The sequence below is a fragment of the Microcoleus sp. A6-C6 genome (assembly GCF_036705955.1).
Taxonomy (GTDB): Bacteria; Cyanobacteriota; Cyanobacteriia; order Cyanobacteriales; family Microcoleaceae; genus Microcoleus.
Genome location: NZ_JAUBVR010000007.1, coordinates 1 through 57,671, shown reverse-complemented (window position 1 = coordinate 57,671; position 57,671 = coordinate 1). Strand labels below are relative to the sequence as shown.

General features: G+C 46.1%; 48 protein-coding genes and 1 tRNA gene (1 of these 49 running past the window's edge). 27 read left to right on the top strand and 22 right to left on the bottom strand.

Features of this window, described 5'->3' with window-relative positions:
- On the top strand, positions 1–1,105 hold the 3' portion of the coding sequence (gene ftsH / locus QUB52_RS05040) for an ATP-dependent zinc metalloprotease FtsH (RefSeq protein WP_332972410.1). The gene continues 842 nt to the left of window position 1, outside the view; 1,105 of the gene's 1,947 nt are visible here — the last part of the coding sequence; the start codon falls outside the window, past its left edge; it ends in the stop codon at positions 1,103–1,105.
- 166 nt (positions 1,106–1,271) lie between these two features.
- Here ftsH and QUB52_RS05035 read toward each other — a convergent pair whose 3' ends face one another.
- Positions 1,272–1,880, bottom strand: coding sequence for a M23 family metallopeptidase (locus QUB52_RS05035; RefSeq protein ID WP_265233802.1), 609 nt, complete (start codon positions 1,878–1,880; stop codon positions 1,272–1,274).
- A gap of 298 nt (positions 1,881–2,178) precedes the next feature.
- Between QUB52_RS05035 and QUB52_RS05030 the strand changes: the two genes are divergently transcribed.
- Entirely contained in the window at positions 2,179–2,559 is a 381-nt protein-coding gene (locus QUB52_RS05030) for a hypothetical protein (RefSeq protein WP_265233801.1), read from the top strand.
- Positions 2,560–2,799: 240 nt separating this feature from the next.
- Here QUB52_RS05030 and QUB52_RS05025 read toward each other — a convergent pair whose 3' ends face one another.
- A complete protein-coding gene (locus tag QUB52_RS05025) occupies positions 2,800–3,609 on the bottom strand; it encodes a phytanoyl-CoA dioxygenase family protein (protein ID WP_332972409.1) in 810 nt (269 codons plus the stop codon).
- Positions 3,610–3,899: 290 nt separating this feature from the next.
- Here QUB52_RS05025 and QUB52_RS05020 point away from each other — a divergent pair, with 290 nt between their 5' ends.
- Positions 3,900–5,348 (top strand): RecQ family ATP-dependent DNA helicase, encoded by a 1,449-nt coding sequence (locus QUB52_RS05020; protein ID WP_332972408.1) that lies wholly within the window; start codon positions 3,900–3,902, stop codon positions 5,346–5,348.
- A 399-nt stretch (positions 5,349–5,747) separates the two neighbouring features.
- Positions 5,748–6,686: an RluA family pseudouridine synthase gene (locus tag QUB52_RS05015; RefSeq protein WP_332972443.1), complete on the top strand. Its 939-nt coding sequence runs from the start codon at positions 5,748–5,750 to the stop codon at positions 6,684–6,686.
- Positions 6,687–7,085: 399 nt separating this feature from the next.
- On the opposite strand, the gene QUB52_RS05010 is transcribed toward QUB52_RS05015, so the two are convergent.
- Both QUB52_RS05010 and QUB52_RS05005 read right to left on the bottom strand, forming a co-directional pair.
- Positions 7,086–7,841, bottom strand: coding sequence for a phycobilisome rod-core linker polypeptide (locus QUB52_RS05010; protein ID WP_265233795.1), 756 nt, complete (start codon positions 7,839–7,841; stop codon positions 7,086–7,088).
- 521 nt (positions 7,842–8,362) lie between these two features.
- Positions 8,363–8,959 (bottom strand): phycobiliprotein lyase, encoded by a 597-nt coding sequence (locus QUB52_RS05005; protein ID WP_332972407.1) that lies wholly within the window; start codon positions 8,957–8,959, stop codon positions 8,363–8,365.
- Between the two features lie 135 nt (positions 8,960–9,094).
- Between QUB52_RS05005 and QUB52_RS29210 the strand changes: the two genes are divergently transcribed.
- The 7 genes from QUB52_RS29210 (at position 9,095) to QUB52_RS04970 (ending at position 20,922) form a co-directional block, all read left to right on the top strand.
- The gene (locus tag QUB52_RS29210; protein ID WP_442923161.1) at positions 9,095–9,358 is read left to right on the top strand and encodes an NblA/ycf18 family protein; all 264 of its coding nucleotides are present in this window, start codon (positions 9,095–9,097) and stop codon (positions 9,356–9,358) included.
- 263 nt (positions 9,359–9,621) lie between these two features.
- Positions 9,622–12,933, top strand: coding sequence for an ATP-binding protein (locus QUB52_RS04995; RefSeq protein ID WP_332972406.1), 3,312 nt, complete (start codon positions 9,622–9,624; stop codon positions 12,931–12,933).
- A 224-nt stretch (positions 12,934–13,157) separates the two neighbouring features.
- Complete coding sequence (locus tag QUB52_RS04990; RefSeq protein WP_332972405.1) at positions 13,158–13,586, top strand: DUF7680 family protein; 429 nt, start codon at positions 13,158–13,160, stop codon at positions 13,584–13,586.
- 278 nt (positions 13,587–13,864) lie between these two features.
- On the top strand, positions 13,865–16,675 hold the full coding sequence (locus QUB52_RS04985) for a DUF1156 domain-containing protein (RefSeq protein WP_332972442.1): 2,811 nt from the start codon (positions 13,865–13,867) through the stop codon (positions 16,673–16,675).
- 209 nt (positions 16,676–16,884) lie between these two features.
- A complete protein-coding gene (locus tag QUB52_RS04980) occupies positions 16,885–17,466 on the top strand; it encodes a zeta toxin family protein (protein WP_332972404.1) in 582 nt (193 codons plus the stop codon).
- Entirely contained in the window at positions 17,456–17,665 is a 210-nt protein-coding gene (locus QUB52_RS04975; RefSeq protein WP_332972403.1) for a hypothetical protein, read from the top strand. The genes QUB52_RS04980 and QUB52_RS04975 overlap by 11 nt, the downstream gene beginning before the upstream one ends.
- Positions 17,666–17,715: 50 nt before the next feature.
- The gene (locus tag QUB52_RS04970; RefSeq protein WP_332972402.1) at positions 17,716–20,922 is read left to right on the top strand and encodes a helicase-related protein; all 3,207 of its coding nucleotides are present in this window, start codon (positions 17,716–17,718) and stop codon (positions 20,920–20,922) included.
- Positions 20,923–21,055: 133 nt separating this feature from the next.
- Here QUB52_RS04970 and pstB read toward each other — a convergent pair whose 3' ends face one another.
- The 4 genes from pstB to pstS all read right to left on the bottom strand — a co-directional run bounded on the left by pstB (position 21,056) and on the right by pstS (position 25,331).
- On the bottom strand, positions 21,056–21,853 hold the full coding sequence (pstB, locus tag QUB52_RS04965) for a phosphate ABC transporter ATP-binding protein PstB (RefSeq protein ID WP_442923160.1): 798 nt from the start codon (positions 21,851–21,853) through the stop codon (positions 21,056–21,058).
- A 103-nt stretch (positions 21,854–21,956) separates the two neighbouring features.
- On the bottom strand, positions 21,957–22,850 hold the full coding sequence (pstA, locus tag QUB52_RS04960; protein WP_332967636.1) for a phosphate ABC transporter permease PstA: 894 nt from the start codon (positions 22,848–22,850) through the stop codon (positions 21,957–21,959).
- 34 nt (positions 22,851–22,884) lie between these two features.
- Positions 22,885–23,841, bottom strand: a complete 957-nt coding sequence (gene pstC / locus QUB52_RS04955; protein WP_332967637.1) for a phosphate ABC transporter permease subunit PstC — start codon at positions 23,839–23,841, stop codon at positions 22,885–22,887.
- 323 nt (positions 23,842–24,164) lie between these two features.
- Entirely contained in the window at positions 24,165–25,331 is a 1,167-nt protein-coding gene (pstS, locus tag QUB52_RS04950) for a phosphate ABC transporter substrate-binding protein PstS (RefSeq protein ID WP_332972401.1), read from the bottom strand.
- A gap of 175 nt (positions 25,332–25,506) precedes the next feature.
- Between pstS and QUB52_RS04945 the strand changes: the two genes are divergently transcribed.
- The 7 genes from QUB52_RS04945 to QUB52_RS04915 all read left to right on the top strand — a co-directional run bounded on the left by QUB52_RS04945 (position 25,507) and on the right by QUB52_RS04915 (position 30,324).
- Positions 25,507–25,671 (top strand): hypothetical protein, encoded by a 165-nt coding sequence (locus QUB52_RS04945; RefSeq protein ID WP_265233790.1) that lies wholly within the window; start codon positions 25,507–25,509, stop codon positions 25,669–25,671.
- A 260-nt stretch (positions 25,672–25,931) separates the two neighbouring features.
- On the top strand, positions 25,932–26,510 hold the full coding sequence (locus QUB52_RS04940) for a biotin transporter BioY (protein WP_265233889.1): 579 nt from the start codon (positions 25,932–25,934) through the stop codon (positions 26,508–26,510).
- A gap of 164 nt (positions 26,511–26,674) precedes the next feature.
- Positions 26,675–27,184, top strand: coding sequence for a signal peptidase II (gene lspA / locus QUB52_RS04935; RefSeq protein WP_265233789.1), 510 nt, complete (start codon positions 26,675–26,677; stop codon positions 27,182–27,184).
- A 207-nt stretch (positions 27,185–27,391) separates the two neighbouring features.
- Positions 27,392–29,029, top strand: a complete 1,638-nt coding sequence (locus QUB52_RS04930; RefSeq protein WP_265233788.1) for a B12-binding domain-containing radical SAM protein — start codon at positions 27,392–27,394, stop codon at positions 29,027–29,029.
- 211 nt (positions 29,030–29,240) lie between these two features.
- Positions 29,241–29,549, top strand: a complete 309-nt coding sequence (locus tag QUB52_RS04925) for a helix-turn-helix domain-containing transcriptional regulator (RefSeq protein WP_265233787.1) — start codon at positions 29,241–29,243, stop codon at positions 29,547–29,549.
- Between the two features lie 69 nt (positions 29,550–29,618).
- Complete coding sequence (locus tag QUB52_RS04920) at positions 29,619–29,951, top strand: type II toxin-antitoxin system RelE/ParE family toxin (RefSeq protein WP_265233786.1); 333 nt, start codon at positions 29,619–29,621, stop codon at positions 29,949–29,951.
- 4 nt (positions 29,952–29,955) lie between these two features.
- A complete protein-coding gene (locus QUB52_RS04915) occupies positions 29,956–30,324 on the top strand; it encodes a helix-turn-helix domain-containing transcriptional regulator (RefSeq protein WP_265233785.1) in 369 nt (122 codons plus the stop codon).
- 24 nt (positions 30,325–30,348) lie between these two features.
- Here QUB52_RS04915 and QUB52_RS04910 read toward each other — a convergent pair whose 3' ends face one another.
- Positions 30,349–30,480, bottom strand: coding sequence for a hypothetical protein (locus tag QUB52_RS04910; protein ID WP_265233892.1), 132 nt, complete (start codon positions 30,478–30,480; stop codon positions 30,349–30,351).
- Between QUB52_RS04910 and QUB52_RS04905 the strand changes: the two genes are divergently transcribed.
- Positions 30,443–30,904: an SRPBCC family protein gene (locus QUB52_RS04905; protein ID WP_265233784.1), complete on the top strand. Its 462-nt coding sequence runs from the start codon at positions 30,443–30,445 to the stop codon at positions 30,902–30,904. The genes QUB52_RS04910 and QUB52_RS04905 overlap by 38 nt on opposite strands.
- Positions 30,905–30,910: 6 nt before the next feature.
- Here QUB52_RS04905 and QUB52_RS04900 read toward each other — a convergent pair whose 3' ends face one another.
- The 3 genes from QUB52_RS04900 to QUB52_RS04890 form a co-directional block, all read right to left on the bottom strand.
- Positions 30,911–31,639, bottom strand: coding sequence for a gamma-glutamyl-gamma-aminobutyrate hydrolase family protein (locus QUB52_RS04900; RefSeq protein ID WP_265233783.1), 729 nt, complete (start codon positions 31,637–31,639; stop codon positions 30,911–30,913).
- A 195-nt stretch (positions 31,640–31,834) separates the two neighbouring features.
- Positions 31,835–32,494 carry a DUF2834 domain-containing protein gene (locus QUB52_RS04895; RefSeq protein WP_332972400.1) on the bottom strand — a complete coding sequence of 220 codons (660 nt, stop codon included), beginning with the start codon at positions 32,492–32,494 and terminating at the stop codon, positions 31,835–31,837.
- 129 nt (positions 32,495–32,623) lie between these two features.
- Complete coding sequence (locus QUB52_RS04890; protein ID WP_332972399.1) at positions 32,624–33,910, bottom strand: FAD-dependent oxidoreductase; 1,287 nt, start codon at positions 33,908–33,910, stop codon at positions 32,624–32,626.
- A gap of 278 nt (positions 33,911–34,188) precedes the next feature.
- On the opposite strand from QUB52_RS04890, the gene QUB52_RS04885 reads away from it, so the two are divergent.
- Complete coding sequence (locus QUB52_RS04885; RefSeq protein ID WP_332972398.1) at positions 34,189–35,505, top strand: glycoside hydrolase family 10 protein; 1,317 nt, start codon at positions 34,189–34,191, stop codon at positions 35,503–35,505.
- A gap of 143 nt (positions 35,506–35,648) precedes the next feature.
- On the opposite strand, the gene QUB52_RS04880 is transcribed toward QUB52_RS04885, so the two are convergent.
- The 3 genes from QUB52_RS04880 to QUB52_RS04870 all read right to left on the bottom strand — a co-directional run bounded on the left by QUB52_RS04880 (position 35,649) and on the right by QUB52_RS04870 (position 39,519).
- A complete protein-coding gene (locus QUB52_RS04880) occupies positions 35,649–36,860 on the bottom strand; it encodes a M20 family metallopeptidase (RefSeq protein WP_332972397.1) in 1,212 nt (403 codons plus the stop codon).
- A gap of 210 nt (positions 36,861–37,070) precedes the next feature.
- Positions 37,071–37,778: a dethiobiotin synthase gene (gene bioD, locus QUB52_RS04875; RefSeq protein ID WP_332967655.1), complete on the bottom strand. Its 708-nt coding sequence runs from the start codon at positions 37,776–37,778 to the stop codon at positions 37,071–37,073.
- 58 nt (positions 37,779–37,836) lie between these two features.
- Positions 37,837–39,519 (bottom strand): serine/threonine-protein kinase, encoded by a 1,683-nt coding sequence (locus tag QUB52_RS04870; protein ID WP_265233777.1) that lies wholly within the window; start codon positions 39,517–39,519, stop codon positions 37,837–37,839.
- Between the two features lie 605 nt (positions 39,520–40,124).
- Between QUB52_RS04870 and QUB52_RS04865 the strand changes: the two genes are divergently transcribed.
- Positions 40,125–40,256 (top strand): hypothetical protein, encoded by a 132-nt coding sequence (locus QUB52_RS04865; protein ID WP_332967658.1) that lies wholly within the window; start codon positions 40,125–40,127, stop codon positions 40,254–40,256.
- 48 nt (positions 40,257–40,304) lie between these two features.
- Here the strand turns inward: QUB52_RS04865 and QUB52_RS04860 are convergent, their stop codons facing one another.
- Entirely contained in the window at positions 40,305–40,763 is a 459-nt protein-coding gene (locus QUB52_RS04860; protein ID WP_265233775.1) for a GatB/YqeY domain-containing protein, read from the bottom strand.
- A gap of 309 nt (positions 40,764–41,072) precedes the next feature.
- Between QUB52_RS04860 and QUB52_RS04855 the strand changes: the two genes are divergently transcribed.
- Together QUB52_RS04855 and QUB52_RS04850 are read left to right on the top strand one after the other, a co-directional pair.
- Positions 41,073–42,065, top strand: coding sequence for a ribose-phosphate pyrophosphokinase (locus QUB52_RS04855; RefSeq protein ID WP_265233773.1), 993 nt, complete (start codon positions 41,073–41,075; stop codon positions 42,063–42,065).
- 315 nt (positions 42,066–42,380) lie between these two features.
- Positions 42,381–43,628: a DUF3747 domain-containing protein gene (locus QUB52_RS04850; RefSeq protein ID WP_332972396.1), complete on the top strand. Its 1,248-nt coding sequence runs from the start codon at positions 42,381–42,383 to the stop codon at positions 43,626–43,628.
- Positions 43,629–43,735: 107 nt separating this feature from the next.
- Here QUB52_RS04850 and QUB52_RS04845 read toward each other — a convergent pair whose 3' ends face one another.
- The 5 genes from QUB52_RS04845 to QUB52_RS04825 all read right to left on the bottom strand — a co-directional run bounded on the left by QUB52_RS04845 (position 43,736) and on the right by QUB52_RS04825 (position 50,274).
- Positions 43,736–44,071, bottom strand: coding sequence for a XisI protein (locus QUB52_RS04845; protein ID WP_265233771.1), 336 nt, complete (start codon positions 44,069–44,071; stop codon positions 43,736–43,738).
- Positions 44,059–44,475: a XisH family protein gene (locus tag QUB52_RS04840; RefSeq protein ID WP_332972395.1), complete on the bottom strand. Its 417-nt coding sequence runs from the start codon at positions 44,473–44,475 to the stop codon at positions 44,059–44,061. Before QUB52_RS04840 ends, QUB52_RS04845 begins: the two co-directional genes overlap by 13 nt.
- A 158-nt stretch (positions 44,476–44,633) precedes the next feature.
- On the bottom strand, positions 44,634–45,578 hold the full coding sequence (locus QUB52_RS04835) for a hypothetical protein (protein ID WP_332972394.1): 945 nt from the start codon (positions 45,576–45,578) through the stop codon (positions 44,634–44,636).
- The gene (locus tag QUB52_RS04830) at positions 45,556–49,860 is read right to left on the bottom strand and encodes an AAA domain-containing protein (RefSeq protein ID WP_332972393.1); all 4,305 of its coding nucleotides are present in this window, start codon (positions 49,858–49,860) and stop codon (positions 45,556–45,558) included. The genes QUB52_RS04835 and QUB52_RS04830 overlap by 23 nt, the downstream gene beginning before the upstream one ends.
- Positions 49,861–50,201: 341 nt before the next feature.
- Positions 50,202–50,274, bottom strand: a tRNA-His gene (locus tag QUB52_RS04825).
- 347 nt (positions 50,275–50,621) lie between these two features.
- On the opposite strand from QUB52_RS04825, the gene QUB52_RS04820 reads away from it, so the two are divergent.
- The 4 genes from QUB52_RS04820 (at position 50,622) to cobA (ending at position 54,762) form a co-directional block, all read left to right on the top strand.
- On the top strand, positions 50,622–52,166 hold the full coding sequence (locus QUB52_RS04820; RefSeq protein ID WP_332972392.1) for a serine/threonine-protein kinase: 1,545 nt from the start codon (positions 50,622–50,624) through the stop codon (positions 52,164–52,166).
- 196 nt (positions 52,167–52,362) lie between these two features.
- Positions 52,363–53,046, top strand: a complete 684-nt coding sequence (locus QUB52_RS04815) for a manganese catalase family protein (protein WP_332972440.1) — start codon at positions 52,363–52,365, stop codon at positions 53,044–53,046.
- A 133-nt stretch (positions 53,047–53,179) separates the two neighbouring features.
- Positions 53,180–53,920, top strand: coding sequence for a sirohydrochlorin chelatase (locus QUB52_RS04810; RefSeq protein WP_442923159.1), 741 nt, complete (start codon positions 53,180–53,182; stop codon positions 53,918–53,920).
- Positions 53,917–54,762: a uroporphyrinogen-III C-methyltransferase gene (gene cobA / locus QUB52_RS04805; protein WP_265233766.1), complete on the top strand. Its 846-nt coding sequence runs from the start codon at positions 53,917–53,919 to the stop codon at positions 54,760–54,762. Before QUB52_RS04810 ends, cobA begins: the two co-directional genes overlap by 4 nt.
- A gap of 198 nt (positions 54,763–54,960) precedes the next feature.
- Here the strand turns inward: cobA and QUB52_RS04800 are convergent, their stop codons facing one another.
- A complete protein-coding gene (locus QUB52_RS04800) occupies positions 54,961–57,213 on the bottom strand; it encodes a transglycosylase domain-containing protein (protein ID WP_265233765.1) in 2,253 nt (750 codons plus the stop codon).
- Positions 57,214–57,671 lie beyond the last annotated feature (458 nt).

The window sequence follows — 57,671 nt, the reverse complement described above, 5'->3', positions numbered from 1 at the left end:
CTGCATCGTCTTCATCGATGAAATAGACGCGGTAGGAAGGCAGCGCGGCGCTGGTATTGGTGGCGGAAATGACGAACGCGAACAAACTCTCAATCAGTTGCTGACAGAAATGGACGGCTTTGAGGGTAATAGCGGCGTGATTGTGATTGCTGCTACGAACCGCCCTGATGTGCTTGATACTGCCTTGTTGCGGCCCGGTAGGTTCGATCGACAAGTAACGGTAGATTTGCCCAGCTACAAAGGGCGTTTAGGGATTTTGGAAGTGCACGCGCGCAACAAAAAACTCGACGACGAAGTTGCCCTAGACATGATTGCCCGTCGCACTCCCGGCTTTTCCGGCGCTGATTTGGCAAACTTGCTCAACGAAGCAGCTATTCTCACCGCGAGGCGACGCAAAGACACGATTAGTAATTTAGAAGTTAATGATGCGATCGACCGAATCACGATCGGGCTGACGCTCAACCCATTGCTCGACAGCAAGAAAAAGTGGCTTGTAGCATACCACGAAATCGGACACGCCCTCGTATCAATCATGCTCAAAAATACCGACACGCTAGAAAAAGTAACGATCATTCCGCGTTCCGGCGGTATCGCAGGCTTTGCCAACTACGTGCTCGATGACGAAATGATCGACAGCGAAGGTTTGAGGAGTCGGGCGTGGCTGTTAAGCCGGATTACAGTAGCTTTGGGGGGACGGGCGGCAGAGGCAGAAATTTACGGCGATGCCGAAGTAACTCTCGGTGCCAGCAGCGATATCACAGAAGTTAGCAAGCTAGCGAGGCAGATGGTAACGCTTTACGGAATGTCGGATTTGGGGCCTGTGGCTTTGGAAAGTCCGAACAATGAGGTGTTTTTGGGCCGAGACTGGAATTCGCGATCGGATTATTCTGAAGCAATGGCAATTAAGATTGATCGGCAAGTCCGAGAAATCGCCATTCACTGCTACGAAGAAGCCCGCCGGATTATCCGCGAAAACCGCCATTTGGTAGACAAGCTGGTTGAAGTGCTCTTGGATGAAGAAACGATCGACGGTGATGAATTCCGCAAAATTGTCGATCGATACGCCGAGTTGACAAAAAAAGAGTCATTGGTCATTAGTCAGTAGTCATTAGTCATTGGTCAGTAGTCATTGGTAAGAGTGGGCATTGCGTAATACTTCTTCCCTCTGATTACTAACTAATGACCAATGCCCAATGCCCAATGCCCAATGCCCAATGCCCAATGCCCAATGCCCAATGCCCAATGCCCAATGCCCAATGCCCAATGACTAATTAAGACTGATTGGAATACATTTCGCGAAGTACCAAAGCCGGGTCTACCCAACGTCCGCCGTACTTCAATCCCCAATGCAGGTGAGGGCCGGTCGTGCGGCCGGTCATTCCCACTCTGGCAATTCTCGCACCAGCCGGCACAGTTTGACCCTGCCAAATTTGCATACCACCTTCGCGATCGGTATAATAACGCCCGCCGTTAGCTGTTTGCACCCTACCTTTGAGGTGACAGTAGATGTGCTCCCAATCTCCCGATCGCACTACCATACCAGTACCGCAGCGGCCATCTTCCCAAACTTCCACAATTTGCCCGCCCCACCAATTGCGGATGTAGCTACCTTCCGGGGCTGCCATGTCCAAACCGTAATGAAAATCCCCGCCGCGGGAGCCGAAGGGGGAAGTGTAGGCTTCAAAACTTTCGACGGGAAAAGAAGCTTCTTGCCACAAATTACCCGTAGCGACTCTGCTTGGTAAAGCTGACTGAGCCATGACTAACTGCTGCTGCAAATAAGGGCTGATCACCACGATACCGATCGAAAGAACTAACAGTAGTATGTGTCTAGCGCGAAAAAAGCGTTTTACGGATCTAGGGCTCGTAGAGTCTTGCACGATTTATTTAACTCCTGAAAGTTTAATGTATTTGCGAATCTGCGTTGTCTGTTGTGCCAATTCGCTGCAAGATTGCCTCGCGTGCTCTACCCACTAGCGAATCAGTTAACCAACGTGTATTTTACTCTATGCACAACTCGTGTCAAGGCTTCGGGTTAAATGCTGCGGGTAACGGAAAATTATTTGCCAGCGGAATGCCTGCTGCGGTTGAATTCGATCGAGCTTTTGTTTGACACTATACTTTAGTACGGGATTTTGGATGCAATCTGAAATCTCAAATTTATAAAACACATAAGCAATGCTTACTGAAATTTTCCCTTTTAGTTTTGCCATAGACGCAACTGCGATCGCCGGTGCGTCATTGTGGTCTTTAGCCCTGTACTGGGGCCTGTCGCCCATCACAGAATGGGTAATCCTGCAACTCAACCGCTGGATGAATTTTGCCGAAAGATCCCTCTACACATCCGAAGCCGAGTTTGAGAGAACCCGCCAAGCCAGAGAAGCTCAAAATGCCTTTTATGCTTCGCTGTTGAGCATTGTGCCCTTTTTGATTGCGGGCGGATTGTGCAATTGGGGCGTAGAATTTTCTCTCGGTACTGGTTGGGCGGTATCTATGGGGACGATCGCCTGTATTGGCGGCGGCGTCTACGAGCTCGGCCGCCGAGACGCTCAGTCTTAGGCGATTTGAGATTTTGGATTTTGGATTTTGGATCGAGATATTCGGGGATTCGCAGAGTTCTAGAATGGACGATCGTCTCACATCCAAAAGTCAAAATCTCAAATAGACTTGCATTCCCTCAATCTTTGATTGATAGGTCAACCACAGATCCTAGGCAGATTAACGATTCAGAACGTAGGTAGTTTCAAGAATAGCGAGGGCATGAATAATACACTTGGAGTCTAAAATTCATAAGATATTTCAACCGTAATTTGACTCAGGATGCTTGCCTAAAAGCCGCAGTTGCCGTTCTGTAGCGGTAGCGAGAATTTCGGGGTTGAATTGCCACGGCCAAGGCGAAAATTTCTGCGCGATATTGCGGTGGGAATAATGCACTTGCAGCATATAGCGACTACCATCGACGGTGGTATTTCTGCCGCCAGAGTGCCAAATTTCACTGCGGAAAAACAGCACATCTCCTGCTTTGCAGACAACTGGTTCTAACGAGTGTCCATTCCAAGTTTCTTCGCCGCGATCGGGTTTTCTACCCGATTTGTGACTACCAGGAATAATATAGGTAGGACAGAGGTCTTCTGTGATGTCGCTGAGATAGAAATGGGCTGTACAAATCCATACTGGCAGTTGAAAAGTGTGATCTGCAAACACGCTTTCGGGCAAGGGTACAAACACCTGATCGACGTGGACGCGCCAACCATCGTAACCGGGCCCACTTTTCCATGCAGTCATGCCGATAATGTGGCAATCGCTGCCCATCAATGCTTCTGCCAATTCAATGATACCAGGTCGATCGATATATGAAAGCCACAGGCGATCGCGATTAAACACGCATTTAAAATGTTTGTTCAATTCGCTCCAACTGCTACCATCGAGTCCGAAGGGTTGCAGGCGATCGAGTGCTTCCCGCGCCGCCACCATTTCCGACTCGCCGAGCACACCGGGAATCAGCGCAAAACCATCTTCATGTAACGCTGCTACCGCGCCCGCTGTATCGGAAAGATCGCAAGTTTTTTGCTGATAGCTGAAAACTTCGCTTAACGTGCTTGCGTTCATAATTCAAATTCGAGTAAAATTATTAACTGTTATTAAATTAACACTAATTCTGCTCGATATTTGCATACTCTGAAGTTATTGTAGGGTGCGTCAGTTATAAAATCTTTGCTAAACACAGATCAGTACATCAGTTTGTAGGGTGCGCATTGCGCACCGGCTGATCTTGTAGGATGCGCCGAAAAGCACGGGCTAGTCAACCAATGTTGGCGCGTTGGGTTTCCAAGTCAACTGGTGCGCAGTGCACACCCTACAAACTACAAAAGTTCGAGTCTAATTTGGGAATAAACCAAATGAAATATCAACCAGAACCAACATCATTAAGTCAAGCCCGCGCCACCTTTAAACAAATCTGGGGATACGACGACTTCCGAGCCCCCCAAGGAGAAATCGTTAGCAGTTTGTTGGCCGGAAAAGATACAATCATAATTATGCCAACTGGTGGCGGCAAATCAATCTGCTTTCAACTGCCAGCATTGTTACAAACAGGCTTAACTTTGGTGGTTTCGCCGTTAGTCGCACTAATGGAAAATCAAGTGCAAGAATTGCGCGATCGCAATTTGCCCGCTTCCCTCCTCCACAGTCAAATGCCCGCACAGCAGCGCCGCCAAACTTTGCAATTGCTGCAACAAAACAAGTTGAGATTGCTGTATTTGTCTCCCGAAACATTACTCAGCAAGCCTGTTTGGGAAATTATCAGTCAGCCCCACATCCAAATCAACGGTTTAATATTAGATGAAGCTCACTGTTTAGTGCAGTGGGGCGATACCTTTCGACCAGCTTACCGCCGTTTGGGAACAGTGCGACCGGCTTTGTTGAAAGCTAAACCGGAAGGTAGTAAAATTGCGATCGCAGCTTTCACCGCTACCGCCAACCCGGAAGCACAGAAAACAATCAAAAATGTCTTGCAACTGCACAAGCCGGAAGCATTTCTACTAAGTCCTTACCGTTCTAACTTGCACCTACAAGTGCAGACAGTCTGGACACCGAGGGGACGCAAGCAGCAGTTGTTAAATTTTATTAAATCTCGACCAAAACAAGCAGGTTTAGTCTACGTCCGCACGAGAAAAGATAGCGAAAATTTGGCTAATTTGTTGGAAGATGCAGGTTATAAAACCGCAGCCTATCATGCAGGTTTGAGTCCAGAATCGCGCCGAAACATAGAAACAGCTTGGCTAAATAACGATCTTAAATTTGTGATTTGTACCTGTGCTTTCGGGATGGGAATTAATAAGCCGGATGTGCGGTGGGTTGTTCACTTTCAAGCACCTTTGTTATTATCGGAATACATTCAGGAAATTGGTAGAGGCGGACGCGACGGCAAATCGGCGATCGCCCTGACGTTGATTAGTGAACCGACGGGTTTGCTTTATCCCGATGACAAACAAAGAGCACAATTTTTTGAAGATAAATTGCGATCGCAATACCGAGAAGCACAGCAGTTAGCCAAACAACTGCCAGTTAAAGGCGATGTAGATGCTGTGTCGCGGGAATTTCCCGAAAGCGCGATCGCCCTTTCCATCTTACACAGCAGCGGACAGTTGACATGGCAAGATCCTTTCAATTATGCGATCGACAAATCCGCACAGCAAAAAGTTGGCAAACAAAACTTTACCGCCGCCGCAGAAATGGCAAAATATCTCAAACATCGCCAGTGTAGATGGCAATTTTTGCTACAAGCTTTTGGCTTTACCAAGGAATCTCAATCTATGCGGTGCGGCCATTGCGATAATTGTCGCTAGAATTGACAATTTTACTTAAAGATGTTAGGATATAAAGAGCAGACGGCGGTTGAAACCGCGCCTACACAAACGATGTCCGCCTCCGCGGACTAAGAGAGGAGACGGCGGTTGAAACCGCGCCTACACAAACGATGTCCGCCTCCGCGGACTCAAGAGAGGATAAATGAAGAGGATAACGTAATTTGAATTGCCTTTGTCTTCAACCCGCGGAGGCGGGTTTTGTTTTTATAGGCGCGGTTTCAACCGCCGTCTTCTCTTCGTCTTCAACCCGCGCATCATCCGGGTTTTGTTTTTATAGACGCGGTTTCAATCGCCGTCTGATCTTTGCGTAATTCCTGCTTGATAAAATCGGAAAAAAACAGTAAAAATTAAATGATAGAAACAGAGACTGCGCCACAGATGTACACGGTAGAAAATACAGAGGAATTTAACCAAATTAATGCCACTCAGCGATTAGATATTTGGCTGTCAAACCAGATACCAGACTTATCCCGATCGCGCGTGCAAACCCTCATATCACAAGGCCACGTCAAAGTCAACGACCAAACCTGCACCTCGAAAAAAATCTCAGTCAAAACGGGCGATCGCATCCACCTCACCTTACCAGAAGCCCAGCCCACAAAATTAGAACCCCAAGCAATTCCCCTCGACATTCTCTACGAAGACGACAGCCTAATTATCATCAACAAACCAGCCGGATTAGTCGTCCACCCAGCCGCCGGACATCAAGACGGCACATTAGTCAACGCCCTCTTAGCCCACTGTCCCCTAGCAGAAATCGGCGGAGTTCAACGGCCCGGAATCGTCCACAGATTAGACAAAGATACAACAGGTGCGATCGCGATCGCCAAAACCGACATTGCCCACCAAAACCTGCAAGCCCAACTCAAAACTAAAACCGCCCGCCGCGAATATTTAGGCGTAGTTTACGGAGTTCCTAACGCCGAAAAAGGCACCATAGACCTACCCATCGGCCGACATCCCACAGACCGCAAAAAAATGGCAGTAGTATCAGAAGAGAAAGGTGGCCGCCCCTCAGTTACTCACTGGACAATCAAAGAAAGAATCGGCAACTATTGCCTAATCCACTATCAATTAGAAACCGGCCGTACCCATCAAATTCGCGTCCACACAGCCGAAATTAAACATCCGATTATCGGCGACCCGATGTACAGTTGCAACCGTTCCATCGGCGTAAATTTAACCGGACAAGCCCTCCACGCATGGCGGCTACAATTGCAGCATCCCTTAACCGGAGAGTTGATTGAGGCGATCGCACCTTTGCCCGATCAATTCAACACTCTGTTAAAAATATTGCGCCTGCGAGCTCACATTTGACTGTTGACAGTTGACTGTTGACAGCGACCTCTACCTGGAAGTAAGAGGATTGGATTAATGAATCGTCTGCTTTTAATTTCTCCCGATCAGGGAGAGGCTTTAAACCAATTCTTTCTGGTAACTGGGTATGAAGAATTAAAATTGGGAATTGATAACTACTGACTACTGACTACTAACTACTAACTACTGACTACTGACTACTAACTACTGACTACTGACTACTGACTACTAACTACTAACTACTGACTACTGACAAAAAATCAAGAGTCCTGAGTTTTGGATTCCAAGTTTAGTAAAAAAACTCAAACCTCAAAACTCAAGACTCAAAACTCTCTCAGCCTAAAAGCCGATCGATTAAATCCATAGCGCGACACAAATAATCGCACCAAGCAGTATCAATTAACGGCGAGGAACCATCGTGGCAATATTGATATTAGCCAGAGGCACGCGCTGCGGGGGAGTAGCAGGCAGAGGCATATTGCGCGCCATACCCAAATAGTTCGACGGATCGCCAGCCTTCGCTTGCTGCTCTTGAGGAACAAAACGGCGAACGCTTGTCTGCCAGATGATTTGCGGGAAGCCAAGCTGCGAGCGGTGGTACTCACCGTAGCGAGGCGTTTTCAAGTTGAAAGGAGTTTCTCCTCCAACTCGCTGAGGCAACACCCGGCGCTGTTGGTAAGGTACTGTATCGTATCCGAACTTGCCCAGGTACTCATCGCTATTGACCAACTCGTCAATAAAGCCTTGAGGCCCCTTATTTGCTACCACGATCGACCAAGCAATCTTTTCGCGATCGCTATACACATCCCGACCCAAAACGCGCTGCACGCACATTTCCACAAATCGGTAGTTGCTGTTAGTTTGGTAATTCCGCTCTAGGAAAGGAGCCGAAGTCGCCAAACCGCGAATAAAATCCCGCACCGTAATTTGGCCGAACTTGAGTTGCGACTCCAAAGACTTTTGGCGGTTGCTCTTGAGGATTTGGTGTTCGCTGTAAATCTGGCGATATGCAGCCCAAATCAAATTTTCCATGTCTCCAGACGAGAGCACATTTTCGGTTGTGAAAACTCTGGGCTGCTCATCGCCCCCTACTTCATAACCAGCGACGCGCTGGTTTTGGCTCTTAGGAGCGTAGTTTAACAAAGGAAGCGCCACGTTATAATCTCCGTTATCTCAAATTTCAGAAATAGCTGACACCGCTATCGGCCAGCGTAATGCTACAACTAGCCAACATACAGATTAGGGGATTCTCGCAGTCTAAATCTGATTTTCCTGAATTTTTGCAACAATCTGTAATATTTGTTGACTTTGAAGGAAGAGGGAAGAAGGAAGAAGTCATTAGTCATTAGTCATTAGTCATCAGTCATTAGTGCTGTCCCCCCGATCGAACGTCCAACGTCATCAGGAAGAGGGAAGAGGCAAGAAGTCATTAGTCATTAGTCATTAGTCATCAGTCATTAGTGCTGTCCCCCCGATCGAACATCCAACGTCATCAGGAAGAGGGAAGAACGAAGAAGGAAGAAGCCACTGATGCAGCAATAACGCTAGTTCCCAGGCAGAGCCTGGGAACGGGCCGATAACCGATGCTATGCCTCGTTAAACGGGAGGCAGAGCCTCCACAAGAGCATTCCCAGGCTCTGCCTGGGAACGAGCTTGCTAGCCTGAAAGCTGAAAAATTACCAGCCTAGGGCCGAGTAAAACTCGCTAGCAACCGGCTCCTTCTCCGCAGCCGGGGCCGCTGCATCCGAGTCTGGTTCCACGCGAACTTCGGTGCAAAAAGTCGAAGTGCTGAAACCGCCAAAGCGCTTTACCGCACTCGTCCGCATCCGCACGTTCGGATTGGCAAACCAAAAACGCTCGATCGAACTCATCGTCTCGTATTCCGTAATCAACAGCAGCGCATCCTCATCATCCATCTCAAAACGGCCGGCCACCGGCACAATTTCCGCATAGCCCCTTTCCCGCAACATCAAACCCTGCCGCGGATTCTCAGGATCTGGGACGATCGCGAACACAGTAGAGCCCTTATGATTCTCATCATCCTTATCCCACGCCATAGTGCCGTGCCAAGTCACAAAAGCCCCCCCAGCAGCCCGACTTGGATCGACTTCGTGCATCTGGCAAATCTCGGCCACTCTCGCGTCATCCGCACCTAGCGCCGTTACCTGAATATTTGAATCCCCAATCTCCGCTTGGCGGAAAGCGAGGTGGTGAGTGCTGCGCTGCGATCGCCATTCTCCAGCACTACTCTGAAAAAACTCCATTGCATCCATACAAAATAACTCCTTTGGCTTAGGCTTCCCGGTTTTTACCCTGTTTTATGATAAAGCTCCCCCCACTTAGATGTACTTTTGCGACACAAATTAGTCTCAAAATGTCTACTTTGGACATATTGTCAAGACAATGTTATGATAGTTTACAATGTAGGAGACACAACAAATCCTGCGAAACGTCATTTCGATCTATCTCGCATCGATCTCAGCAAACTGGAGGAGCGAATTATGGATATGCCTACAACCAGCCTCAGCATGGAACAGCAGTTTAAATTACAAGTGCTGCGCGAACAAGTTAAGAGCTTAAGCCAAGACCAAGCTCAGGAATACTTGCTCGAAGTGATGCGGCAAAATATGGTCAAAGAAAACTTGTTAAAGTATTGGATGAAAAAAATGTGAATGTTGCGATCGTCCACTATAATAGGCGCAACTTAGCTGTTGTGATAAATAAAACCCCGCACTTGCTATGCTAGTAGGTGTGGGGTTATATTTAGTGAGTCAGTTGGCAGTTTACAGTTGGCAGTTGGCAGTTGGCAGTTGATAGTTGGCAGTTGGCAGTTGATAGTTGGCAGTTGACATTTGAGAATGACCAATGACTAATGACCAATGACTAATGACTAATGACTAATGACTAATGCCCAATGACTAATGATTAATAATCAATGTTGCAATTAATCTTTGATACTTGTGTGCCCAGAGAGGAAATTTTATCAGGAGACTTGTCTCTAGATTTATTTGCAGCAAAATTGCGGTTGGTAGTTGAAGGAAATGCACCTCAAGTTTATCAAGATCCAAATACTTTCTTTGCTAATACCTTCGCCACAGACGGCATCAAAACCCTGATTCGTGAAGTTTTTGGCCGCTTGATGAAGCAAAGCGCCGGGGCTGGGGTGATTCGATTGGAAACGAGTTTTGGGGGCGGGAAAACTCACGATGAAATTGCACTCTGGCATATCTGCAAGCTAGGGCGAGAAATTCACGGATTGGAACGATTTACAGATATTAGCATTATTCCCGATCGCCCGATCGCCGTTGCAGCGATCGATGGTCGAGATTTAGACCCAGAACAAGGAGTATATCACGCTGACACTGGCCTGACAACCTATACTTTGTGGGGCGAAATTGCCTACCAAATTGGCGGAATTCAAGGTTATCAGTTAGTGCAAGGTAGCGACAAAAGCGGCGTCAGTCCCGGTACTTCTGTGCTAGAAAGGTTGACGGGCGGACAGCCGACTGTGATTATTTTAGATGAAATTGCGCGGTATTTGCGATCGGCAAAAGCGAAACAAATTGGCAGAAGCGATTTAGCTAAACAAGTTGTAGCTTTCCTGTTTTCCCTGATGGATTTGGCGGCGGCCTGCGATAATTTAGTATTGGTTTATTCCCTCGCTTCCGCAGCAGATACCTTTGCGGAAGAAACGGCAGAATTGCAAGAAACGATGCGGGCTTCGGCTAGACAAGAACGAGTTTTGAGTCCTTCTACAGATATCGAAATTTATAACATTGTCAAACAGCGCGTGTTTGCTAAAGTTAGCGAGGAAGCGGCCGAAAAAGCAGCATCGGAATATCTGGCGGCTTATCGGAATTGTCGGGTTAATTTGCCCGATGGGTGCAAAGATGCGTCATACTCAAAGGCGATCGCCCAAAGTTATCCATTTCACCCGGAATTGTTCAATCTGCTGACTAAAAAAATTGCTTCGATTCCCGAATTCCAAAAAACACGGGGGGCTTTGCGATTATTCGCGCAAGTCGTGCGGCATTTGTGGGAGGAAGAAGGAACAAGGAAGAAGGAAGCAGGAAGCAGGAAGAAGGAATCAGAATTTAGCGGGGACAATTCTGGAGTCAGAATTCAGAATCCTGAATCCTTTGTGCCCATGATTCATACGCATCATATTCCGGTGGGGATGGATAAGGAAATTACTAACGATCTTACCTCTCGGTTGCAACGATCGCCCTTGCGGAATGCGATCGGTGCGGATATCTACAATCCCGATGGTAGACCGGCTTACGCACAATTGCAAGACGCGGAATGGACAGCAGCCGGAAAACCGCCGTTTTCTACCTGGATAAGTAGAACCATATTTTTGCATTCTTTGACTCAGGGAAATTCTTCGGGGATTCGCCTCGCTGAGTTGAATTTGTCGCTGCTGACTCCGGGGGTTGATAGCGGTTTTGTCGATCGCGCTTTACAAACATTGACTAAGGTAGCATGGTATTTAGACTTCGATCCGGTAACATCTTTAGCCCGGTTCAAAGAAGAACCTTCGATTAACAAAATTATTACCGAAGAGAAAGAACAAGTCGGAGTTTTGTTAGCCAAAGAAGATTTGCGAATTCGCCGCGATAGCATTTTTGCCAAAAAATTCTTTACCTTAGTTTCTAATATCGAAAGTCCCGGAGATGTAGACGACAACCCGGAGGATGTGGCGCTGTGCGTACTTGACTTTGACGAAGCGACAGTGCGCGATTCTACCGACGCCGCCCCGGAATTAATCGATCGCATTTTTAACAATACTGGCGAGTCTGGGAAGTTTCGCACCTACCGCAATCGCTTGTTATTTTTGGTGGCAAATCAGCTAGAATTAGAAAGGGCGATCGATAATGCCAGAGAATATAAAGCTATTCAAAATATTCTCAAAAGTCAAAACCGCATGGAAGATTTATCGGGAAGCCAACAGAAGCAATTGAAGGAACGGGAAGGTGCGAAAAATTTAGCTGTTAGAGTGTCTCTGACAAACGCCTACCGCCATTTATTTTATCCTGCAAATGATGCGACTAAAGCACCGAAAGGATTGATGCACTACACTCTTCCCACCCAGGATTCGAGTACGGTAAAAGGCAACAATAACCAGCAAGATGTGATTCTCAAAGCCCTCAAAGATTGCGGCAAGATTCGCGCCCAAGAAGCTAAATCTTTCGCGCCGGCTTTTATCTTGCAAAAAGTTTGGCCAGGGGGGTTAGATAATTGGACTGTGAAGGCGCTGCGGGATGCTTTTGCTAAGGATTTGAGTTTGAATATTCTCCTAGATGCGGAAGTTACGATGCTGCGGGAGACGATTCGCGAAGGCTTGAAAATGGGCAATTGGGATATGAAAGTCGGGGAGAGACTATTTATCAAAACTGATGATACTACGCTGACGCCCCCGGAGACGATCGAGTTTAGCGATCGCGCCTCCCTGTACAGACGCGGCATTTTGCAACCTCCAGCGCCCAAAGAAGTGGAACTCAGCGCTCAATTGATGCCCAGTGCAGAAGCGGCAAAACCCGTGCGTGTCAAGTGGAAAGCCAAAGGATCACTGAGTGTTAGTTTGTATCAAGATAATAATTTAGTGCCGGGAAATTTCCGCCCTTCCGATGAGTGTGAAATAACCATTGTGAATAACACTATTTTTCGGGTGGTGGCAGATTACGGCAACGGGGAAACAGCAGAAAAAGCAACCAAAGTCAATCTAAATCCTCAAGTTTCTAGCCTGCGAGATGGTGGCACTTCTGTTTATGTTGTGGAAGGGCTACAGGGGACTTTGTGGGATGCGAAACCGTCGGTTATCGAACTCGACGGCACGGTGAATGTGGTTTTTGCTGGTTTGGGCGATCGCATTAGCGATCACAAAATTCAAGGCATCGAAATGCTAGAATTGTCTGTGAATCAAGTCATGGATTATCGCAAATTGGGAACAGCAATCGCCCTATTGCAAAGATGGCAGCCGGAAATCGACCAAACAGTAACAATTCAAACCAGCGATCAATTTGTGCGGTTAGAATATCAAGGGCAGATGCGGGGATTTCAAAGCTTTTTCTCGACTATCAACAGTTTGTTGAACAGTCCCGACGCAGAAGCAACTGTTAGTCTGAAACTCACCTTAGAATTCAAGCCAGTTGTGTCAGCAAATGCCTCGGATATTAGTAGTATAAAACAAGCACTCGATCGCAATCCAGTAGAAAGGTTGAGTTTAACGGCAAAAGTAGTATATTGAGGGGATAATCCAGATGATTCGGCGATTGAAATCGCTACTACACAAACGATGTCCGCCTCCGCGGACTAAGAAATAGAAATGTAGGGGCCGATTTTACCAAATGTCTACGCCTCAAATGAAAGGGGCATCCGTTATTCTTTAACCCGCGAAGGCGGGTTTTGTTTGTGTAGACGCGGTTTCAACCGCCGAGTCATAAAGGGGATATCCAACCAGGATTTGGTATTATGCAAGAATTTCAATTAAAAGTTATTTCCCTGGATCACAATAATTTCGCATTAGAATTGTACCAATGTGCGTACAAGAAAGCGGGTGAAAAAAAGCGTCCTGCGGCTAAACGATTGGGGCGACTCAAAGGAAATGCCCTGGTTTTGGCGAGACAAAAAATTTATGCAACTCTCAAGGCGAATAATTACGATCCAAAAACTTTATCTCAGCAGCGACAAACTCCCTATATTTTATCAGAAGAATCGGGGGTAAGTTTGGCGATTTTATTTCAATCGCTGCAACCTTTGTCAAAGGTAGATAGAATTGCAAATATTGCCGATGGGATTATGGCGATGAGTAATGAAGAAGCACATTATTGGTTTGGTAAAATTGCCAATGGTAATCGTTCAAATGCTTTGAAAGCCTTGCGAATTTTATTAGGAGATTGAAATCCTGTAGGGTGCGCATTGCGCACCGGTGCGCAGTGCGCACCCTACATATTGAAATTCGGTAGGGTGCGCATTGCGCACAAATTCTACAAAACGGCAACGAAAGATACGGCAATAAGAGGACACGGCAGTGCCGTTTCTACCACAAAATAATCGATTATTTGGTTGTAGCGCGCGGTCAGAAACGTACTCAGATTTGATATAATTAACTTCCAGGCATCTCTTGTAGGGGCGGTGCCCCCGTGCCCGCCCTCCCCACAACCACCAACCAAAAAATTATGCGCCCCCAACTATTTATCGAGAAAATCATGCCGGTGAATATGCTAAACCAGCAGGTTCATTACGAACACGGCGGCAATCCATTTAAAGGCTTGCACCGCTGGTATTCCCGCAAACCTTTATCATTTTCTCGCGCTTCCGTGTTGGCGTCGATTTTACCCGCAGATATCTCCTTACAAGAGTTTGAATATTTGCTCGGATTAGAACCGGGGAAGGAAATTAAACTCTACAAAACTCCGCCTTCTTCGGTGCGAATTCAAAAGGTTCACGACTATTGCGAGCAAGTTTGGGGGAATCGCACGCCGACGATTTTAGATGCGTTTGCGGGTGGGGGAAGCATTCCGTTTGAGGCGGCGCGGTACGGGTTGAATGTGTTGGCCTCGGATCTCAATCCGGTGGCGGTGGTGACGATGAAGGCTGCTATGGAATATCCGCTGAAATTTGGCCCGGATTTGCAGGAAGATATTGATAAATGGGTGAAATGGGTGGGGGATGAAGCTGAGAAAAGATTGGCTGAATTTTTCCCTTCTTTACCGGGGGAAACTGTGCAGAATTATTTGTGGGCTCATACGGTGGTTTGTCCGAGTTGTCAGTCTGTTGTGCCGCTGAGTCCGAATTGGTGGTTGAGTAAGACGAGTAATTATGCAGGTAAGAACCAAGCGAGAAAAGTTACGAGTGATTGGTATGCGGTGAAACCGATTCCTAACTTGGCACAGAAGCGGGTTGATTTTGAGTTGGTGAAGGGGAAGAAAGGCAAGGAATCGACGATTGAAACTGATGATGGGGAGTATGATCCGAGTGTTTATAACACTATTAGCAGAGGTGTGGGTAAATGTCTGAATTGTGGAAGTGTAATTGAAAATGACTATATTTGTTCGCCAAGTCAAAGCAGTAAACTAGGACATCAAATTTATGCAGTTGCTTATAAAAAAGGAAAAGGTAGTTTAGAGTTTACCACGCCCCGCGAATGTGATTTAGAAGGAGTCAGATTAGCAGAAAAAAAATTCGCGGAATTAATAAGCGATTGGGAAGCACTAGATTTAATCAGTCATGCACCAACTCCTACTAATCCTCAATATTCTATGATTCGGAATTATGGAATTGTTGAATGGAATCAATGTTTTAATCCCCGTCAACTTCTAACCCTTGTCACCTATGTAGAAATTATCAACGAAGCTAAGGTGTTGCTACAGGCTGAGTATGAATTGCAGAAAGTAGAGGCGATTATTACTTATCTAGTTTTAATATTGGATAGATGTGCTGATAAAAATTCGCGACTAAGCCGCATTAATCCGGCATTAGGAACAACTGAAGAGGCTTCATCTCAGCACGCACTTAATCTAATGTGGAATTATCCAGAGCCTTGCGGAAGATCATATTTGTGGTCTTCTTGCTCATACGGTTCTAATAACTACTTAAAACTTTGTCAACTATTCGGCACAAAACCCCACTCAACTGGCCTCCCCGGAATCGAACAACACGACCCAAAAACCATCCAAATCGATGCCGCATCCGCCGATAGCCTCTACCACATTCCCGACAATTCTGTCGATGTAATTGTCACCGATCCGCCTTATTATGGCACAATTCCTTATGCTGATATTTCCGACTTTTTCTACGTCTGGATGAAGCGCACATTAGGCGATATATTCCCAGATTTATTCTACACAGAACTCACCGACAAAGATCGAGAAGCCGTCGCCAACCCGTCGCGCTTCCGCAACATGGGCACATCCCCCGACGAACTCGCCAAACAAGATTACGAAGCAAAAATGGCCCTCGCCTTCACCGAATATTACCGAGTTTTGCGCGAAGACGGCGTGATGACAGTCCAATTCAACCACAAAGAATCGGGGGCGTGGGATGTACTCACAAAATCCCTCATCGATGCCGGTTTCGAGATTACCGCATCCTGGGCCGTCAGTACCGAAAATCCCCAAAACCTCCACCAAGCGCAAAAAAATTCAGTTTCCAGTACCGTCCTTTTAGTTTGCCGCAAGCGCGACCCCAACGCCACCCAAGCTTGGTGGGACGATTTGCGCCCAGAAGTCGCCAACCTCGTCGAACAACGTGCCCCGGAATTTGAAGCCAACGACATTAAAGGAATCGACCTTTATTTAAGCGCCTTTGGCCCGGCTTTAAATGTGTTCAGCCGTTCCTATCCCATCCTCAACAGCAGCGGCGAAGAAGTGCGCCCGGAAGCTGCATTTGCTGAAGCCAGAAAAGCCATTGCAAATTATCGTTTCCGCAAACTCGTACAAACAGATACAGCGGGATTTGACGCGCTGACTCAGTGGTATTTTCTCGCTTGGGATGCCTTCCGCGCCGTCGAATTCCCCTTCGATGAAGCGCGACAACTCGCCCTCGCCGTGGGTGGTTTCAATGTCGTTGATTTAGCAAAAACTTACAAACTAATCGACTCAGCCAGCGGTACTTGCAAACTTTTGACTCCGAAACAGCGACTGAAAAAGAATGCTTTCTCGGTCAATCCGCAAGAGTTTACGATGACCTATTTAGTCGATGGATTGCACGCAATTATCGCTTTGTATCAAGAGGATGGAGATATTCAAGTTGTGCGGGAGTTTATGAAGAAAGCTAATTTGATGGAGAATGATAATTTTATGCGGGCGATTGAGGTGGCGTTGAAAGTTATTCCGCATACTAAGGATGAGAAGAAGCGGATACCGGAGGAGAAGGCTTTGTCGGATTTATGGTTGGTGATGGATGAGATTAAGGCGAAGGTTGTTTATCAACAGATGGAGATTGAGTTTGAGGGGCAGTTGAGTTTAGATTTGAATGTAGGTGGTTGAAAGAATGAGAGAAGAGATCCCCCCCTAACCCCCCTTAATAAGGGGGGGGACAAGAGTTTAATTCAATTAGGGAAGAGATCCCCCCTAACCCCCCTTATTAAGGGGGGGACAAGAGTTTAATTCAAAGTCCCCCTTCTTAAGGGGGATTTAGGGGGATCGAAGATTGTGGCACATAACTAATAACTAATAACAAATTACTAATAACAATTATGCCGGATGTTTATGTTATCGGAGGTTGTAATGGTTCGGGAAAGACAACTACGGCGATGCAGTTGTTGCCGCATTTTCTCAATGTGTTTGAGTATGTCAATGCTGATGAAATAGCTGTTGGGCTTTCACCTTTCAATCCCGAATCTGTGGCGATTCAAGCGGGGCGATTGATGCTGCAACGGTTAGACTCGCTATTAAATGCCGGTGCTGATTTTGCTTTTGAGACAACTCTCGCCTCTCGCAATTATGTCCGGTTTTTGCGGAAGTGCAAAATAAAAGGTTATACTGTTAATTTAATTTATTTTTGGTTGCAAAGCCCGGAATTAGCGGTTTATCGGGTGCGGCGGCGGGTAGAAAGTGGGGGGCATAATATTCCTGAAGATGTGATTCGTCGTCGCTATGAAAGAGGGAGGAAAAATTTATTAGAATTGTATTTACCTTTAACTGATACTTGTATCGTTTACGATAATTCAACTTCTATCTCTGAAGTGGTGGCTAGTTATAATAGTGCAGCAGCCGATCCAATTGTTTATCGATCGGAAATCTGGAACCAAATTACTGGAGGTATCGATGAATCCTGAACAACCCGCCCTCTCACCTCTACATCAAAAAATTGATGCTGGTGTTAAAAAGGCGATCGCACAGGCGATCGAGAAACACCGCAAACTCGGACAATCAATTAGTATTTGGCAAGATGGAAAAGTGGTGACACTTTCTGCTGATCAGATTCCACCTCTTGAAGTTGTAGCCCAGCCCAGCCCAGTAACAAATAATAAATAATAAATAACAAATAACAAATAACAAATAACAAATAACAAATAACAAATAACGTGAATTTACAAGATTATCCCTGGCGGATTAGCTATTCTAGTAACGAAAATAACCCGATCGCAGATTTTTACATTCCTGCGCTAGAATGTGCTGTACAGTACGATCGCAAATCCGGCTTTTTCAACAGCGCCATCCTCAGTAAAGTAGCCCGCGGATTGGGCGCAATGCTGCACAATCAAGGGCGGATGCGCTTAATCATGGGCTGTCAATTCAGCCCGCAGGATTTGCAAGCTATCCAACAAGGTTACGCCCTGCGAGATGCAGTTACCATGCGCCTCGATACCGATTTACAGCCGCCCAAAACCTTCGCCCAACTCAAGCATTTTGAAGTCCTCAGTTGGCTGATTCAAAACTGTTATCTCGATATTAAAATTGCTATTCCCCTCAAGTCTGACGGTTTACCGGTAGATAGTGACAGTTTACTCGATCGCCAGCATATGTTTCACGAAAAAGTCGGCATTTTCACCGACAGCAAGGGCGCGCAATTAGCTTTTAGCGGTTCCAATAACGAATCCCTCAGCGGTTGGGAAAGCAACGTTGAATCTTTCCACGTTTATTGTGCCTGGGAAGGCGGCAGAGATGCGGAACGAGTTGGTGAGGAGATTTTTCGTTTTGAGCAGTTGTGGAACAATTTATCGCCAAATGTGTGCGTTTTTGAAGTGCCGGAAGCGGTGAAAAATAAGTTGCTAAGTTACGCGCCTAGTAGCAAGCCTGTGTGGAATCGGGAGGAAGGTTCGGCAGCGGATTTTGTAACGGATGGGGAAGGTTCGGCAGCGGATTTTGTAGCGGATTTAGCGGATGTAACGGATGTTGGGAGTCGGGATTTAGGAGGAGTTGGGGATTTTGAGTTATCTCAAGATTATGCTAAGTTTGAACCGCTTTTCAATTTGTACGCTTCGCCAAGTTGTCTCGATTATTGTTTGAAATCTATTCCGATTAAACCTTGGCCGCATCAGATTAAAATTCTGCGCCGAGTTGCTGCTAGTTTCCCGAAGAGTTTCCTAATTGCGGATGAAGTTGGCTTGGGGAAAACGATTGAAACTGGGTTAATTTTGCGTTACTTGCTTGTCAGCCAAAAAGTCAAACGTGTGTTAATTTTAGTACCAGCCAGCATTCAGCCGCAGTGGCATGAGGAATTGCGGGAAAAATTTAATTTGCACTTTTGGAGTTATACGAAAGGTGAACTTGTCCCCGCAGGTAATTCCCCAATAACTAATAACCCACAACCAATAACAAATCCTTGGAATTCCCAAAATCTGATTTTAGCATCATCTCATTTAGTCCGCCGAAGCGATCGCGCGCAAGAACTTTTAGCCGCGCAACCGTGGGATTTGGTGGTACTCGACGAAGCCCATCACGCCCGCCGTCAAAGTCCGCAAAACCGCAAGGAAACGCCGAACCGGTTGTTACAGCTAATGCAGCAGTTAAAGGAAAAAAGCCGATCGCTTTTATTATTATCCGCTACGCCGATGCAGATTGACGCGATCGAGGTTTTCGATTTATTGCACCTTCTCGGACTCCGGGGACATTGGTCTTATGGTGAAAATTTCTGCAATTATTTTAGCACATTGTCCGCAAAGCCCGATCGCCAGAATGTACGTTTTTGGCAGCAGATGTCTGTCGGTTACTTCCAGGAAGGAGGTTTGCCGTGCGATCGGTTGCAGCAATATTTACAAAAGTGCGATAAATTACTATATTATAAGTTGCGCGATGTCTGGGAAAAAAACCAGCGAGTCAACCCGCAACAAATCGCTGATGACGAAGCCTTCATCGCCGCCTCCCGCCAATATTTGACAGTGAATACTCCCCTCAAAGATTTGATGTTTCGCCACACCCGCGACACCTTACGCCAATACTATCAGCGGGGCTTGTTGGAACGAGATATTCCCCACCGCGAAGTCAGAGATAATGCGATTACCTTAGAAAACAACCGCGAAGTGCCGCTTTATCTCGCCGTCAGCAATTACGTCCGCCACTTTTACAATTTAGCGCAAAAAGACAACCGCAAGGCGTTAGGATTTTTGATGACTCTTTACCGCAAACGGCTGACAAGTTCGTTTTATGCCATCCGCGAATCCTTACAGCGCCGCCTCGAAGGGATTAGCATTACTGAGGATGATTTTCAGGATTTAGATGATGCGGATGATGTTATTTTGGAAGGTATGGAAGGTTATTTTGCGCCAGCAGACCCCGAAGAAATTAAATATTTAGTCGATTTGCTCGATCGGTTCGAGAATACCGGGGAAGATAGCAAGCTTTCCCACTTTATCACAATCTTGCGTCAAGAACTGAATGAGAGGGAAAGTGCGATCGTGTTCACGCAATACACCGACACGATGGATTATCTCAGAAGTGCTTTACAACAATTATATGGTGCTCAGATTGCTTGCTATTCCGGGCGCGGGGGAGAGTTGTACCAAAATGGGGAATGGCGAACTTTTCCGAAGGAACAAATCAAGGCCAAATTCCTTCAAGGAATCATCAAAATTTTACTTTGTACCGAGTCAGCTTCCGAAGGGCTAAATTTGCAAACCTGCGGGGTTTTAATCAATTATGATATGCCTTGGAATCCCATGCGGGTGGAACAGAGAATCGGCAGACTCGATCGCATCGGACAGATTTATGATACAGTCAGGATACACAATTTTTATTACGACGGCACTGTAGAGGCGAAGGTTTATAGGAAATTGCGCGATCGCATTGATGCTTTTCAAACCGTTGTCGGCAATTTGCAACCAATTCTCGCAACAGTTCCCACTTTCATCGAACAGGCCGTGATGAGTGCAGATCCCGAAGAAGAGGGTGTTTTGTTGCGAGAGTTCGATCGCATTTTAGACGCACCGCCGTTGCGTCTTGGACTTGATGAAATGGTAGCGATGGATGTAGAATCAGACTTGATAGAAATCCGTCAACCTTTGCCGCCAACTTCTCTGTCACCGGAAATTATCGAAAATTTGTTTGTCAACTCTGCGATTTTCCAGCAAATGGGTGCGAAATTTGACAAAAAGGGCGATAAAACTTTTCAACTGAGTTATAAAAACACCATAAATGCAATTACATTTTACCCAGATATTTACGAAGAAAATCCATCATTGCAGTTAATGAGTTTCGGGAATCCGCTATTTGAAGAAATGGTCGATCTATTCAGAAGAAAAGATAGAGGACACGGCAGTGCCGTTTCCCTACTACGATCCGATCGTACTTAATCAACATGGAATCTGCTGTAATTCTCATTCCTTAGTCCTCGACCGAGGACTTTACGTATGAGACAGGGACTTAAGTCCCTGTCGGACTATCGGATTAAGTCACTTAAAAAAAGTGCTTTTACCTAACAACAACTCAACCAAAACGGCCGCTGACATAATCCAAAGTAGACTCTTCCTTCGGACTTTGGAAAATCACCTCAGTTTTGTCACACTCCACAAGATATCCAAACCGCTTCCCATCGTCAGAAAGTTTAGCATTGAAAAAAGCAGTCAGGTCAGAAACCCGAGAAGCCTGCTGCATATTGTGAGTCACAATCACGATGGTATACTTTTCCTTGAGTTCCCGCATCAACTCCTCAACCTTAATCGTCGAAATCGGGTCAAGAGAAGCGCAAGGTTCATCCATTAAGACTACATCAGGATTAATCGCGATCGCCCTAGCAATACACAAACGCTGCTGCTGGCCGCCCGAAAGCGAAAAACCGCTTTGCTTCAACTTATCCTTCACCTCATCCCACAAATAAGCTTGGCGGAGGGATGTTTCCACCAACTCATCCATATCCCCCTTGTAATTATTCACCCTCGCACCGTAAGCAATATTGTCATAAATCGACTTCGGGAAAGGATTCGGCTTTTGAAACACCATCCCAATCTTGCGGCGCACCTCCACAGCATCAATATCAGGATCATAAAGATTTTGACCATGATAATCAATCCGGCCCTCTAAACGAAACCCATTAACCAAATCATTGAGGCGGTTAAAACATCGCAAAATTGTACTTTTGCCGCAGCCAGAAGGCCCAATCAAAGCAGTAATGCGATTTTTAGGAATCTCGATACAAACATTTTTAACAGCGTGAAAACCGCCGTAAAAGATATTGATATTTTCAGTCCGTAAAACAGTTTCCGTTTGCTTATCCAAATCCATCATACAGTTAATACTCCAATCGAGTTTTACAAATGACCAATTACAAATGACCAATGACAACTGACCAATAACAACTGTCAACTCTCAACTGTCAATTGTCAACTGATTAATAAACTTTTTGGCGAGTAGCCCAGCGAGAAAGAATACTCGTCAGCAAAACCATCAACACCAAAATCAAAGATGCCGCCCAAGCCAACTCTTTCTGTGCCTTAAAAGGAACAGTTGCAAAGTTGTACACCAAAACCGAAAGACTCGGAGTTGGCTTATCAAATCCCGCCGGCCAAAAAGGCGAATTCAGCGCCGTGAAAATCAAAGGAGCAGTTTCTCCAGCAGCGCGAGCAATTGCCAGCGTCACACCAGTTAAAATAGCCGGAATTGCCGCAGGCAAAACCACCTGTAACACCGTTTGATAATTAGAAGCACCCACGCCCACCGACGCCCATCTGATATCTTGCGGGACGATTTGTAGAGCTTCGTCAGTAGTCCGCACAATCGTCGGTAACATCAGCACAGCAAGCGCCGCGCCCCCGGCAATTGCCGAAAAACCTCCCATATTTACCACGAACAAACCGTAGGCAAATACCCCGGCAATAATCGAAGGCACGCCGCTGAGGACGTTAGTCGCAAAGCGCACCCAGCGAGCAATGTTGCCGCTGCTGAACTCCGACAAATAAACGGCGGCTAATACACCAAAAGGCACAGCAATTAGAGAAGCTATTCCTACGGTCATTAACGTACCAACAATTGCATTGGCGATACCACCTCCCGACAGTCCGGGTGCGGGTGGTAGTTTGGTAAATAAATCTAAATTCAGGCGATTAAAACCTTGTACTGTCACATAGGAAAGCACTGCGAACAAAGGCAGCAGAGTGACAGCCAGACAAGCTCCAGCTAGTACCGTCATCGCTAGATTGAACAGCGATTGCGGACTATTTTTAACCTTCTTCAAACTACCTATTTTTTGTTCTAAAGAATTCTCGTCGGGGACGGGATTTGACATAAACTAAAACTATGTAGGAAATTGTGGCAAACTTCTAGTTGTACTTAGCTCTGACTCGAGAAACAATCCACTCTGCCAAAACATTGACAATCAGAGTCATAATAAACAGAATTAGTCCGGTGTACATGAGAGCAGCCACTTGCAATCCAGAAGCTTCGGCAAATTGATTTGCCATCAGAGAAGCAATGGTATTTGCAGGAGCTAGCACAGAAGCACTTAACTGATTGGAATTACCAATTAACAGCGTTGCAGCCATTGTTTCTCCCATCGCGCGGCCCAAGCCGAGCATAATTCCGCCGACAATGCCGGAAAAAGCCGCTGGTACGAGGACTCTAAAGATTGTTGTCCAGCGAGTTGCTCCCAAACCCAGAGATGCTTGTCGCAAGTCGGGCGGGAGACTGGCTAAAGAGTCGCGGGAAATAGCAGTAATAATGGGCAAAGTCATAATCCCCAAAATTACTCCGGCGGGTAACATTCCCGGGCCAACTGGCGCTGTGCTAAAAATCGGCAGCCATCCGAAGTTACCGTTGAGAAACTTTCCGATGTTGGTAATAATGGGGATCAATACAGCAATTCCCCACAAACCATACACTACGCTGGGAATGGCGGCTAAAAGTTCTACTAAAAAAACTAAAGCTGTACGCACTGGCAGCGGCAAAAAGTCTTCGCTCAAAAAGATGGCAGTCCCTACTCCTAATGGTACTGCAATTAGGAGCGCGATCGCAGAACTGACGATCGTCCCATAAATCATCGGCAGCGCACCGTACTCTTCTTTAACGGGATTCCAATCACTGCTAAACAGAAAGCCCAAACCGTACTGTTGAATCGCTGGTAAAGCTCTGAAAGCAACGGTGAGCGCGATTACCAGCAAAATTACGCCAACTCCGATTCCCAAAACCCGAGTCAGCCAGATAAAGCCTTGGTCTAAGGATTTTTCTATCCGAGAGCGGGAACGCTTCTCTGGTTGAGCGGTGTTACTATCTGAAATCATAGACAAAAATTCTCAAAAATATTAAGGAAAAATCGCATTTTTGGGAAAAACTTAGAAGGAAGTAGAGAACTACACAGGCGCTAGAAGGAATCAAAATACACAGGCGTCCCGCCTGTTCCACAAGGAGGAAGAGAAGAGAAGAAAAGACAAGGTGTTGACAACTGATGCACTGATTCTTATCTAAAAGAAGGGCGGGTTGATTAATCCCCTGACTTTTTAACAAATATTTCTGGCAAAACCCGCCCTTACAGAAATATCTCTTTTCCTTCTTCCTTCTTCCTTGTTCCTTCTTCCGTCTTCCTTCTTCCTTCTTCCTTCAATTACTATTTGCCAATCTCAATCTTGTAGTCGGGGCTGATGCCGTCGGCTGCCAAAGCAACTTTTTCTCTGACATTTTGGGGCAGAGGAACGTAGCCCAATTCGGCACTAACTTTTTGACCTTCGGTTAAGCCGTATTCCACCATTGCCTCGATGGCTTTGGCTTTGTTGGGGTCTGCAACTTTTTTGGGGACGAGCATCCAAGTGTAGGTGACAATTGGATAGGATTCAGCGCCTTCGGGGTCTTCGATAAATGCTCGCAGATTTTCGGGCAGGGGCACTGTTGCTAGAGCTTTAGAAGCTGAGTCGTCGGTAGGTGTGACAAAGCTGCCTGCTTTGTTTTGCAAAGATGCAAATTTGACGTTGTTGTTTTTGGCGTAGCCGTATTCGATGTAGCCGATGCTGCCTGCTGTTTGCAGGAGTTGGCTGGTGACGCCTTCGTTGCCTTTTGCGCCTACGCCTACGGGCCACTGTACTGTTTTGCCGTCGCCTACTGCTGTTTTCCAGTCGGGGCTGATGGCACTCAGGTGTTTGGTGAACACGGCTGTGGTACCGCTACCGTCGGAACGGTGGACAACGGTGATGGCTTGGTCTGGCAATTTAGCGCCTGGATTGGCTGCGGCAATTTTGGGGTCGTTCCACTTGGTAATTTTACCTTGGAAGATTTCTGTGTAAACGTCTCTGGGCAGTTTGAGTTCGGGTACCTCTGGCAGGTTGTAGCCGATGACGATGCTGCCGGCTGTCATGGGTAGCAAAATCACGCCTTTGTCTGCTGGAACTTTGGCGATTTCGTCGTCTTTCATGCCGGTGTCGCTGGCCCCAAAGTCTACTGTGCCTTTGGTAAATTGTTCGACTCCGGCCCCACTACCTACTGATTGATAGTTAATTTGTACTTTGGGGTTGATTTTGTTGAAGTCTTGAAACCAACGCTGATATAGAGGGGCGGGAAATGAGGCGCCTGCTGCGGTTATGGCTACGTCTGAGGCTAGGACGAGTTTGCTGTTTGCGGCTGTGCCTGTGGCTGCAACGGGGGATGCTGCTGTGTCGCCGGGGCTGGGGCTGCTGCTGGTTGTGCTGCTGCCGCCACAAGCTGCTAAGCTGAGGGCGATCGCCATAGCGGAAATTGCGGTAGTCACGCGATTCGGATTAATCAAGTTGAGACGAAAAAGCATAGGTATACAAAATTTGCGATCGTTATACGGATGTCCCGCCATAGCATATCGCGCGAAAGTAAAGCTTAGGTTAAAAATATTTACATTTTATCTTAATCTAATGTTAACCAAGATTAAATTAACTTCATTGATGAGCTTGACAAGTGTGATTTTATCAGATGGGTGAAAGATCAATTTGTGGGGAAACAAGGGTGCGATCGCCCGGCTGCGAAAAATTCCCACGATCAAAGTATCACAACATCCTGGTTTGAGAACCAGAAAACCCTACAATGATGGTTGTTTTGACAGTAGTGCTAGTATTGAGAACTTAAAAGTTGCGGGCATTCCAGGCTGCATCTGACAAATGCTGATGATATAGCAACCGCCCTGACGGTTAGGACGTTCTGGCATTGCACAAACATAAACTGTCGGTTACAACTTCCTCTTGAGTTCTTCCTCTTTGCCTTCTGCCTCCTGCCTTCTTCCTGATGACCAATGACCAATGACCAATGACCAATGACCAATGACCAATGACCAATGACTAATGACTGATGACTAATGACTAATGACTAATGACTAATGACTAATGACTAATGACCAATGACTTCAACATCTGCTATAATGCCTGCTCCTATTGAATTAATCTGGGCTTTTATTGGTTTACTCCTGACGATAGGAGGCACTTTTTTACCTGCATCTGTCACAATGCCGATCGGGTTTTGGGACGATCGCGGACTTCAGGCATACTCTTTAGGTGTTACTTATCAAATTGGAGCAGTATTGCTAGTAGGCTGCATGGGTGGCAAAAATGCTGCGGCGCTCTCACAAATTGCCTATTTGGTATTAGGATTAACTTTGTGGCCAGTTTTTGCTCAAGGCGGCGGCATCGGCTATCTCAAAGAAGCGAGTTTTGGGTATTTGCTGGGTTTTGTGCCTGGTGCTTGGGTGTGTGGCTGGGTGGCTTTTAAGGTGGCTTCGCGGCTGGAATCGATGGCTTTTAGTTGTTTGTGCGGTTTATTTACCGTTCACGCGATCGGCTTAATTTATCTAATTTTTAGTTACTTGCTGATTCCGGGTAAAAAAACACCTTTATTCGATGAGATTCTGAAATATTCGGTTTATCCCCTGCCGGGGCAATTGGCGGTGGTTTGTGCGATCGCACTTCTGTCATTTACTTTGCGACGCTTGATGTTTTATTAATTTGTCAGTTGTCATTGGTCATTAGTCATTAGTCATTAGTCATTAGTCATCAGTTATGATATTAGGTTATACTGTGTTTGCGGATTGGTGAGCAATCTCACTGCGACTCAGAAATTTGCGTAACTTTTTTCCTGCCCGATGTCCTATATTTTACTACCTAATCCATGCGTTTTAAAAGAAATCCCTTATTCTGGGTTGCTGCTATTATCAGTTTAGTTTTAGACCACTTGACTAAGTTTTGGGTGGTGCAAAATTTTGACTTGACAGTTCCCCCGCAGACTCAGCCACTGTTACCTGGGATATTTCACTTCACCTATGTTGTTAATACCGGTGCAGCTTTTAGTTTGTTTAGCAATGGGGCGATTTGGTTGCGGTGGCTGTCTTTGGGCGTGAGTGTGGGATTGATGATTCTAGCTTGGTTTGGCCCGCGAATTAATCGCTGGGAACAAGCTGGCTACGGTTTGATTTTGGGTGGCGCACTGGGGAACGGGATCGATCGATTTGTGTTGGGTCATGTTGTGGATTTTATCGATTTTAGGATAATTCGGTTCCCGGTATTTAATCTGGCAGATGTGTTTATTAATGCTGGGATTATCTGTTTGCTGATTGCAACTTTTCACGGTGCACCGCCACCATCGAAAAACCGAGATGATCGCGATTCTATTTCAGAGTAACTTGGAAGCAGGAAGTTCCGCAACGGATTGTGTAGCGGATGTAACCGATTTAATAAGTGTTAGCTAACTAGCCGTAGGGTTCATCAGAGGGAGATTTTTAGTTTGCGATTCAAACATTCTGCTCGAAGCAGCACGCTACAATAACTTCGGTAATGGCTTAAAATGATACATGAACAGACTTATTGTTAACACTAAACTTGCTTGCCTGTGACTCCTAATCCATTTGCCCAAGAACGCCTGCTATTTGCCCCAGCAACCCCCGATGCTGATGCTATCCCGACTATTTTTGCATTTCCCAACGAGTACACGGTTGGTATCACCAGTCTCGGCTATCAGATTGTGTGGGCTACTTTGGCTGTGCGATCGGATATTGAAGTCAGCCGTTTATTTACTGATATCCGCGAACAACTTCCCCGACATCCAGAATTATTGGGATTTTCGCTTTCTTGGGAACTAGACTATGTAAATATTCTCAATTTATTGGAATCTTTAGACATTCCGATTTGGTCATCAAAAAGAACTGATAATCATCCAATTGTATTCGGTGGTGGTCCGGTATTTACTGCTAATCCTGAACCTTTTGCAGATTTCTTTGATGTGATTTTGCTGGGAGATGGCGAAAATCTGATTGACAATTTTATTGATGCTTGTAAAGAAGTTCGTAGCGCCGACAGACAAACTAAATTGCGTCATTTAGCCCAAGTTCCGGGAGTGTACGTTCCCAGTTTGTACGAAGTAACTTATCTGGATGCGACTCAGGGGATTAAATCGATTCAGCCTGTGGATTCGGAAATTCCCAGTATGGTTGAAAAACAGACTTATCGCGGCAATACTTTATCTGCTTCGACTGTGGTGACAGAAAAGGCGGCTTGGGAAAATATTTACATGGTGGAAGTGGTTCGCAGTTGTCCAGAAATGTGCCGTTTCTGTTTAGCAAGTTATCTAACTTTACCATTTAGAACTGCGAGTTTGGAGGATTCGCTAATTCCGGCGATCGATCGCGGTTTAGCTGTGACTAATCGTTTGGGTTTGTTGGGTGCTTCTGTGACTCAACACCCGGAATTTGAACAGTTGTTGGAGCATTTGAATCATCCGAAATACGACGGTGTGCGGCTTAGTCTTTCTTCGGTGCGGACGAATACGGTGACAGTTAAATTGGCGCAAATTTTGACAAACAGAGATAGTAAATCTGTGACTATTGCGGTGGAAAGCGGTAGCGAGCGCCTCCGTAAGATTGTCAATAAAAAACTCACTAATGATGAAATTATCCAAGCTGCTATCAATGCTAAGGCGGGGGGATTAAAGGGGATTAAACTTTACGGGATGGCGGGAATTCCTGGTGAAGAGATGGAGGATTTGGAGGAGACGGTGGCGATGATGAAGGCGATTAGAAAAGCTGTTCCTGGTTTGCGATTGACTCTGGGATGCAGCACTTTTGTGCCGAAATCTCACACTCCTTTTCAGTGGTTTGGTGTGGATAAAGATGCGGAGAAGAGGCTGAAGTTTTTAGATAAAGAAATGCGGAAGTTAGGGTTAGAATTTAGACCTGAAAGCTATAACTGGTCTGTGATTCAGGGTCTGTTGTCAAAGGGCGATCGCAGATTGTCTCGGCTGTTGGAATTAGTGCGCCATTACGGCGATACTTTGGGCAGTTATCGGCGAGCTTTTAAGGAGTTGCGGGGACAGTTACCGGAGATGGATTTTTATGTTTTTCAAGAGTGGGAATTAAATCAGGTTTTGCCTTGGAGTCATTTGAAAGGGCCGCTACCGGAGGCGACTTTGAAGAAGCATTTGGCTGAGGCGATGACTCATTTTAAGACGGAGGATTTGCAGTTGACGAGTTAGGAAAGAGGATGCGAAAGTCTACACAAACGAAGAACAGACGGCGGTTGAAACCGCGTCTACACAAACGATGTCCGGATGGTGCGCGGACTGAAGAAAATAACGTAATTTTAATTAACCGCGCGGTATTCAACCCGCGCACCATCCGGGTTTTGTTTGTAGAGACGCGGTTTTTAACCGCCCGGTCTTCTGGACTTACAATAGGATTTAAAAAATGCCTAAAAGTTTACCGTATCATGACTTTTTGATGGCGCGACTAAAAGACCACAGTTTTGCGGCAGTATATCTCGAAACTCATTTTGAATTAGATGAAGGCGAAGAACCTGATCAAGCATTAATCAGACTTGCTTTGGGCGATGTAGCCGAAGCTTTGGGTAAACCCAAAATGACTCCTGAAGAATATGAACTGCACTTAAAAAAACTGGATGAATTGCTTTCGCAGCAAGGAAGTGATACAATCTATAATCTGGGAAATTGGCTGAATGCTTTGGGGTTGAAATTAACTGTTGCTGTTTGTACTTAGACAGAGGATAATACTATAAATGTTGAAGCGCGATCACAATTAACTGTCTAACCCAACTATAATATAATTATGCCCGAAGTTCACCCCAGGGAAATTCAGCGTTATGTCACATCAGAGGGCAGAGTACCTTTCGCTGAGTGGTTTGATTCGTTCAAAGATACGAATACTAAAGCCAAGATTAGATCTAGGCTAAACCGAGTTATTTCTGGCAATTTCGGAGACTATCGTTCAGTTGGAGAAGGAGTTTGTGAACTCAGAATAGACTATGGCCCTGGTTTCAGAATCTATTTTGGGCAAGTAGGAACAACAATTGTACTTCTTCTGTGCGGAGGAGATAAAAGCACTCAAGACCGAGATATCCGCCAAGCAATAGAATACTGGACTAATTACAATAGGAGTTAAAACAATGGTTAAAAGTATCCCGGATCATCCGTTTTTAATTGAATCTCTGAGAAAAAATCTGGCATTGTCAGCAGCCTATATAACCGCGACTATAGAGGAAATAGATCCGGAACCTGAACTGCTGAAGCGGGCACTTACCGATGTAGCAGAAGCTATAAGCCAACCAAAAATGACTCCAGAAGAATATGAATTGCACTTAAAAAAACTGGATGAATTGCTTTCGCAGCAAGGAAGCGATACGATTTATAATCTGGGAAATTGGCTGAATGCTTTGGGATTGAAACTAACTGTTGCTGTTTGTACTGATGCTGTTTGTACTGATACAGAGGATAATACTGCAAATGCTGAAGCGCGATCGCAATTAACCGTCTAGCCTAATGATCCGTAAATCCACCTGCTAATTAAACGTCAAATACGGATAGCTAAAAAGCTTGCTGTATATATCTTCTTCCTTCTTCCTTCTTCCTTCTTCCTTCTTCCTTCTTCCTACAATGCCCAATTTTAAATATTCGTCGCTGATTAATGCCACCGTTGAAACAGTCTGGAACTTTCACGAAAGGCCAGATATTCTGCAAATGTTGAGTGCACCTTGGCAACCGGTGAAAATCATTCGCCGCGAGGGGGGACTCGATGTGGGTGCTGTATCAGAATTTCGGCTGTTATTGGGGCCGATTCCGGTAAAATGGGTGGCGACTCATACTGAGTGCGAACAATATCGCTTATTTGTTGATGAACAAACTGAGGGGCCTATGGCGCGTTGGACTCACCGACACGAGTTTACCACAGAAAATGGCCAGACCCGATTGACAGATGCGATCGCATTTTCGATACCGGGCGGCCCAATTGTCGATTTGTTATTAGGTTGGTGGGTGGAAATGCGGTTAACAGATATGTTTCGCTACCGCCATGAAGTTACAAAAAGAGAGTGCGAAAAATATCCCAACAATGGCTGACAATTTTCAGGCTGATTTAGTATAATTCATAAACTTTGAAGTGGCTGCTTCGACGAAAGCCCGAAAGATTCCGCAGTGGGCGAGACTTTTTGTCGATAGTTCTGGATGCCACTGAAGTGCTACGATCCAAGGATGATATTTATACTCCATTGCTTCCACTAAACCGTCGGGTGCTCGCGCTACAATTTGCCAATCAGGTGTCACATTCTGCACAGCTTGATGATGCCAAGAAACAACTGTTGTTGCTGTTGTTCCCATGATTTTTGCTAACCGACTGTCTGGATCGATTTTAATGATATGCTCGATCGCACGTGGGGGAATTCCGGTTCCGTGACTAACATCCTCTCCGTAAGCATCTGGTACGTGAACGACCAAATTACCACCGCTGGCTACATTCAGGATTTGCATTCCCCGGCAAATCCCCAACACAGGTATGTCCGCCTTCAAAGCTAGCTTAGCTAAGTTTAACTCAAAATTGTCGCGTTCTGCGTTAATTGAGTAAACTGTGCGATCGAGCAAACCGCCATAATGTTCTGGGTTGATATCTCCACCACCTGAAAAAATCAAACCATCTACGGCATCAAAAATACTAGCTGGATTTAATTGATTGGGCGGCAGTAAAATCGGAATGCCACCTGCCGCCTGCACTGCATCAATATAAGTTCCATTTAAGCAATATTCGCCTGCTGGGCTGCGGTTGTAAGTTGTAATGCCAACGATGGGATGTTTTTTCATTTCGTTGAAAGTGGGAGATAATTATTTACATTGGTTCTCGGATATTCTAGTATTATCAATAAGTTTTTATTGCACGGGCTAGAAGCCCATGCTACCAGAAAATTTACTGATTGTGGAACAGGCATCTTGCCTGTCTTTTGTATAATTACTTGTGATTGATTCCTAGATTAAACTAAGTATTTCCTGAATTTCTGTCTAATTTGTAACAGTTTTAGGATTAGTTTCCGGCAGCGGTTGGCGCGTGCACAGATAAGCCAATGGCCCGAATAGTGGTACTAATGTTACTGCCCAAAATGCTGTAGAGTTCTGCATTCCTCGGCGCGCCATATCGTCGGCTAATAAAGCAGGAAATACCAGGCAAAGCATACAAAAATCTAAACTCATGACATGGATAAAGCGGCTAGTTTGCCACTGGTGAACAAAATCAGACCAATCGCCTTTTGTCAAGCCAAAGGCAACTAACGCAGCAGCGCCTAATGTGAGGAGAATCCCAGTAAAACGGGAATCTAATATTTTTAAGAAGACATTTTTAGTGCCGGAAAATTCTGGATTAGGTTCGCGCAGGGCTAGATAAGGCAGCAAGGCAAAAGCGCCCACGCCAAAGGACAAAGTTGCAAATAACCATGCAGGTATTTTCTGCCCTCTGCCGTCGGCAAATAAGACGCAACTGTATATGAGTGGCCAGACTCCCATGATGTTGAATAAGGCTACAATTAAAGGGTTGATGTCTGCTACTTTGCCTGTAGAAAGATTGGTAATTAGTGCGATGGTTTCTGGGCTGTCGGGTGGTGCGAATATAAATGCGTAGGTGCTGAAGGCAATCCAAAGCAACCCAAATCCAATTTTTCTCGACATAGTTAGTTTTTTTACTTTTGATATTAGTATAGCAATTTTCAATAAGTTTTGAACTTTTTTATTAACCGCAGAGGGCGCAGAGTACGCAGAGGAAGAGCAGAGGAGAGAAGATTATATTTGAATGTATTGCTATTTAGTGTTGCTGATTTTGGGCAGATTGCTAAATTTTTGCATGAATTGGCGATCGATCCAATCTTTCCAGTACCATAGTAGCGGTGATTCCCACATAAAATAGCCGCGAGAGGCGATCGCCCTTTTGTTCCCAGTACCAATCAAGCCTAAGTATTCTTCCTGTGGGGCAAAGGGTTTCAGCGGTTTTTGCAATAAAAAATTCTGCAAATTTTCAAACAGCGGTTTGCCCTGACGCACGGCAAAAACCCCTGCCTTGGGACGGGGATAATTAACCATCGTAGCGATGTCTCCTGCCCCAAATACGTTGGGGTGAGAGACTGATTGCAGGCAATCGTTGACTTGCATAAAGCCGTTTGAGTCGATCGCTAATCCCGATTCTCCGATCCAATAGGCGGCGGATGCTTGTGTCACCCAAAAAATGCGATCGCACTCAACGCTCAAACCAGATTCACAATATATTTGGGCATTGGGCATTGGGCATTGGGCATTGGGCATTGGGCATTGGGCATTGGATGCTATTTCAATCATTTCTTGGTTTTCTATGGCACAGACTTTTTCCATTAAATGTACTTTAACGCCACGACTAATCAGAATTTCTTTGAGGCGATGACGTACTCTATAGTTATGTCCCGGCATCAATTCAGCACCGCTATGAAATAAGTGAATTTCTAATCCCTCTTCCTGCTTAAACTTTCCTCTCTCCTTTAAAATCCATCCGTTACATCCGTTACGAAATCCGTTGCCGAACTTCCTTCTTCCTTCTTCCTTCGCCATACGAGATTGCATATTTAATGCTAATTCTACGCCGCCCGCACCGCCGCCGACAATGGCAATCCGCAGAGGTTTTTCGGGATGATTTTGTCTTTCGGAAATTAACTGATTCCAGCTAGCTAAAAACTCCGGCACAGGTTTAGCTGGAATGGCATATTCTGCGGCACCTGGCACTGATAAAGTCGCGGGAGTGCTGCCGATATCCACAGACAGCAAGTCAAAATCAACCGGAGGACGAGTTTGACAAATAACTTGATTTTTGCTAAAGTCGATCGCGATCGCCCGATCGACCAATATGTGACATCCAGCAAACTCCGCGAGCGATCGCAAATCGATGTGACATTCATCATAATCGTAAAAGCCAGCAACGTGCCCCGGCAGCATCCCCGAATAAGGCGCGTACAGGACATCGCTGATCAGAGTCAAACGCACTCCCGGCAGCGGTTTCATGCCGAACATTTTTAATACAATAGCATGACTGTGACCGCCGCCAATTAAGACTAAATCTTTCACAATTACAGATGTTCGATCGAGATGTTCTTTCCCCCGATATTGTACAACACTCGCATGGATTGGGCAGGACTGTCCGGTCAGGAGAGCTGGCAGCGCGTAATTAACAATTGCCCCAGCACGTTGACATCATACTCTCACTTACCCTCTGGATTACGGATGATACTTGGTCGAGTTGCGATCCCACATTCAGCACAAATAGCTGTAGACTGTAGAGCGAGCAAATTTTATCACCAAATTATGCCGGGGTGCGTTTGATAGCTAACTCACCATTCACAACTATGACATTACGGATTATTCCTCGCAGTTGGCTGCGATCGATTAAAAGCCTGTTACCACTACTGTTTGCCATCTCATTCATTGTAGTATTGCTGGTGAATAACGTGATTCCGGCGATCGGCCAACAACCCCGCCAGGAAATTCGCGGAGTTTGGATGACGACAAACGACAAAGACATCCTCAGAGATAGGCGCAAACTAGGAGATGCCATCACTCAATTAAAGCGGTTAAATTTCAACACAATTTATCCCGTAGTTTGGAACTCTGGCTATGCAATGTATCCCAGCCCAGTCGCCCAGCAAAGAGACATTCAACCCTTTGTTTACAGAGGGTTAGACGGACAAGATATGATTGCAGATTTAATCAGTCAAGCTCACCGCCAAGGCTTGCTAGTAATTCCTTGGTTTGAGTTTGGTTTCATGACTCCTCCCACCTCAGAATTAGCATTAAACAATCCCGATTGGCTCACCCAAAAACAGGACGGTAGCCAAACATCAAACGGTGCGGGTGGCGAAGTAGTTTGGCTCAATCCGTTTCATCCAGAAGTGCAGAAATTTATTACCGAACTCGTACTAGAAATCACCACACAATACAACGCTGACGGCATCCAATTCGACGATCACATGAGTTTGCCGTCAGAATTTGGCTATGACGAATACACAGTTGCTTTGTATACCAAAGAAACCAAAAAAACACCTCCAACAGATTTTCAAGACGCAGCATGGGTGAAGTGGCGAGCCAATAAAATTACGGCTTTCATGTCGCAACTAAATCAAGCAGTCAAAGCAGTCAAACCCAATGCAATTTTCTCGATTTCTCCCAATTACTACGAATTTGCTTACAAACATCACCTCCAAGATTGGCTGGCTTGGGTGCGTTTGGATATTGCCGATGAACTAATTGTGCAAGTTTATCGTCCCAATTTAGAATCATTTGTGGACAAAATTAACCGTCCAGAAATGCAAGAAGCACAGCTAAAAATTCCCACCGGAGTTGGGATTATGACAGGATTAAGAAATCGCCCAGTAGCGATTGAGCAAATCAAATCTCAGGTGCTGGCAGTTCAAGAATACGGCTTAGGTGCGGCTTTCTTCTACTACGAAAGCTTGTGGGAAGATGCGCCCGAATCAATTGGCGATAGACTTTCTCATTTCAGTGCTTTCTTCCCATATTCTGCATTCCGTACAGCGCTACAATCACCCAGACGTGCAGCGACTTTCCCTCCGCCACCACCACCCAAACCAGATCCTAAAAATAAGCAACAACAACCTATCAAAAATAGCCCACCTTCGCCCTCACCAACCACATCAAAGAAGTAGGGTGTGCACTGCGCACCGGTTGAGTTTGTAACTAACAAACCATAGTTTGATCTCAAAATCAAAACGCTGAAACTGAGTCAACCGGTGCGCAATGCGCACCCTACAAGCTGAACTGGTGCGCATTGTGCACCTACAAATCAAGGCTAACCGCAAAAAGTTTCCACGCATCGTACAAACATTTCTACACCCATCCCCAAGGCAGTTTCATCAAAATCAAAACGCGGGTGGTGGTGCGGGTAAGCCAAGTTTTTCTCTGGATTTGCAGAACCCAAAAAGAAATAGCAACCGGGGACTTCTTGCAAAAAGAACGACATATCCTCGCCGCCCATTGTTTGACATTCCGGCACGATTCCCGCAGGAGTTTCTACAACCGATTCGGCTACGCTGCGTACTAAGTCAGCCATGCTCGAATCGTTGATGACTGGCGGGTAAAGGGCGCAATAATCGAGTTTGTAAGTTGCGCCGTGACTCTGACAAATTCCGTCAATTATTTGTTCGATTCGCTTGTCAAAATAACCTTGATATGCTGGATGAAAATAGCGCACTGTGCCGCCGATTTGGGCGGTGTCGGCGATGACGTTGTGGGTGTGCCCTGCGTGGAATTTGCCGACTGTTACTACGGCTGAGTCGATCGGGTTAATGTTCCGTGCGACAATTGACTGTAGGGCGCTGACAATTTGGGCTGTAACTACGATCGCATCTACAGTCTGATGTGGCATTCCACCATGCCCACCTTTACCAAAAATCGTGCAGTCAAAAACTTCTACAGCCGCCATCAGCGCGCCACTACGGACACCAACAGTGCCTAAAGGTAGATTGTTCCACAAATGCAAGCCGACGATCGCATCAACATCAGGATTCTGCAAAACTCCCGCTTCAATCATCGGTTTTGCGCCACCGGGGCCTTCTTCGGCGGGCTGAAAGATGAATTTTACTTGACCCGAAAAACTGTGTTTATGCTTTGCTAGATAACAGGCTGTCCCAAGGGCGATCGCAGTATGCCCATCATGACCGCAAGCGTGCATAATACCATCATGCTGCGATCGATAATCCACCTCATTTTCCTCTTGAATCGGCAAAGCATCCATATCAGCCCGAATTGCCAAAACCCGCCCCGGTTTGCCGCTGTCTATCGTTGCCACAACACCAGTTTTAGCAATATTAGTTTGATGTTCTATTCCCCATTCCTGCAACTTTTGGGAGACAAACTGCGCCGTTAAATTCTCGTCAAAACTCAACTCCGGTTTTTGGTGTAAGCGGCGCCGCCATTCGACTAACTGAGGCTGCAAATTTCTAATCTCCAGCCGCAACTGAGATAAATCGACATCAGTTAAATTCGGTAAAGTAGAAACCATGTTTTTTCTCCTTTTTAAATTATGAACAACTTGTAAAACTCTCTCTTTTCTTCCTCTGCGCTCTCTGTGTTCTCTGCGGTTAAAAAAATCTTATTCAAAAATCAAATATAAATGCTATGTCAACCCTATTTGAGTTGTGCCGGAGATTTTTTTTGGATGAACCGCAGAGGGCGCAGAGTACGCAGAGCAAGAGAGGTGTTGAGACTAGGGTTATTTAGCAATTTTAGAAACTAAATTAACTCCTGGCAATAAACGTTCTAAATCTAATTCTGAAGCTGATGCCGCTAATTTTTTCAGGTCATTTGGATCATCTAAATATGGCAAAGTACCCAACACAGGAATTTGAGTCAGCGACTGAATTAAATCGATCGGTGTCCAGTCGGCAATTTCTTGCTCAGAACAAGCTTGAACGCAATTAAGCACAATTCCTCTCAGCTTAAAACCTGTGTGTCTGGCGAGAGCAACATTCGCTACAGCTTGCCCGATCGCACCTAACCTCACAGGTACCACCAAAACTCCCCTCAACCGCCAATCCCTGGCAATATCAGCCACCGTCAATTCCCGCGTTACAGGCGAACCCAGCCCTCCCAAAGCTTCCACCAACACAAAATTCTTGCGCTCACAGAGACTTTGCAGCGTCGTCCAGACCTTTTCTAACTCAATATTTTTCCCCTCCCGTTCGGCAGAAATCGGCGGTGCTAGAGGCGCGCTAAAGTGCAGCGGATTGAGTTCTTCGGGGGATTGGTCGAGTGTAAATAAACGGGTGTAGAGTTCGCGATCGCCCGTTCCGGTTTGCAGCAGTTTCATAATTCCCAAACTGCGATCGCGAAAATACATTTGCCAATAAGCAGCCAGAGCGCTGGTCAAAACAGTTTTGCCCGCGTCAGTATCAGTTCCAGTAATTAGCAGCGAGTTCATCGGCAAATAGCTAATAAGTAATTGGCTTCAACTTTAGTCTAGGGGAATTTTGCCAGAACTAGGGTGAAGGCGAGGGTGCGGGAGTTGGCGCAGGTTCCGGTGACGGCGCGGGAGTTGGCGCAGGTTCTGGTGACGGTGCGGGAGTTGGCGCAGGTTCCGGTGACGGCGCGGGAGTTGGTGCGGGAGTCGGTGCGGGAGTCGGTGACGGTGCGGGAGTTGGTGCGGGCGTCGGTTTCGGTGCCGGAGTTGGTGCGGGCGTCGGTTTCGGTGCCGGAGTTGGCGCGGGAGTTGGTTTGGGCGTCGGTTTCGGTGCGGGAGTTGGTGCGGGAGTTGGTGCGGGAGTTGGCGCGGGAGTTGGTTCCGGTGTTGGCGCGGGAGTTGGTTCTGGTGTTGGTTCTGGCGGTAGCGTTGGAGTTATTTCCGGCAAAGGTTCTGGAGTTATTTCCGGCGAAGGTTCTGGAGTTAGTTCCGGCGAAGGTTCTGGAGTTAGTTCCGGCGAAGGTTCTGGGGTTGGTGTTGGTTTGAGTGTCGGAGTCGGTGTTGGCAATGGTTCTGGGCTTGGTATCGGATTTAGTATCGGCGTCGGAGTTGTGAATGCTGGCGCTGTCGGAGTTGCTTTGGGCGTCGGTTTGTTGAGAAATGAGCCTACCAAGGCCCAGGAACCGAAGCCTGTCAAGATGACTAAGCCCGTTAATAGTCCGATCGCAGCCACGGGATTGTCCCACAAAGAGCCACCAGCAGGCTCAATTAGAGGATCTGGCTGGTTTTGCGGGCCGGCACTTAGGGGCACCATCGGCTCGGATTCTGGCGGCCTACCCACGGCTACCGTTGCGATTAGCGAAGCATTTGACGGCGCGACTGCTGATGCTGGTGGTGCAGTTGGCGCGTTAGATTGAGAGTAAGGATTCGTTTGGCCGTCGAGTGCTTGGGCGACTTCGCTGACAGATTGATATCGATCGCCCGGAGAGCGATTTAACATCCGATTCAGTACCAAAGCTAAACCCGCGCTCACCTGCACTCGCTGCTGCCAATTCCAGTGCAGCGTTGTTTGATCCAGCAATTCCTGCGGTTCTTTGCCTGTCAGCAGGACGATCGCCGTTACAGCTAAAGCATACAAGTCACTGCTGGCCGTGGCGCGCCCGCTTTGCAACTGTTCCATCGGCGCGTAGCCGATTTTACCGACTGTTGTCGCGTGGGCTGTTCCTTCGGGAGACTGAACCTTGGTAGCGAGTTCTTTCACCACTCCAAAGTCAATCAGTATCGGCAACTGGTCATTTTCCCGGCGGATGATATTTTCCGGCGAGATGTCGCGGTGGATGATGCCGCGGGCGTGAATGTGAGCCAGTACCGGCAGCATTTGTCGGATAAATATCAAAACTTCTGCTTCACTAAAGGTACGGCCTCTAGCAGGATCGAGTAACAGTTCGCGGTAAGTCATGCCTTCCACGTAATCCTGCACTAAAAACAAACGTTGATTCTCTTCAAATATTGCCCGAAACTGGGGAATTTGCGGGTGCGCAATTTGGTAAAGTATTGCCGCTTCTCTTTGAAACAATTCCTTCGATTTTTCCAAAACGTAAGGCCCGCTTTGCATCGGAATCAATTCCTTTAGGGCGCAGCGTTCTTTAAACCGCCCCTCGTCTTCTACTAAATAAGTCCGACCAAATCCCCCTTGACCTAAAATATTCACCAAGCGGTAGCGGTTTTGTAGGAGAGTTCCAATAGCAATAGGTGGCTGCATAAGTTTAAGTAGAAATTGGTGAAATACCTAACACTAACCTTACGGTGAGCGTGTAGGCTTCGTGTCTCGTTTGCCGTTGCTCTGTTGGGGATATCCATTGCTGAATATTCGTCACCAAAGACGATCCAAGTCTTACACAGCATCTCTGGCTTTACAGCCTTTATCCCTTCGTAGGAACCCACGCAGAAGCCCTGTTTCCCAAGGCAAAAAACTATTTCGTATGACAAACTTGGATTGTATTTCACATTGGGACGTATCGCAATAACCAGCGGTCTGTCTTTTCCCCCTTTCTCTCGCAGTTGTCCGAGGCCAAGCATATTACTGCTGCTGTAGCCTCTTGTTCGCAGTCGAGTGGGTGGGTCGCAACCACTTATATCATACCATCTTTTTGTGAGAAATTCACTGACTTTGTTTGGCTTATATCCCAGCGCTGAATTGAGTACAATTACAGCGTGGGACTTACGCCAATTAAGTTAAAAAATAGGCGATCGCTAGACGGACGGCGGTTTCAACCGCCCTAAATCTTTAATGCTCAAGATCCTACTTCACTGCTTGTAGTTCCCAGTCCCGACCAAAGTTAGCATTTTACATTTTTTTGAGCGACTTTGAGAAATCGGGTTTTTGTGGGCGATCGAGAAGAATGGGCAACCACAGGGGGTTTGCCCCGATATTTCGTTTATTTGGGCGATCGCAAAAGCGAAAAATTAGGAGATTTGCTGCTACATTCTTCCCAATGACAACTCCCAACTCCCAACTCCCAACTGCCAACTGTCAACTGTCAACTGTCAACTGTTAAGCTTTGCTTTCACCATGTCTTGAATTCTGTTACCATCTGCCTTGCCCTTAAGCTGCTGCATTGCCTTACCCATCACCTTGCCCATATCTTTTGCAGAAGTAGCGCCCACCGAGGCAATCACCTCGTCAACGACTTGACTCACCTCTTCATCTGACATCTGCGCCGGCAAATACTCTTCCAGAATTGCCAACTCCGCCACTTCTTGTGCAACTAAATCTTCGCGGCCACCTTTGCGGTATTGATCGATCGAATCCCGGCGCTGTTTCGCTATCTGCATCAAAATTTCCAATTCTTGAGCTTCTGTCAGCGTATCTTGCCCCGAAGGACGCAGACTGACCTCTTTTTCGAGAATAACTTTCTTGATGCCGCGAACTGTTTCCAAGCGAACTTTGTCCTTGGACTTCATGGCTGCTTTGATTTCTGCGTCAATCCGTTCTCTTAAGCTCATCGATTTCTACCTTGCTTTCCCTAATATCAAAAATCTGGAGTATACTTCCGATTCTTAACTGTTTTTGCAGTTTTTGGCAAGTTTATTGCCTGTTGGTGGCATTTTGATCACCTTGATCCCAAATGTCTTCGGGTTTTGACCTAATTTGGGGCGGCTGCACTTCGAGTCTGGGCCCCAAATAGACTATCGGCAGAATTTTTAGCGATCGAACGCTACCCTAAACATAAAATCTATCCTAATGTTGGCTGAACATTTTTAGTTTCCGATGGTAAGATGACGGTAAAATAAACGTCTTGCAAGAGGCCTGCTGTGATCCGTTCTGCTACTTTACCGCTTCCGCTTCCCCAGTCGCCAGTTTCTGCTCACGACCGTCTGCGACTGTTCTCCGGTTCTGCTAATGTTCCCCTCGCCCAAGAGGTGGCTCGCTATCTGGGGATCGATTTGGGGCCGATGGTTCGCAAGCGGTTTGCTGATGGGGAACTCTACGTTCAAATTCAAGAATCGATTCGGGGTTGCGATGTTTACTTAATTCAGCCTACTTGCTGTCCGGTAAACGATCGCCTCATGGAATTGTTAATTATGATCGACGCTTGTCGTCGCGCTTCGGCAAGACAAGTTACTGCGGTGATTCCCTACTACGGCTATGCTAGAGCAGACCGCAAAACAGCCGGCAGAGAGTCAATTACTGCGAAGTTGGTCGCGAATTTGATTACTGAAGCTGGGGCCAATCGCATTTTAGGGATGGATTTGCACTCGGCTCAGATTCAAGGTTATTTTGACATTCCCTTCGATCACGTTTACGGTTCGCCAGTGCTTTTGGATTATCTGGCGAGCAAGAAATTGACGGATATTGTTGTGGTTTCGCCGGATGTTGGCGGAGTCGCTAGGGCGAGAGCGTTTGCTAAAAAGCTTGGCGATGCTCCCTTGGCAATTATTGACAAGCGCCGTCAAGCTCACAACGTCGCCGAAGTGATGAACGTCATCGGGGATGTCAGAGGCAAAACAGCCGTGTTAGTGGACGATATGATCGATACTGCGGGCACGATTTCCGAAGGCGCAAGATTGTTACGCCGCGAGGGTGCGAGACAGGTATATGCTTGTGCTACTCATGCGGTTTTTTCACCTCCGGCGATCGAGCGTTTGTCTAGCGGATTATTGGAAGAGGTAATTGTTACGAATACAATTCCTGTACCTGAAGAGCACCGTTTTGAGCAATTAACTGTGCTTTCGGTAGCGAATTTGCTAGGGGAAACTATTTGGCGGATTCACGAAGATAGTTCTGTGAGCAGTATGTTCCGGTAGGCATAAAAGGCATTTTTTCAATATTTATTTTAGGGTGCGTTAACTAAGTGTAACGCACCATTTTTTTAAAGAATATTCCCCTAAATCCCCCTTGAAAATAGGGATGCAAGAAAATACTCTTGTCGCCCCCTTGAGAAGGGGAGGCCAGGGAGATCAGGCTTAACTGCACCGTATTCAATTTTATGATATTTGCGCGATCGCACTTAGCATCACCGGAACAAGAGATGGTAAAATTCTATCTTGTTGTCTGAGCAGCGCGACCTTTTCATATTCTAGATAGGTCTCATCAAAACAAGGGGTAAATAGGGAAAAACTATGAAACATTCACTGGTACGAACAGCGGCCGCACTTGTCGGTTCAGCAATTTTAACACTTGGCGCGATCGCTCCGGCGAAAGCATATACTTTTGACGAAACCGAAATTAACCAAGATCGAGTAATTGCGATCGCCCAACCGGGCGGTCTGACCGGCTACCAATTACTAATTGTAGAACAGGTCACAGACAGACGCAAGTGCTGGAGCGAAAGCGGCTCTAATCCCGTCGTAGTCAATCCGTTATTAGCTACTTTTGATTTCACCGGCATTTGCGGCCGCGCCACAGACAGCAACGGCTTTTCTATCCGCATGGCCGGCACCGATTTAGCATTAAAATATAGCCTAAGTTTGCAAGTCGTTGACGGCAACGTTTTACTAATGGGAACTCCCATCGATCCTAACGACACTCAACCGATAATTATCGGCCGCACAAACGGCGACAATAACGGCTTCATGAAAATCACCCTCGATCCCGCTTGGCGCTTCAGTAAAAGAGCTTACCAAGGCAAAATATTAGGTCACTTTTATTTTACTAGCAGTCAACCCGCACCGGGAGAAACTGGAAATACCGGAGGAAATACCGGAGGAAATACCGGAGGAAATACCGGAGGAAATACCGGAGGAAATACTGGCGGGAATACTGGCGGGAATACATTCGGAGATATTGCTAGCGATATCTACGCTTCCGAAATTAAAGAAGCTGTGGCGCTAGGATTTGTAGCTGGATTTGCTCAAGATAATACCTTTCGGCCACAACTTGCTGTTACCAGAGAGCAATTGGTATCTTTAGTATTAGAATCATTGAAAGGAATACAAGGTGCTAATATCACATTTTCTAGCAATGTTTCCACCCGTCCCTACAGCGATGTTGATAGCACGCGCTGGAGCGCGGCAAAAATTCTATTTGCACGGGATAATAAGATAGTTAGCGGCTATAAAGATGGAACTTTTAAACCTACGCAGCCGGTGACTCGCGCTGAATTGATGGCTGTGCTACGAAGAGCCTCAGAATTTGGTTTGTCGGCGCGGGGATTGCAGCCTAATTTAATTGGTAAGCAGCCTCCAAAAACTTTTGCGGATACTCAGAATCATTGGGCTGCTGCTATTATTACTCAAATGTCTGCTTATTGTGGTGTGGCTTCGTCTCTCAATGAAGTTGGAACTCGTTTTGCTCCCGATGATTCGGCAAAGCGGAATTACGCGGCGGCGGCTACTTTGCGGATGCTGAAATGCGTTAAAGCTCAGTAGGATTATTGTAGGGTGCGTCACAGAAGCGAATGCAAAATAATTGGGATTTTCCCAAGAGACGCGCCCTATATTAAGTGGAGATCTGTCAACTGTCAACTGTCAACTGTTTAGGCTACACCGTAATCAGTATATGGTCGTTTGTATGGCGGTTGCAATCCCAAAACGATATCCTCTCTTGGCACTCCCATTTCAACTAATTCCTCCGCTGGATTTTCCTCTGTCAAATTTTGTTGAAGCCAGATTTTTCCATCTTTTATATCAATGTGAATGATGGTTTGATAAATCCGGGTTAAGTGTTCCCAGCCGACATTCATCCACTGATAATGATCTCGTTCTGTGTCGCAGATAAGTTGCACTTCGACTTCATCATCAGAAACATCATCTTCGGCATAACGGGTGATTAATGTCTGAACGTATTGACGATATTGAGCTAGTTTGTCCATTGCACAATTACCTCATTTTTTGAATCGTATACGATTAGAAATACCTGATACTGTTGTACCGCAGCTTGAGTAAATTCAGACTGAAAAAATGTTTTATACACGTCAATTGGTACTGCTAAGTATAATTTCCGATTAGGTTCAACAGATGCCAGACCTAGCCGATAACTTAGAAATTGTCCCAATGCAGCATAAAAGTCTGTAATCACAGAGGGATTGAGGAAGCTTTTGATTTCGACTGCAATTTTCTCCCCTCCTCGCTCCGCTGCGACTAACCTTTCTGCTCCCAAATCGACCTGAAATTTAATATTACCAAACTTAAACTTTAGCGGATCGGCAGTAATCACCCACTGTTCTTTTTCAAGGGCTCTCTTTACGGATTCGTGGAAGGTATCTTTGGCAGACACAAATTTAATCTCAGCACAATCGCATACAACTATAAATTATAGCAAAATCACAGTATATTGTCAATCAGTAAAATACTAAGTTTCTCAATAGTTTTTAGCCAATGCGGACTTCAGTCCTCACTACGAAACTGTTTGTAGTGCGGACTGAAGTCCGAATATTACTTGTTTCCCGACTCCATTTCCTTGCGTTTCTTCGTTGATGACTTTTTGCGAGTTTTCGGAACCGGGATTGTCTCTGATTCTGGCTGTGCGATGTCTGCGGTTGATTTGCACAATTCATTCAACAACAATTTCTGCTGAAATTCTATCTCATTCAGCCGATTTGATGCTGTTTCTAATATTTGCTTTCCCTGTCTGGCTTGAATGGTAGTTTTATTTTCGATCGCATCCAGCAACACAAAAACTGATACAATTTGCCAAATATCCACATCGTCGCCGATGACATCGCACTGAGAGACGATTTTGCCGTTTTCGGGAACGTGAATCCCTAAGCCGGAAGCTTGGATCAGCGGCTGGATTTCTGCTAGACTTAAATTGGCAAGGTCGGTAATTTTATGTTCGAGCGATACAAAATCTGCTAAATCTGGTAAGTTGACCGATTCTGCGGGTAAAGCATCGAACTTAAAGGTAAGAGTTTGATTTAACGGATCGGAAATCGCGTAAATTGATTGGATTTGCGATCGACTAACCGCACCTTGATCGAAAAAATCTTTGCCTAAAGGTGCGATCATCTTCGTTGATGAGCCTCCCGTAGGGGCGGGCTTCGCTAACGCAATTTTACCATTATCCGCCACCTCCAAAATCTCCAAATTAACCAAATTCGTCGCCGTAGTTTTCACAAAAACCTGATCCAACCCCAGCAAATCCGCCAACTCCTGCAAAGTCGGCGCAGGATCAAACTCAACACCAGCCCGCAAAATAAACTCTTCCAACACATTAAACTCGCGCGGTTCACTAATCGCCACTTCCAGCGGAGTTTGGCGAATTGCAAAGCGGAATTGACGCGCCGCCAACACTGACAAACCAGAGTTTTCCTGCTCAATTTGTTGGGCTAGCGAACTTAAATTCGCGTCAATTTGTTTAGCCGATGACGCTAGCAACATCTACAAAACCTCCGCAGTGACGCACCATTTTTGAAACTTCCTGATACATTTTTCCGACAGTACCTGTTTGTTGGGTAAATAAATCGTGACAGCCGACAACTATCAGCAATTCTTGAGCACGGGAAAAAGCCACATTCACCCGTTCCGGTTCCTTAGCAAATCCAATATCGCCCCTAATATTATTGCACACTGTGCTGACAATAATCACAGGTCTTTCCATGCCTTGAAATATGTCAACCGTACCAGTGCGGATACTCAAAGAAGGGAATCTTTCGGCGGCGATTCTATCTTTAATTGCGTTCAATTGAGCGCCGTAAAAAGTGATAATCCCGATTTCTTTCGGCGGTTCACCCTCTACCATCTTAGGCCGCCAAGCCGTTTCCATCTGTTCGCACAAAAGCTCGATCGCATCAATCTCCTTCACATTCAACCGCGAAGTACCCTGTTTCCCCTCTTCAAACCCTTGTCCCACGGGCGTTTTCACCCATAGGATATGATTGTGTTCTTTAATGATGTCACCTGCGAGATGGTGCGCGCGTCTCGTGTCTGCTTCCAGAATCCCACAATTGAGCTTTTGTTGGTAAAACTGATTGATTGCGCCCATAATTTGCGGGTGCATTCGGTATTGAGTTGTCAGCATTTTTTTGATACCGTCGCCAGCACTTTCAAACAATATTTTGAACAACGATTCTTTGATGAAGCTAAGTTCATCTCCCGTACAACCAATATCTTCGGCGATATCATCGATCGTACTTTGATTAAACATCGGCGGCAATTGCCTGTGATCGCCCACTAATACTAATTTCCTGCCCTTCAAAGCGGGAATTAATAACTCTGGTGGAGTGCATTTACTAACTTCGTCAATAATCACTGCATCAAAGCTGGGAAAGTTTTTGCTAAAATCGAAACTCGCAGCTTGCACGCAGGTAATGCCAATCACGTTGGCGTTGTCAATATAAATTTGCTTTAAATCATTGCGGTCTTTTTCCGATGGATTGCGGAGTTTTTCAATCCAATCTGTGACAAAGTTTTGAGAACGCTTGAGGGCTATTTCTTCTCGTTCTAATTCCCGCTGCCAATGTTTGAATAAACGCTTGATTTTGCTTAAAAAATCTACACTGAATAATCCGGTACTGGGTACTTCCGGCTGATATTTATCCGGGATAGTTTGCCATGCTGATTCCCACCAATTTCTCTCTACAATTAACTCTGCTGTTGGTTGTTGCTGTTGGAGTTGAGCAGTAATCTCGCTCAATTCTGCTTGCAGTTGCGCGAGTTGCTCATGCAAAGCTGTGGAGGCAATTTGCAGCGGGGATAATTGCTCGTCAAGAGTAGTTTTGATGACTTCCAAAATTCCGAACGGATCTAAGTCAGTAATGGATTTTTCAAGCTGAATCAGACTGGTTTTCCAAACATCAATTTGCTTAACAAACTGCTGCGGTTGTTCCCAAATATTCGACTTTTGGGCGAGATATTGAGAGGCTAAGATCCGCAACTTTTCCGGTGCGTTTGGTAGTTCTACAATTGCTTGCAATAGATTCGTAACTTCGCTAATTTTTAAGTTAGCTTCTTGCTGCGCTGTTTCTACCTGAACTTGGGCGGCGGATATTTGTTGCTGACTGACGCTTTGACCGATTTTATCTAATAACTGTTGCTGTTTGATCAGTTGTTGTTCGGTTTCGGTTTTGAGGGGAACTATGCACTGGCGGGCGTTTCCGAGGATGCTGTGCAGCAATTCTTTGACTAGGCGATCGAAGGTTGCCTGGATTTGATTTGGCTGCAAGGATTCACTATAAAATTGTTGGATATTAGCTAAGAAAGTGCTGGCTTTTTCGATGATAAATTTGCGTTGACTGGGACTGACTTGGGTATAGCTGGCGAAGTCTTTGGCTAGTTGTTGCCATTGCGTGCGATCGCCCGCAGTGAGCACGATCGGCGTTTGACTCAAATTTAGGTGTAAAAACTCGCTAAATCGGAACTGCTGCCCTTGAATGTCCTTAAAACCTGCGGTGGCTTCGTGGGATAGCGCCTGCCGCAACCGATCCAAATCGGGCAAATTGACTTTACACTTAGGCGGGACGATCGGCATTTTGAGCTGTCGAGCAATTTTCAGCAATCCTGCGGGCAATTCTACCATATCATCCGTAAGCATCGCGCCCGTTTCCCAGCAAGCTTTCACGACTTCATACAATCCCGTATCTGCTGTCTCAATCCACCCCGCAACGGCGACGACAACCGCCGCAATTTCGGTTTTTCGCAGTTCCAAATTCTGGATTTTTTGTTCGAGATTGTGGCGATGTGTCTGATTTTGCTTGTCGCCCAACTGTAGCTGATTCACCGCATCCGACAACTGGCGCGACACCCGCAACGACTCCGCAACCCCTGACATCGCGTGACAAACATCCTCAGCCCGATCGCCCGCCGTCTTAAATTCGGATAATTGCGGTGCTACAGTTTCGCGCAACCAAACCGCAATTCCAAACGCGCCGCACATCGGGCGATCGAATCCTATTTGAATAGCATGATTGACGCAAATCCGCACATTTGCCATAAAGTTTTCGACTAAAACATTGCCTTCCGAATAAGGTTTTAGTTTCGGCATAAACTCGGCAATTTCCGAAGATTCCCAGTTAACATCCGGCGCAGCCAGCAGATTTTTCAGCCCATCAACTAAAGATGCAATCTCGCTTTTGGCCGTTAAACTTAGTTGATAAGCTGCTGATTGCGCGGTCAACTTTTCTTCTATATCTGCTTTACTATCGTGGAGATGTTTTAATCCCTTGAAAAAATCTCTCTCGGCGGCAGAATAGGCATTAAATCTGTCGAAATTTGCCAGTAACTGCCGCAAAGATGTGACATTAATCTGACGCTGCGACAGTTTTTGTTCGCAATCAGTCGCCGTATTTTGTAGCCAAGTGCCGATCGCATTTTCTTCTAAAAACGGCTGGCCTTCTTCCTGCACCTTATGAGCTTTTCCCTTCCGCAAAGCCCGAATCGCCGGATTGTGTACCAACCGACTCAAAGCATTATCAACCGCTAAATTAGCTTGCGAAGCAATGAGAGTTTTCCCACCTTTACGGGCAATTTGATAGCAAATTTCCGCAATCACCGTCGTTTTTCCGGTTCCCGGCGGCCCTTGAATTAGAATTAAATCCCGCGCCGAAAGCACCATTTCTACGGCGGCGAGTTGATCATCATTAGCATTGCGATTTAATAAGTCTTCCCGATCTAACTTAACCAGTTTATCTGGAATTCTCGCCTGAGAAGAGTCGAATAAAAACTCGCTTAAATAGGGATTTTGTGCGCGGCCATCCGTGAGCATTTTTAAAGCTTTTTTCTTGCGATCGATCTGACTGATATCGCCCGCCGCCTCAAAATACAAAAATCCTTGTTTGGGAAGTTGATATCTGCCGCCCGCCATGCGATCGCCCAAATCAACATCTAACTTAATCCGTAATTTACCATGATCAAACTCAATTTCCGCAATGCTACCCAAAGTCTCGCCATCGCGGCCACTTCTGCTTCCCGGTGGCGAATCAAATAAAATAATGTCTTCATTTCTGGCTTTTTTTAGCCTTTCGCGAAAGTCGCCGATTTGTAAGGGATTCTCATCGTAGCCGTCAAGAGTTGCAGAATTGCGATCGATTTCAAAAGTAACGATTTTGAAGCCGGAACCGTAGTTGTGCGCGCGGAAAGGTACACAAAATTGACGCGCCTCGGCGATGCGTTTTTCGACATTTAAGAAAGTGTGCCAAACTTTTAATTGTTCGGTACTCGGTATATGTCTATCGTCCCAGAATGGCATTTGTTGGACGCGGGCGATCGACTTTGCGGGAATTGGCGATCGACTTTTCGGCAAAAGTCGCAACTGTACCGGCAAAACATAGCCATCTTTTCTCCCTCTGGGAACCGCCACCAAACCAGCATCCAGCAGTTTTAAGCCACCGATTCCGTCTTCTATGCGTACAGTTGCTAGTAATCGCAAAGTGCGATCGGCTTTTTGCAACAATTCGGGTAATTCAAAATAATCTCCATCCGTAGCAAGAATCAATTCCCAGATTTCTTCCTCAGAAAATCTCTCATTCACCTTTTGGCGGCGCACATAAAAAAGACTGTGGGATTTGCCGGCTATCTCCGACATCAGAAGTTCCGCCCGATCCCTGCATTCCCAATCGCAATATTTCGCTAAAGCCGCGTCTCCTTCAACTTGGCCAATAAATTTATTAATCGTGCGATCGCCACTAAATTTATATCCCCAATCTTCTGCTACTAAAGATGGCATATTTTGATTTTAGATTTTAGATGTTAGATTTTAGATTGGATTTAAGATTAGCACATAGGTTCGTAGTTTGTAGGGTGTGCACCGCGCACCAATTGAATTTGTAGGGTGTGCACCGCACCGGTTAAGAAGAACGGTTAAGAAGATCCGGCGGTTAGAAACCGCGTCTACACAGACGAAACCCGCCTCCGCGGGTTAAAGACGAAGACCGGGCGATAAAAATCACGTTACCTTCTTCAGTCCGCGGAGGCGGACATTGTTTGTGTAGACGCGGTTTCAACCGTACGTCCGATCTGCATCACCGCACACAAGGCGCGTCTGAATCTGCACAATAAAATCAAAAGGGCGAATGATGGGAATTGAACCCACGAATGGTGGTACCACAAACCACTGCCTTAACCACTTGGCTACACTCGCCATAACGTTTATAACTATAGCATCATATCTCAGCACAAGTCTAGGGGTAAAGCAAAAATATTTCAAAATATTTTTCAGCGTCCCTGAACCCGACAGATCAATTGCGCCTCCCATTCCAGGCACAGCAAGAGTTTAGCACAATTTTCCCTTTGGGAAAGCTGCAATAATCCCACTTCCTGAGTAATCACGCAGCTTGGGATCAGCAGGTCTCCCAGCGTCCCGATTCAGCCCAGCACACTAAAATAGCCTCATAGCCCAGACTACATCAATTCCCTCATCCTTCCCTTCTTTCTTCCTTGGCGCCCTTTGCGCCTTCGCGGTTCGTTTAAAAAAAATCCAAAATCAATATGAGTTACTGCCTAAATCCAGAATGTCAAAAACCCGAAAACCCCAACACCGCAGAACATTGCTTAAACTGCGGCTTTAACCTATTGCTAAGACAGCGATATCGCCCGATTCAACTCATAGGTAGAGGTGGATTTGGCAAAACCTTCCTAGCAATTGATGAAGATATCCCATCGCAACCACGGTGTGCAGTCAAGCAATTTTATTTTCACGATCGCGATCCGAAAATATTCAACAAAGCCCTTGAATTATTCCACCAAGAAGCCATCCGTTTAGACGACCTCAAACACCCACAAATTCCCAAATTATTAGCCTGCTTTGAACAAGAACGCCAGATTTATTTAGTTCAAGATTTTATAGACGGGCCGACTCTCAAACAAGAATTAGAGGAGAGTGTATACGATGAAAATAAAATTTGGCAACTGCTGCAAGACCTATTACCCGTGCTGCAATTTATCCACAATAGCCACGTCGTTCACCGCGACATTAAACCAGAAAATATTATCCGCCGCCAATCGGACAATAAACTTGTATTAATTGATTTCGGCATTGCTAAACTGCTGACTGATTCAGCCCTACTCCGTCCAGCAACGCTCATCGGCAGTCAAGATTATATAGCTCCTGAACAAATGCGTGGTAAAGTATTTCCTGCTAGTGATCTTTACAGTTTAGGTGTTACTTGCGTTCGCCTAATGACGCAAGTTCCGCCGTTGGATATGTATGACTGCAACACTGAACGCTGGTGGTGGCGCGACTTTCTCCCGAAAGGCACGAGTATTAGCAACGAGTTAGGTGAAATTTTAAATAAATTGCTGCAAACTCATCTTTGTCAACGCTACAGTTTTGCGTCGGAAGTTTTGCAAGATATCAATGCAGTTTTAGATGTTCGCCCTCAAGATTTACTTTTGCCGAAACAGCCGTTAGCAAAGCCCTCGCAGAGGATCGCCCCTACCATCATTGATAGCCCTAACTCAGATAATCTCACCGCGCCACCAACTCCTAATTTTCTGATTTCACCGACCAAAACTGCGGCTAATTCCCCAGAAAGTTTTTATTTATCTGTTACTTCTAATTTCGTTCCGACTATGACTTCTGCACGGGCAGTTGATTATACCAAACTACGGGATTGTTTGTCAAGCAAAAAGTGGAAAGAAGCCGATCGCGAAACTTGGACAGTCATGTGTCAATCTCTCTCGCTAGAACCGGGAACTCCGTTAGAAATCAGCCAAATTTACAAGTTACCGTGCCCAGATTTGCAAACAGTCGATCGCCTGTGGCTACATTATAGTCAAGGTCGGTTTGGCTTCAGTGTCCAAAAGCAAATCTACGAAAGCGTTAAGGGAGATTATATCCGATTTTGCGATCGGGTAAACTGGCCGAGATACAACTCTGCTATCGCTTCAGGACAAATTAAATTTACTCAAAAAGCACCAATCGGACACCTCCCGTCTCGCAGTTGGGTGGGCGGCATTCAGTGGGTGCGACACCTCGATGCCCTGTCAGCAAAATTAACCGAGTGCAACAATAATGAGCCTGCTAAATCGTAATCTTGTGTACCAAATAACTAAGTAAAATTTTATATTTTAAATCTACCTGAAAGCAGAGAAATGGCTCCCGCTAGATGTATCCAGCGAGCGAGGTTCGAGGTTCTCGCTTGTCGCACAATGGATGCTGAAGGTAAACACAGATACAAGTCGGCAATCTGGCGACTGTAACAACCGAACTAAAGAGAGGTATCGATCGATGTTTTTTCACAAAAAACAATTAATGGCTGCGGTGACTGTAGACGAAGCCAACCCCCGTTTTGCTCAATTGCTGCTAGAACAGTTTGGCGGAGCCACCGGAGAACTGACAGCAGCTCTGCAATACTGGGTGCAGTCTTTTCACTGTGAAAATGCAGAGATTAAGGATATGCTCCAAGATATTGCGATCGAAGAATTCAGCCACTTAGAAATGGTGGGCCAACTCATCGAAATGCACACCAAAAACGTTGATCAAACAGATGCTTACAAAAGCACTTTGTTTGCGATACGTGGTGTAGGCCCGCACTTGTTGGACAGCCAAGGTCAAGCTTGGACAGCAGCTTATATCAACGAAGGCGGGGATGTGGTGCGCGATTTGCGCGCTGATATCGCTTCGGAAGCAGGAGCTCGCCAAACCTACGAAGAATTGATTAAACTAGCGCCGGATGCCGGAACCAAAAAGACACTGCACTTCTTGCTAACTCGGGAAATTTCCCACACTCAAATGTTCATGAATGCTCTGCAATCAATGGGCAAACTTACCGATCCGCTGTTCGGAAATATCGCGCCAGATTCAACAGTAGATTTGTTCTTTAACTTGTCTAGTGATGGGAAGGACAAACCCAATGCTTTGAATTCTGAACCTACTTTCAAGTACGTCGCCGATCCTGAACCCAAAGGTTAATCAAAATATTCGGCAACTTATATCCCCTACTTCTATAAGAAGTAGGGGATATCGTTGTTATGTTTTTTTAGGAATTTAGGCTCCCAGATGTTAGAATTATTCAACATCATCGACCCTTAACATCAAATCCCTATTGAAATTGCGATCGACCTATTTATTAGTTTCCCACGGCAGCCGCGACCCCAGACCCCAACTAGGTTTAGAAAACCTAAGTCAACTGCTGTCTCAAAAATTGCCTGACTCGTTCCCCGCAGTCGCAACCGCCACCCTAGAACTCGGCCCCGCGCCACTCCACGAACAAATTTGCAGTTTTGGCGAACATACCCTGTCGCTGGGACTGACAGAATTGCAAATCCTGCCCGTATTTTTATTACCGGGAGTTCACGTCGCCGAAGACATACCCGCAGAGGTGGAAATTGCCCAAAAAATTTTTGGTTCCCGGTTAAAAATAGAAGTGCGCCCGCATTTAGGTTCCCAGGAAGCGGGCTTAACAAACTTGCTGAAAACTCAGATGCAAGACGTAGCTTTTCTCCCCAATTTGCTATCCCCAAAATGGATTGTATTATCTCACGGCAGCCGCCGCCCCGGAGGTAACTCGACAGTCGAGGAAATCGCCAGCGAACTCGGTGCACAGACAGCTTATTGGTCGGTAAAGCCGAGTTTGGAAGAGCGAATTGACAGTTTAGTTCGTGGTGGACAGCAGCAAATAGGAATTGTGCCATACTTCTTATTTAATGGAGGAATTACAGATGCGATCGCCAAAAATGTCGCACAGCTAAAGCAGCAATTCCCTGCGGCGGAGCTTCATCTCGCAAATCCTCTAGGCGCAAGTGTAGAATTAGCAGACTTAATTCGGGATTTAATTCAAAAATGAATCGCAAAGACACAGAAGAGGTCAAGGAAGCAAGCAAAATGTCTTTAGGTAAAGTGTATTTGGTAGGTGCAGGGCCCGGAGACCCGGGTTTGATGACGTTAAAGGGAAAAGCTCTGTTAGAGTGTGCGGATGTCGTGATTTACGATGCTTTAGTCAGCCCTCAAATTTTGGCAGTAATCAATCCGCAAGCAGAACGAATTGATGCCGGCAAACGCAAAGGCCGTCACTCGTTAATGCAGGACGAAACAACTCAGTTAATGATCGAAAAAGCTCAAAATAATGCGATCGTAGTTCGTCTCAAAGGCGGTGATCCATTTATTTTCGGGCGCGGTGGCGAAGAAATGGAAGAGTTGGTAAAAGCTAGAGTTGCGGTGGAAGTCGTTCCGGGTGTAACTTCTGGGATTGCGGCCGCTGCTTATGCGGGAATTCCTCTCACACATCGATCATACAGTTCGTCAGTTACCTTTGTCACCGGCCACGAATCAGCGGGAAAATATCGACCGGAGGTAAATTGGCAGGCGATCGCCCGTGGCTCCGAAACCATTGTAGTATACATGGGAATCCACAATTTGCCTTATATCATCGGCCAGTTAACAACAGCCGAATTGAGTGCAGAAACGCCCATAGCATTAGTGCGCTGGGGAACGCGGCCGGAACAAGAAGAATTGATCGGCACTTTGAGTACAATTGTAGAGCAAGTTGAGGTGGCTGGATTTTCCGCACCTGCGATCGCGGTAATCGGAAATGTCGTCAATTTACACTCAATATTGTCAGGCTGTCGGCCATATCAGGCGGCGGTTGAAACCGCGTCTACACAAACCATGTCCGCCTCCGCAGACTGAAGACGGCGGTTGAAACCACATCTACACAAACGATGTCCGCCTCCGCAGACTGAATAAAATAACTCAATTTTAACCGTCTTTGTCTTCAACCCGCGGAGGCGGGTTTTGTCTGGGTAGACGCGGTTTCAACCGTCGTCTCTTCTTAAATCCCCAGCCTAAAAACTTCGCTGTCAACTGTCAACTGTCAACTGTCAACTGTTAACGCGCCACCTGTCGCATATATTCCCCCCACAACTGAGCAGCATTTGCACTACCTCCGGCAGTCGGAGAATTATCATCATTTCCCAACCAAACTCCCGTCACCAGTTCCTGACTGGGAATATAACCGACAAACCACAAATCCTTATTATCATTAGTCGTGCCTGTTTTTCCAGCTTCTCCCAACCCCAAAGCAGCACTACTACCCGTACCTCCCCGGACAACACCTTGCAGCATATCAGTCATCGTATCCGCTACGGCTTCAGAAACTAACTGCCGATTAGCAACGCCATCTTTTTGATAGTCATAAATCACCCGACAACTTTTAAAATCATTTCGATCTTTGCAATCGCTGCTGTCAATAATTCGCTTGATCACATGGGGGCGATTGCCCAAACCCCGGTTCGCCAAAACCCCGAATGCACCCGTTAATTGTAATACGTTAACTTCACTTTCACCTAACACCAAACCAGGGGTAGAACGCAGTGGAGATGTAATCCCCAAACGTTTAGCCATCGCCACTACATTGTCTAAGCCGACATCTTGTGCGACTCTCAAAGCAATGGGATTTTCTGACTGTGCTAAACCCCGATACATATCAGCGCTACCGCTAGTTCTGGCACAGCCGCTGTAACTTTGTCCGCCCCAGGAAAGCGGCTCGCAAGAATAGGTCTTATTTGGTGATATTCCGCTTTCTAAGGCGGCTGTATAGGTGAAAATCTTAAATGTAGAACCGGGCTGTCTCAATGCTTGGGTGGCTCGATTAAATTGACTTTGCAAATAATCTACGCCGCCAACTAAAGCTAAAACTTCTCCAGTTTTAGTATTAAGAGTTACCACAGCTCCTTGAGAAAAACCTGCACTCGCTCCGGCATTTTCTACAGCATTTCTCAGGGAAGATTCAGCCACTTTTTGCAGACCGGGATTTAAGCCTGTTTCTACAATAAAATTGCCTTCTCTGGCTAATTGCGCCCCCAGCAAAAATTCTAATTCGTCAAATACATAACTGTAGAAATAAGGCGCGATCGTACTTTGCAGGTATTGGCGGGCTTTGGGATTGATGTCGATTCGCGATCGCCTCGCGCGATCGGCTTCTTCCTGAGTAACAGTCCCCATTGCGCGCATTCGTTCGATTACCCGATCGCGATATTGCACCGCCAACTGATAATTTTGAATCGGATTAAAACTGTTTGGCGCTGGCAAAATGCCCGCCAAAGTCGCTGCTTCCGACAAACTCAAATCCTTCGCCGACTTGCCAAAATAAAACAGAGACGCATCCTCAAAACCGTACAGGTCAATTCCCAAAAACACGCGATTCAAATAAGTCAGCAATAGCTCGTCTTTGCTGTAATAACTCTCCAGTTTCAAAGCAACTACGGCTTCCCGCAATTTGCGTCCGGCGGAATCTTGAGTTCCCACATAATCTCGAAACAAACTCCTCGCTAACTGCTGCGTCACTGTGCTGCCGCCTTCGCGAATTCCTCCGCCGCGCACGTTGGTCAACAGCGCGCGCAAAACCCCGATCGGATCTACGCCCAAATGCCAATTGTAGCGGCTGTCTTCCGAAGCAAGTACCGCCTTGGATAAATAAGGTGAAAAATCCTGCAATCCCTTTAATTCTACGTGAGCGTTATTCTGCGGAGGGCGCAGGGGAGTTTGTCCGTCGCGGGCGTAAACTATCACGGGCCCGTTGATACTTCTCGGCAGAGGTCGTACTTGAAACTTGCTCGATTCAAAGCCGACCAAAATAGCGATCAAAGTGGTAATTCCGCTGACTCCGTAAAAGCTGTAACGCAAAAATTCAAAATACCAAGGTGGCGGATCTATGTACTGAACTCTGACGGCGGCGGCGAGTTCCGGTGGGCCTAAGGTGAACACGTCTCCGTGACGCAGGGACATACTTTTAACTCGTCTTTTACCTCTGTAAATGCCATTGGTAGAGTCTTCATCTTTGATCACAAAAGGAGTCCGCCGTCGAGTATCTCGCGCCAGGGATAGGTGCACGTGACTGACAACGGGATTGCGAACTACAATATCTGAAGCTTTGGACGATCGACCTAACAAATATCGATCGCCCAATAGCGGATAAACCTCGGCCTTTGCAGCGCCGGCATCTTGTACCCACAGTTCGGGTACTTTGGCATTCGGTTTGAGGGCTAGCTGGTTAAAATTAACCTTGGCAATAGTCTGGACTGCTTGGGTGATCGCACCCAAGACGGTTTGAGGTTTGCGGGGTGGCTGCGGTGGGGTCATATTTCGCTATGGACTACGATCGAGCGATCGGCTCTTGCACCATTCTACTCGCAACTTTTGGCCAATTCCAAAAGCAGGCCCGATCAAGAAAAAATCGAGTTTTTATGGAGATATAGCCTTTCTCAGAAAGATCAGGTACGCGAACGGCATAGGGCATAGGGGATATGGCATAGGGCATAGGGCATGAGGCTCTCCTCACTTTTTTGAGAACCGCTATATCTTGAAAGAAACCCGGTTTCTCTAAAATTGCACCAGTGGCTCAGAAACCGGGTTTCTCATAAAATCTCGGTTGGGTGGCTAAATATCTCGAAATAAACCCGGTTTCTTGTATATAAATTATCATAAAATTGCCAAAATCTTCCTTCTTCCTTCTTCCTGATGACGTAAGGATTCAGGTCTAAGATTGGGGAATTAAAGAAGGCATAAATAAGTCACAAAAATGGGCAGATATAGCATCA

Bases quoted from the DNA above. Each gene is read 5' to 3' on its own strand.
- QUB52_RS05030 (WP_265233801.1), top strand. From the start codon at position 2,179: ATGCTTACTGAAATTTTCCCTTTTAGTTTTGCCATAGACGCAACTGCG.
- QUB52_RS05025 (WP_332972409.1), bottom strand. From the start codon at position 3,609: ATGAACGCAAGCACGTTAAGCGAAGTTTTCAGCTATCAGCAAAAAACT.
- QUB52_RS05020 (WP_332972408.1), top strand. From the start codon at position 3,900: ATGAAATATCAACCAGAACCAACATCATTAAGTCAAGCCCGCGCCACC.
- QUB52_RS05015 (WP_332972443.1), top strand. From the start codon at position 5,748: ATGTACACGGTAGAAAATACAGAGGAATTTAACCAAATTAATGCCACT.
- QUB52_RS05005 (WP_332972407.1), bottom strand. From the start codon at position 8,959: ATGGATGCAATGGAGTTTTTTCAGAGTAGTGCTGGAGAATGGCGATCG.
- QUB52_RS29210 (WP_442923161.1), top strand. From the start codon at position 9,095: ATGATAGTTTACAATGTAGGAGACACAACAAATCCTGCGAAACGTCAT.
- QUB52_RS04995 (WP_332972406.1), top strand. From the start codon at position 9,622: ATGTTGCAATTAATCTTTGATACTTGTGTGCCCAGAGAGGAAATTTTA.
- QUB52_RS04990 (WP_332972405.1), top strand. From the start codon at position 13,158: ATGCAAGAATTTCAATTAAAAGTTATTTCCCTGGATCACAATAATTTC.
- QUB52_RS04985 (WP_332972442.1), top strand. From the start codon at position 13,865: ATGCGCCCCCAACTATTTATCGAGAAAATCATGCCGGTGAATATGCTA.
- QUB52_RS04980 (WP_332972404.1), top strand. From the start codon at position 16,885: ATGCCGGATGTTTATGTTATCGGAGGTTGTAATGGTTCGGGAAAGACA.
- QUB52_RS04975 (WP_332972403.1), top strand. From the start codon at position 17,456: ATGAATCCTGAACAACCCGCCCTCTCACCTCTACATCAAAAAATTGAT.
- pstB (WP_442923160.1), bottom strand. From the start codon at position 21,853: ATGATGGATTTGGATAAGCAAACGGAAACTGTTTTACGGACTGAAAAT.
- pstA (WP_332967636.1), bottom strand. From the start codon at position 22,850: ATGTCAAATCCCGTCCCCGACGAGAATTCTTTAGAACAAAAAATAGGT.
- pstC (WP_332967637.1), bottom strand. From the start codon at position 23,841: ATGATTTCAGATAGTAACACCGCTCAACCAGAGAAGCGTTCCCGCTCT.
- pstS (WP_332972401.1), bottom strand. From the start codon at position 25,331: ATGCTTTTTCGTCTCAACTTGATTAATCCGAATCGCGTGACTACCGCA.
- QUB52_RS04940 (WP_265233889.1), top strand. From the start codon at position 25,932: ATGCCTGCTCCTATTGAATTAATCTGGGCTTTTATTGGTTTACTCCTG.
- lspA (WP_265233789.1), top strand. From the start codon at position 26,675: ATGCGTTTTAAAAGAAATCCCTTATTCTGGGTTGCTGCTATTATCAGT.
- QUB52_RS04925 (WP_265233787.1), top strand. From the start codon at position 29,241: ATGCCTAAAAGTTTACCGTATCATGACTTTTTGATGGCGCGACTAAAA.
- QUB52_RS04920 (WP_265233786.1), top strand. From the start codon at position 29,619: ATGCCCGAAGTTCACCCCAGGGAAATTCAGCGTTATGTCACATCAGAG.
- QUB52_RS04915 (WP_265233785.1), top strand. From the start codon at position 29,956: ATGGTTAAAAGTATCCCGGATCATCCGTTTTTAATTGAATCTCTGAGA.
- QUB52_RS04905 (WP_265233784.1), top strand. From the start codon at position 30,443: ATGCCCAATTTTAAATATTCGTCGCTGATTAATGCCACCGTTGAAACA.
- QUB52_RS04900 (WP_265233783.1), bottom strand. From the start codon at position 31,639: ATGAAAAAACATCCCATCGTTGGCATTACAACTTACAACCGCAGCCCA.
- QUB52_RS04895 (WP_332972400.1), bottom strand. From the start codon at position 32,494: ATGTCGAGAAAAATTGGATTTGGGTTGCTTTGGATTGCCTTCAGCACC.
- QUB52_RS04885 (WP_332972398.1), top strand. From the start codon at position 34,189: ATGACATTACGGATTATTCCTCGCAGTTGGCTGCGATCGATTAAAAGC.
- QUB52_RS04880 (WP_332972397.1), bottom strand. From the start codon at position 36,860: ATGGTTTCTACTTTACCGAATTTAACTGATGTCGATTTATCTCAGTTG.
- bioD (WP_332967655.1), bottom strand. From the start codon at position 37,778: ATGAACTCGCTGCTAATTACTGGAACTGATACTGACGCGGGCAAAACT.
- QUB52_RS04870 (WP_265233777.1), bottom strand. From the start codon at position 39,519: ATGCAGCCACCTATTGCTATTGGAACTCTCCTACAAAACCGCTACCGC.
- QUB52_RS04860 (WP_265233775.1), bottom strand. From the start codon at position 40,763: ATGAGCTTAAGAGAACGGATTGACGCAGAAATCAAAGCAGCCATGAAG.
- QUB52_RS04850 (WP_332972396.1), top strand. From the start codon at position 42,381: ATGAAACATTCACTGGTACGAACAGCGGCCGCACTTGTCGGTTCAGCA.
- QUB52_RS04845 (WP_265233771.1), bottom strand. From the start codon at position 44,071: ATGGACAAACTAGCTCAATATCGTCAATACGTTCAGACATTAATCACC.
- QUB52_RS04835 (WP_332972394.1), bottom strand. From the start codon at position 45,578: ATGTTGCTAGCGTCATCGGCTAAACAAATTGACGCGAATTTAAGTTCG.
- QUB52_RS04830 (WP_332972393.1), bottom strand. From the start codon at position 49,860: ATGCCATCTTTAGTAGCAGAAGATTGGGGATATAAATTTAGTGGCGAT.
- QUB52_RS04820 (WP_332972392.1), top strand. From the start codon at position 50,622: ATGAGTTACTGCCTAAATCCAGAATGTCAAAAACCCGAAAACCCCAAC.
- QUB52_RS04815 (WP_332972440.1), top strand. From the start codon at position 52,363: ATGTTTTTTCACAAAAAACAATTAATGGCTGCGGTGACTGTAGACGAA.
- cobA (WP_265233766.1), top strand. From the start codon at position 53,917: ATGAATCGCAAAGACACAGAAGAGGTCAAGGAAGCAAGCAAAATGTCT.
- QUB52_RS04800 (WP_265233765.1), bottom strand. From the start codon at position 57,213: ATGACCCCACCGCAGCCACCCCGCAAACCTCAAACCGTCTTGGGTGCG.